Source organism: Synechococcus sp. PCC 6716 (assembly GCF_022570815.1).
Taxonomy (GTDB): Bacteria; Cyanobacteriota; Cyanobacteriia; order Thermosynechococcales; family Thermosynechococcaceae; genus Thermosynechococcus; species Thermosynechococcus lividus.
The window spans coordinates 1-57,144 of record NZ_JAKLTU010000014.1; the positions used below are offsets into that span (position 1 = coordinate 1).

Annotated in this window: 56 protein-coding genes and 1 pseudogene (1 of these 57 only partly in view); 32 read left to right on the top strand and 25 right to left on the bottom strand. The window is 54.0% G+C overall.

Features of this window, described 5'->3' with window-relative positions; all coding sequences use genetic code 11:
- The first annotated feature begins 155 nt into the window (after positions 1–155).
- Genes L5220_RS08170 through L5220_RS08180 form a run of 3 tightly spaced genes read left to right on the top strand, consistent with a single transcriptional unit; the run spans position 156 to position 1,740 of the window.
- Positions 156–590 (top strand): transposase family protein, encoded by a 435-nt coding sequence (locus L5220_RS08170; protein ID WP_499572872.1) that lies wholly within the window; start codon positions 156–158, stop codon positions 588–590.
- On the top strand, positions 587–1,354 hold the full coding sequence (locus tag L5220_RS08175) for an ISL3 family transposase (RefSeq protein ID WP_499572874.1): 768 nt from the start codon (positions 587–589) through the stop codon (positions 1,352–1,354). The genes L5220_RS08170 and L5220_RS08175 overlap by 4 nt, the downstream gene beginning before the upstream one ends.
- Positions 1,355–1,383: 29 nt before the next feature.
- On the top strand, positions 1,384–1,740 hold the full coding sequence (locus L5220_RS08180; protein ID WP_499572876.1) for a hypothetical protein: 357 nt from the start codon (positions 1,384–1,386) through the stop codon (positions 1,738–1,740).
- 35 nt (positions 1,741–1,775) lie between these two features.
- Here L5220_RS08180 and L5220_RS08185 read toward each other — a convergent pair whose 3' ends face one another.
- Entirely contained in the window at positions 1,776–2,732 is a 957-nt protein-coding gene (locus L5220_RS08185; protein ID WP_499572878.1) for a glycosyltransferase family 2 protein, read from the bottom strand.
- A 113-nt stretch (positions 2,733–2,845) separates the two neighbouring features.
- Here L5220_RS08185 and L5220_RS08190 point away from each other — a divergent pair, with 113 nt between their 5' ends.
- Both L5220_RS08190 and panB read left to right on the top strand, forming a co-directional pair.
- Positions 2,846–3,808 (top strand): hypothetical protein, encoded by a 963-nt coding sequence (locus L5220_RS08190; RefSeq protein ID WP_499572880.1) that lies wholly within the window; start codon positions 2,846–2,848, stop codon positions 3,806–3,808.
- Positions 3,809–3,878: 70 nt separating this feature from the next.
- Positions 3,879–4,676, top strand: a complete 798-nt coding sequence (gene panB, locus L5220_RS08195) for a 3-methyl-2-oxobutanoate hydroxymethyltransferase (RefSeq protein ID WP_499572882.1) — start codon at positions 3,879–3,881, stop codon at positions 4,674–4,676.
- On the opposite strand, the gene L5220_RS08200 is transcribed toward panB, so the two are convergent.
- The 4 genes from L5220_RS08200 to L5220_RS08215 form a co-directional block, all read right to left on the bottom strand.
- Complete coding sequence (locus tag L5220_RS08200; protein WP_099798602.1) at positions 4,673–5,044, bottom strand: ferredoxin-thioredoxin reductase catalytic domain-containing protein; 372 nt, start codon at positions 5,042–5,044, stop codon at positions 4,673–4,675. The two genes, panB and L5220_RS08200, sit on opposite strands and share 4 nt — an antisense overlap.
- A gap of 102 nt (positions 5,045–5,146) precedes the next feature.
- Positions 5,147–5,896: an MBL fold metallo-hydrolase gene (locus L5220_RS08205; protein WP_499572884.1), complete on the bottom strand. Its 750-nt coding sequence runs from the start codon at positions 5,894–5,896 to the stop codon at positions 5,147–5,149.
- Positions 5,897–5,960: 64 nt separating this feature from the next.
- Positions 5,961–6,563, bottom strand: a complete 603-nt coding sequence (locus tag L5220_RS08210; RefSeq protein WP_448515412.1) for an anthranilate synthase component II — start codon at positions 6,561–6,563, stop codon at positions 5,961–5,963.
- Between the two features lie 151 nt (positions 6,564–6,714).
- Positions 6,715–7,353 carry a response regulator transcription factor gene (locus tag L5220_RS08215; RefSeq protein ID WP_099798605.1) on the bottom strand — a complete coding sequence of 213 codons (639 nt, stop codon included), beginning with the start codon at positions 7,351–7,353 and terminating at the stop codon, positions 6,715–6,717.
- Between the two features lie 200 nt (positions 7,354–7,553).
- Between L5220_RS08215 and L5220_RS08220 the strand changes: the two genes are divergently transcribed.
- The 3 genes from L5220_RS08220 to truB all read left to right on the top strand — a co-directional run bounded on the left by L5220_RS08220 (position 7,554) and on the right by truB (position 10,439).
- Positions 7,554–7,991 carry an RNA-guided endonuclease InsQ/TnpB family protein gene (locus L5220_RS08220; protein ID WP_499572887.1) on the top strand — a complete coding sequence of 146 codons (438 nt, stop codon included), beginning with the start codon at positions 7,554–7,556 and terminating at the stop codon, positions 7,989–7,991.
- Between the two features lie 94 nt (positions 7,992–8,085).
- On the top strand, positions 8,086–9,570 hold the full coding sequence (locus L5220_RS08225) for a TolC family protein (RefSeq protein ID WP_499572889.1): 1,485 nt from the start codon (positions 8,086–8,088) through the stop codon (positions 9,568–9,570).
- Complete coding sequence (truB, locus tag L5220_RS08230) at positions 9,570–10,439, top strand: tRNA pseudouridine(55) synthase TruB (RefSeq protein ID WP_499572891.1); 870 nt, start codon at positions 9,570–9,572, stop codon at positions 10,437–10,439. The genes L5220_RS08225 and truB overlap by 1 nt, the downstream gene beginning before the upstream one ends.
- Positions 10,440–10,451: 12 nt before the next feature.
- Here truB and L5220_RS08235 read toward each other — a convergent pair whose 3' ends face one another.
- Complete coding sequence (locus tag L5220_RS08235; RefSeq protein WP_499572893.1) at positions 10,452–11,315, bottom strand: Tab2 family RNA-binding protein; 864 nt, start codon at positions 11,313–11,315, stop codon at positions 10,452–10,454.
- A 303-nt stretch (positions 11,316–11,618) separates the two neighbouring features.
- Here L5220_RS08235 and L5220_RS08240 point away from each other — a divergent pair, with 303 nt between their 5' ends.
- The gene (locus L5220_RS08240; RefSeq protein WP_499572895.1) at positions 11,619–13,049 is read left to right on the top strand and encodes an ammonium transporter; all 1,431 of its coding nucleotides are present in this window, start codon (positions 11,619–11,621) and stop codon (positions 13,047–13,049) included.
- 97 nt (positions 13,050–13,146) lie between these two features.
- Here the strand turns inward: L5220_RS08240 and L5220_RS08245 are convergent, their stop codons facing one another.
- The 3 genes from L5220_RS08245 to L5220_RS08255 form a co-directional block, all read right to left on the bottom strand.
- The gene (locus tag L5220_RS08245) at positions 13,147–13,860 is read right to left on the bottom strand and encodes a M15 family metallopeptidase (RefSeq protein ID WP_499572897.1); all 714 of its coding nucleotides are present in this window, start codon (positions 13,858–13,860) and stop codon (positions 13,147–13,149) included.
- 6 nt (positions 13,861–13,866) lie between these two features.
- The gene (gene psb27, locus L5220_RS08250; protein ID WP_499572899.1) at positions 13,867–14,271 is read right to left on the bottom strand and encodes a photosystem II protein Psb27; all 405 of its coding nucleotides are present in this window, start codon (positions 14,269–14,271) and stop codon (positions 13,867–13,869) included.
- A 104-nt stretch (positions 14,272–14,375) separates the two neighbouring features.
- Entirely contained in the window at positions 14,376–15,377 is a 1,002-nt protein-coding gene (locus tag L5220_RS08255; RefSeq protein ID WP_499572901.1) for a hypothetical protein, read from the bottom strand.
- Between the two features lie 87 nt (positions 15,378–15,464).
- Here L5220_RS08255 and argC point away from each other — a divergent pair, with 87 nt between their 5' ends.
- The gene (gene argC / locus L5220_RS08260) at positions 15,465–16,517 is read left to right on the top strand and encodes an N-acetyl-gamma-glutamyl-phosphate reductase (RefSeq protein WP_499572904.1); all 1,053 of its coding nucleotides are present in this window, start codon (positions 15,465–15,467) and stop codon (positions 16,515–16,517) included.
- Here the strand turns inward: argC and L5220_RS08265 are convergent.
- Positions 16,514–16,690 carry a hypothetical protein gene (locus tag L5220_RS08265; RefSeq protein ID WP_198406176.1) on the bottom strand — a complete coding sequence of 59 codons (177 nt, stop codon included), beginning with the start codon at positions 16,688–16,690 and terminating at the stop codon, positions 16,514–16,516. The genes argC and L5220_RS08265 overlap by 4 nt on opposite strands.
- A gap of 1 nt (position 16,691) precedes the next feature.
- On the bottom strand, positions 16,692–16,970 hold the full coding sequence (locus L5220_RS08270) for a DUF7219 family protein (protein ID WP_227517602.1): 279 nt from the start codon (positions 16,968–16,970) through the stop codon (positions 16,692–16,694).
- A gap of 369 nt (positions 16,971–17,339) precedes the next feature.
- On the opposite strand from L5220_RS08270, the gene L5220_RS08275 reads away from it, so the two are divergent.
- Positions 17,340–18,668 carry a class I SAM-dependent methyltransferase gene (locus L5220_RS08275; protein WP_499572907.1) on the top strand — a complete coding sequence of 443 codons (1,329 nt, stop codon included), beginning with the start codon at positions 17,340–17,342 and terminating at the stop codon, positions 18,666–18,668.
- On the opposite strand, the gene L5220_RS08280 is transcribed toward L5220_RS08275, so the two are convergent.
- Positions 18,665–19,843, bottom strand: coding sequence for a F420-0:Gamma-glutamyl ligase (locus L5220_RS08280; RefSeq protein ID WP_499572909.1), 1,179 nt, complete (start codon positions 19,841–19,843; stop codon positions 18,665–18,667). The genes L5220_RS08275 and L5220_RS08280 overlap by 4 nt on opposite strands.
- Positions 19,844–19,927: 84 nt before the next feature.
- Here L5220_RS08280 and L5220_RS08285 point away from each other — a divergent pair, with 84 nt between their 5' ends.
- From L5220_RS08285 to L5220_RS08345, 13 genes are all read left to right on the top strand, one after another.
- Positions 19,928–20,704: a DUF1350 family protein gene (locus L5220_RS08285; protein ID WP_499572911.1), complete on the top strand. Its 777-nt coding sequence runs from the start codon at positions 19,928–19,930 to the stop codon at positions 20,702–20,704.
- A gap of 53 nt (positions 20,705–20,757) precedes the next feature.
- Positions 20,758–21,996 carry a tryptophan synthase subunit beta gene (trpB, locus tag L5220_RS08290; protein ID WP_499572913.1) on the top strand — a complete coding sequence of 413 codons (1,239 nt, stop codon included), beginning with the start codon at positions 20,758–20,760 and terminating at the stop codon, positions 21,994–21,996.
- Between the two features lie 64 nt (positions 21,997–22,060).
- Complete coding sequence (locus tag L5220_RS08295; RefSeq protein WP_499572915.1) at positions 22,061–24,112, top strand: cation:proton antiporter domain-containing protein; 2,052 nt, start codon at positions 22,061–22,063, stop codon at positions 24,110–24,112.
- Between the two features lie 183 nt (positions 24,113–24,295).
- Positions 24,296–24,631 carry a hypothetical protein gene (locus L5220_RS08300; protein WP_499572917.1) on the top strand — a complete coding sequence of 112 codons (336 nt, stop codon included), beginning with the start codon at positions 24,296–24,298 and terminating at the stop codon, positions 24,629–24,631.
- Entirely contained in the window at positions 24,619–24,747 is a 129-nt protein-coding gene (locus tag L5220_RS08305) for a hypothetical protein (protein WP_499572919.1), read from the top strand. The genes L5220_RS08300 and L5220_RS08305 overlap by 13 nt, the downstream gene beginning before the upstream one ends.
- A gap of 182 nt (positions 24,748–24,929) precedes the next feature.
- Positions 24,930–26,039, top strand: coding sequence for a DNA methyltransferase (locus L5220_RS08310; protein ID WP_499572922.1), 1,110 nt, complete (start codon positions 24,930–24,932; stop codon positions 26,037–26,039).
- A 166-nt stretch (positions 26,040–26,205) separates the two neighbouring features.
- Complete coding sequence (locus L5220_RS08315) at positions 26,206–27,801, top strand: DUF559 domain-containing protein (RefSeq protein WP_499572924.1); 1,596 nt, start codon at positions 26,206–26,208, stop codon at positions 27,799–27,801.
- 4 nt (positions 27,802–27,805) lie between these two features.
- A complete protein-coding gene (locus tag L5220_RS08320) occupies positions 27,806–28,117 on the top strand; it encodes a hypothetical protein (RefSeq protein ID WP_499572926.1) in 312 nt (103 codons plus the stop codon).
- Positions 28,102–28,326 (top strand): DUF2283 domain-containing protein, encoded by a 225-nt coding sequence (locus tag L5220_RS08325; RefSeq protein WP_247215636.1) that lies wholly within the window; start codon positions 28,102–28,104, stop codon positions 28,324–28,326. Before L5220_RS08320 ends, L5220_RS08325 begins: the two co-directional genes overlap by 16 nt.
- Positions 28,327–28,360: 34 nt before the next feature.
- Positions 28,361–28,942, top strand: a complete 582-nt coding sequence (locus L5220_RS08330) for a Uma2 family endonuclease (RefSeq protein ID WP_499572928.1) — start codon at positions 28,361–28,363, stop codon at positions 28,940–28,942.
- Between the two features lie 65 nt (positions 28,943–29,007).
- On the top strand, positions 29,008–29,583 hold the full coding sequence (locus L5220_RS08335) for a Uma2 family endonuclease (RefSeq protein ID WP_499572930.1): 576 nt from the start codon (positions 29,008–29,010) through the stop codon (positions 29,581–29,583).
- Between the two features lie 73 nt (positions 29,584–29,656).
- Positions 29,657–33,172, top strand: coding sequence for a DEAD/DEAH box helicase (locus L5220_RS08340; RefSeq protein WP_499572932.1), 3,516 nt, complete (start codon positions 29,657–29,659; stop codon positions 33,170–33,172).
- A 361-nt stretch (positions 33,173–33,533) separates the two neighbouring features.
- Complete coding sequence (locus L5220_RS08345; RefSeq protein WP_499572968.1) at positions 33,534–33,629, top strand: transposase; 96 nt, start codon at positions 33,534–33,536, stop codon at positions 33,627–33,629.
- Between the two features lie 117 nt (positions 33,630–33,746).
- Here the strand turns inward: L5220_RS08345 and L5220_RS08350 are convergent, their stop codons facing one another.
- From L5220_RS08350 to L5220_RS08370, 5 genes are all read right to left on the bottom strand, one after another.
- On the bottom strand, positions 33,747–34,409 hold the full coding sequence (locus L5220_RS08350) for a cytochrome b/b6 domain-containing protein (protein ID WP_499572934.1): 663 nt from the start codon (positions 34,407–34,409) through the stop codon (positions 33,747–33,749).
- Positions 34,410–34,417: 8 nt separating this feature from the next.
- Positions 34,418–36,247 carry a P-type ATPase actuator domain-containing protein gene (locus L5220_RS08355; protein WP_499572936.1) on the bottom strand — a complete coding sequence of 610 codons (1,830 nt, stop codon included), beginning with the start codon at positions 36,245–36,247 and terminating at the stop codon, positions 34,418–34,420.
- A 126-nt stretch (positions 36,248–36,373) separates the two neighbouring features.
- Positions 36,374–37,489, bottom strand: a complete 1,116-nt coding sequence (gene cobT, locus L5220_RS08360; protein WP_499572938.1) for a nicotinate mononucleotide-dependent phosphoribosyltransferase CobT — start codon at positions 37,487–37,489, stop codon at positions 36,374–36,376.
- Positions 37,490–37,491: 2 nt separating this feature from the next.
- On the bottom strand, positions 37,492–38,265 hold the full coding sequence (gene pgeF / locus L5220_RS08365) for a peptidoglycan editing factor PgeF (RefSeq protein ID WP_499572970.1): 774 nt from the start codon (positions 38,263–38,265) through the stop codon (positions 37,492–37,494).
- Positions 38,265–38,948, bottom strand: a complete 684-nt coding sequence (locus L5220_RS08370) for a DUF1345 domain-containing protein (protein ID WP_448514193.1) — start codon at positions 38,946–38,948, stop codon at positions 38,265–38,267. Before L5220_RS08370 ends, pgeF begins: the two co-directional genes overlap by 1 nt.
- A 314-nt stretch (positions 38,949–39,262) precedes the next feature.
- On the opposite strand from L5220_RS08370, the gene L5220_RS08375 reads away from it, so the two are divergent.
- Positions 39,263–40,501 carry a hypothetical protein gene (locus L5220_RS08375; protein ID WP_499572940.1) on the top strand — a complete coding sequence of 413 codons (1,239 nt, stop codon included), beginning with the start codon at positions 39,263–39,265 and terminating at the stop codon, positions 40,499–40,501.
- A gap of 182 nt (positions 40,502–40,683) precedes the next feature.
- Here L5220_RS08375 and L5220_RS08380 read toward each other — a convergent pair.
- Positions 40,684–40,818, bottom strand: a pseudogene (locus tag L5220_RS08380) (hypothetical protein); the annotation flags it as partial.
- 373 nt (positions 40,819–41,191) lie between these two features.
- A complete protein-coding gene (locus L5220_RS08385; RefSeq protein WP_499572941.1) occupies positions 41,192–42,538 on the bottom strand; it encodes a cobyrinic acid a,c-diamide synthase CobB in 1,347 nt (448 codons plus the stop codon).
- 165 nt (positions 42,539–42,703) lie between these two features.
- Between L5220_RS08385 and L5220_RS08390 the strand changes: the two genes are divergently transcribed.
- Together L5220_RS08390 and L5220_RS08395 are read left to right on the top strand one after the other, a co-directional pair.
- Positions 42,704–44,905 carry a phosphoketolase family protein gene (locus L5220_RS08390; protein WP_499572943.1) on the top strand — a complete coding sequence of 734 codons (2,202 nt, stop codon included), beginning with the start codon at positions 42,704–42,706 and terminating at the stop codon, positions 44,903–44,905.
- A 15-nt stretch (positions 44,906–44,920) separates the two neighbouring features.
- Positions 44,921–46,117 carry a Coenzyme F420 hydrogenase/dehydrogenase, beta subunit C-terminal domain gene (locus tag L5220_RS08395; RefSeq protein ID WP_499572945.1) on the top strand — a complete coding sequence of 399 codons (1,197 nt, stop codon included), beginning with the start codon at positions 44,921–44,923 and terminating at the stop codon, positions 46,115–46,117.
- A gap of 11 nt (positions 46,118–46,128) precedes the next feature.
- On the opposite strand, the gene L5220_RS08400 is transcribed toward L5220_RS08395, so the two are convergent.
- From L5220_RS08400 to L5220_RS08410, 3 genes are all read right to left on the bottom strand, one after another.
- A complete protein-coding gene (locus L5220_RS08400) occupies positions 46,129–46,527 on the bottom strand; it encodes a hypothetical protein (RefSeq protein ID WP_448515510.1) in 399 nt (132 codons plus the stop codon).
- A 46-nt stretch (positions 46,528–46,573) separates the two neighbouring features.
- The gene (locus L5220_RS08405) at positions 46,574–47,170 is read right to left on the bottom strand and encodes an ATP-dependent Clp protease proteolytic subunit (protein ID WP_099799074.1); all 597 of its coding nucleotides are present in this window, start codon (positions 47,168–47,170) and stop codon (positions 46,574–46,576) included.
- A gap of 108 nt (positions 47,171–47,278) precedes the next feature.
- The gene (locus L5220_RS08410) at positions 47,279–47,809 is read right to left on the bottom strand and encodes a hypothetical protein (protein WP_448515509.1); all 531 of its coding nucleotides are present in this window, start codon (positions 47,807–47,809) and stop codon (positions 47,279–47,281) included.
- Between the two features lie 388 nt (positions 47,810–48,197).
- Between L5220_RS08410 and L5220_RS08415 the strand changes: the two genes are divergently transcribed.
- Genes L5220_RS08415 through L5220_RS08425 form a run of 3 tightly spaced genes read left to right on the top strand, consistent with a single transcriptional unit; the run spans position 48,198 to position 49,812 of the window.
- Positions 48,198–48,821: a flavin prenyltransferase UbiX gene (locus L5220_RS08415; protein WP_499572973.1), complete on the top strand. Its 624-nt coding sequence runs from the start codon at positions 48,198–48,200 to the stop codon at positions 48,819–48,821.
- A complete protein-coding gene (locus L5220_RS08420; protein ID WP_499572948.1) occupies positions 48,821–49,339 on the top strand; it encodes a hypothetical protein in 519 nt (172 codons plus the stop codon). The genes L5220_RS08415 and L5220_RS08420 overlap by 1 nt, the downstream gene beginning before the upstream one ends.
- The gene (locus L5220_RS08425) at positions 49,336–49,812 is read left to right on the top strand and encodes a GNAT family N-acetyltransferase (RefSeq protein ID WP_499572950.1); all 477 of its coding nucleotides are present in this window, start codon (positions 49,336–49,338) and stop codon (positions 49,810–49,812) included. The genes L5220_RS08420 and L5220_RS08425 overlap by 4 nt, the downstream gene beginning before the upstream one ends.
- On the opposite strand, the gene L5220_RS08430 is transcribed toward L5220_RS08425, so the two are convergent.
- Genes L5220_RS08430 through cobN form a run of 3 tightly spaced genes read right to left on the bottom strand, consistent with a single transcriptional unit; the run spans position 49,809 to position 54,412 of the window.
- On the bottom strand, positions 49,809–50,135 hold the full coding sequence (locus tag L5220_RS08430; RefSeq protein ID WP_099799078.1) for a sll0565 family protein: 327 nt from the start codon (positions 50,133–50,135) through the stop codon (positions 49,809–49,811). The genes L5220_RS08425 and L5220_RS08430 overlap by 4 nt on opposite strands.
- 4 nt (positions 50,136–50,139) lie before the next feature.
- Positions 50,140–50,688: a thioredoxin family protein gene (locus tag L5220_RS08435; protein WP_499572952.1), complete on the bottom strand. Its 549-nt coding sequence runs from the start codon at positions 50,686–50,688 to the stop codon at positions 50,140–50,142.
- A 31-nt stretch (positions 50,689–50,719) separates the two neighbouring features.
- Entirely contained in the window at positions 50,720–54,412 is a 3,693-nt protein-coding gene (cobN, locus tag L5220_RS08440; RefSeq protein ID WP_499572954.1) for a cobaltochelatase subunit CobN, read from the bottom strand.
- 262 nt (positions 54,413–54,674) lie between these two features.
- Here cobN and L5220_RS08445 point away from each other — a divergent pair, with 262 nt between their 5' ends.
- Together L5220_RS08445 and leuS are read left to right on the top strand one after the other, a co-directional pair.
- Entirely contained in the window at positions 54,675–56,825 is a 2,151-nt protein-coding gene (locus tag L5220_RS08445) for a hybrid sensor histidine kinase/response regulator (RefSeq protein ID WP_499572956.1), read from the top strand.
- Positions 56,826–56,906: 81 nt separating this feature from the next.
- Positions 56,907–57,144: the start of a leucine--tRNA ligase gene (leuS, locus tag L5220_RS08450; RefSeq protein WP_499572958.1), read on the top strand. The gene runs 2,330 nt beyond the window's last position; 238 of the gene's 2,568 nt are visible here — the first part of the coding sequence; its start codon is at positions 56,907–56,909; the stop codon falls past the right edge of the window.

Below are 57,144 nucleotides of genomic sequence, written 5' to 3' on the forward strand. Positions count from 1 at the left end.
TTAAATTAACGTCAATTAGATGAATAGATAAATAGGCTCTAATACCATTCTTGGGCGTTGCTGAATAAACGTATGACTCTCGGGTTTGAGTCCTTTGCCGCCCGGGTCTATCGGACTTGGTATGCTAATGTAACATGCTATACGAAATCTGAGATATGCAGCTACTTCTAACTGATTTACTCAACCTACCTAGAATTGAGGTTGAAGATTATACCGATGTTGCGGGAGAATTGATTCTTATAGTGGAAGCAAAGACCACCGAGGCGATTTGCCCACGTTGCCAACAAAAATGTTGTCATTTACACCAGAATCATTGGTATCTAGTGCGAGATTTAAGCATCAGTGGACGAACCGTATTTCTTAAGATCAATCGTCGCCAGTTTCAGTGTCGAACTTGTGGTAAGCCATTCAGTGAAACGCTCGATTTCATCGGCAATCGTCGCAAGCAAACGGATCGATTTGCTCAGTCAATCGTGCAACAGGTTTTGCACAGCGACATTCATAATGTTGCAATTTTAAATGGTCTCACTGATGAAGAAGTATGGTCAATGGTACAGTATGTCAGTAAAAAAAACTCAACGTCGATGTGAGTTCAGTAAAACGATTAGGTATAGATGAGATTTCCTTAGGTGAAGGACAAGGAGATTACATAGTTGTTTTGGTCGATTTAGAGCGGCGAATTCCCCTTGCCCCTTCTCGCAAGCAGGAAGATGTGAGGCAAGTGCTTGAGGCATGGGGAGCAGCAGTACTCAATCAAATTATTGAGGTGAGCATTGACCTATCTGGAAACTATAAAAGTTTGGTTCATAAACTTCTACCTAATGCTACGGTGGTTGCCGACCGATTTCATGTTATGAAGATTGTGAATCAGGAATTGGATAAGGCTCGAAAAAGTATTTGTAAAGCGAAGACGGTAAATGAAGTCCAGAAAGCCCAGATTGCAGCCGCGCTCAAACAAAGTAAATATGCGTTACTCAAGCCGGAGGAAAATCTGACTCAGAAGCAAAAAGCAAAACTAGAAGAAATTCGAGAAGTAGTGCCAAGTCTGGCTCGAATGCATCAGGAGAAGGAATCGTTTAGAGCCATCTTTGAGCAAGCAAAAGATTGGAAAGATGGAACCTTTCAATTGCTCGATTGGTTAGCTCAAGCTCAGGATTGTTTTCAAGAGAGCGTAAGAACAATTTGTCGGTGGTTTGGTGAAGTCACCGCTTATTTTGATAATCACACAAATAGTGGTGTTGTCGAAGGTATTAACAATAAATTGAAGCTGATTAAGTGGTCAGGTTATGGGTTCAGGAACTTTGACAATGTTCAGTTACGTTGCTTAATTTGCTGGCATTTAGCTATTGATTAAGCATAACTCGGACGATAGAGCCGGAGTTCGTGCAAATTCCGCACTACAAGCTGTTTGGACGAATTAAGCAGCTTTGTTTAATTTTCGGGATTCGATTAGTCGAAACCGAAGAATCGTATACGTCTCAAGCCTCGCTTTTTGATAATGACTTCTTGCCTACGTTCGACGAAAAACCTGAAGGGTGGAAGGCATCAGGAAAACGAATTCTTAGAGGGCTGTACCGAACTGCTCAAGGATGGCTCATCAATGCAGACTGTCATGGAGCCTGCAATATCATGAGAAAGGTAAGCACAAAGCTCAATATCGATTTGAGTGGAGTGTGTAGAGGGGCTGTGGCAGCCCCTTCTAAGGTCAAGTTAGAGCAGATTGGCTTTGCTCTAGCCTAACTCAGAGAAGCCTCGCCGTTCCACGGCGGGGAGTGTCACGCCTGATCTGCCCGCAGCAGACGCAATGCCACCCCAAACAGGAAGCGGGTCACGGCCCAGCGGGGCGATCGCCCAGTAACTTCGGGTGCTTCCAACAGGCGGTACACAGCGGCGGCCTGCTGCCACTGTCGTCGCCGTAAAAACCGCCATGTGCCAGCCAAAATAAACTGGTGTAGGAAATCCCGCTGGGCGTGATGCAGTACCCTAGGGGGCAGAAGGTTAAGCTGACGGGCTTCCTGAAAGATAGCACTGAGGTGGCCGAGGGTCTGGGGCTGAAACATCCCCATGCTCAGGGCTTGATCGTGAATGGTATAGGCTGCAGTGGCCAGAGGAACCGTATAGACTCCCGCAGTAGCAAAGAAGCGCAGCCATTGATAAATATCTGTAGCTTCACCGTAGGTTTGGCTAAATTCCCCCACCCGCGCTAGGAGCGATCGCCGCCACACCAAGGCAGGAAAGCGGACAAAGGAGGAGTGCGATAAAAGTTGCCGTACCGCAGTGGCGGGTGGGAGCCACCGTGCCCGAGGCGGAATTTGTTTGCGCAAACAGTGCCCCTGCCCATCCACAAGATGCACCCCAAACAGGAACACATCATACCGCGAACCGTAGCAGTTCAGCGTATGCAGAAGATGGGTTATCCCCTGCGGTAGCAGATAATCATCATCGTGCAGTAACAGCACAAACTCGCCCCGCGCATAGGCCAAACTCTGATTCCAATTGGCAACCATCCCCAAACGTTGCGGATTTTTGTGATATTGCCATGCCCCCTGCCAACCATGGAGAAGACACTCGACCTGTGGCGTGGCAAGGGTTGAATCATCCGTAATCACGAGTTCAATCGCCGCAGTCTGAGCTGGAGTCAGGGCACTCAGGATGGAGGTAACAGCAGTGCGCAGCCCATCGGGGCGGTTATAGGCCGGAATGCAAATACTGAGTTGGGGCAGAGAGATCACACCTGTGTCACTCCTATCAACCTGCACAGTTTGGTGCATAAATTGCTGTACTTTGCCGTTAAGGCAAGGGAATGTTGCTAGCACCCGAGAGCCAATTTGCAGGATCCACCGCTATGACTACCCCGACCCTTGATCGCAACCGTTTGCAAGCTGCCTTGGCCTCCCTAAATCTTAGTTTAGAAGCAGAACTCACTCAATTTCGCTGCCATCGGCTTGTTYAGTCTCACCSCCCYCTCGAAACTCCTCAGCCAAGCAGTCCGGGGCTTACCGTGTCTGAGCCGCTAGACACCCCTGCTCCTGTTGTCACCACCCCCATCGCTCCTACGGCAGCCCCTGCCCCTGTCGAGCCGCCCTCCCCTTTGAGCCTGCACTCTGACGCCACGGTCGCCCAGGGCGATACGGACAAGTTCATCGACTTTGACCCAGCAGAACTGGCGGGACTATTACCCCAGTCCTACACCAGCAGTGCCCCTGAAGCCGTTGCTCCCCCACCGCAGCAGCAGACCAAACGCCCCTTTGCCTCTACCCGCGAACTCCTCAAGCACGCTCGTCAGAATAACCGTCCGTGGTTTCAGCAGCAGGATCGCAACAGGTCGCACCATTTTCAACGTTGGCTGATCGTTATTGGGGTGCTTGCGGGACTCGGTGGCGGCACCCTTTTGTGGTTGGCACGGCAGGAGACTCCTACCGTGGTGGTGAACGAGGTACCAGCGGACACCAGCCCGTCTGCTCCCCCCTCTGGCCCAAATATGGCCGCCCGCGAGTTTCCTGATGTTAACCGCAGTACCCTTGCGCAACTGGAGCCAGCGTCCTCCCCTGAACCTAGTCCAGCCCTATCGTCCCCATCGCCAGTGGTGGAATCTACCCCCTCAAAGGTATTTATTGAGCACGCGAGTAATGGCCGTTACTATGTGCTTGCCCCCTATACCGAGCCGGCGGACTTAGCCAAAGTTCAGGAGATTTTGCCGGATGCGTTCTTAGTGGGTGATGGTGCTGAAACGAAGATTCAGTTAGGCATGTTTGAGGATGAGGCTTCGGCGCAAGCCATGGTTAACCAACTGCGCGATCGCCTCTAAGCGCGCCCCCTAATTGACGCTGCTGCCAATCCCTTGCACTATAGGGGGTACGGTCTTATTTCCCTTGCCCATGGCGCGTCGCCCCGTTACCCTACCCCAACTCCAGCAAAAAAAACAGCACGGTGATCCCATTACGATGCTGACAGCATGGGATTATCTTTGGGCGCGGCTGCTCGATGCAGCAGGGGTTGATGTAATTTTGGTAGGGGATTCCCTAGGGATGGTGGCCTTGGGTTACAGCACCACGCTACCGGTCACCCTAGAGCAGATGATTCACCATGCGCGGGCGGTGCGGCGGGGGGTAACTGCCAGCTTTGTGGTGTGCGATCTGCCTTTTTTGAGTTATCACGAAAGCCCGGAACAGGCGCTGCGATCGGCGGGACAACTGGTAAAGGAAGCGGAGGTGCAAGCGGTGAAGATGGAGGGTGCCTCACCAGTGGTCTGTGCAGCCACTCAACGGCTTGTGGAAGCGGGGATTCCAGTTTTGGGTCATGTTGGATTACTGCCCCAGCGGGTGCATCAGTTGGGCGGGCTGCGGCAGCAGGGAAAAACTGAGCAGGCAGCAGAGGCAATTCTTGCCGACGCGATCGCCCTAGCTCAGGCGGGTGCCTTTGCCTTAATCCTTGAGCATATTCCCAGTGAGCTCGCCCAACGCATTACTGCCAAACTAGAGATTCCCACTATTGGTATTGGTGCAGGGCCTCACTGCGATGGGCAAGTGCTGGTCACTGCCGATGTGCTGGGGTTGACCCCCCAAGCGCCGCCCTTTGCGCCGGTGTACGCTGACCTTGGTACCCAAGCGATCGCCGCGTTGCAGCAGTACTGTCACAACGTGCGCTCCCGCATTTACCCGCCCCCTCAGCCCTAGGACACCGTAAAACGGTTTGTTTCCTCGCGAATTTGTTCGAAGGTAATTGTTTGCTGGGTGCCCACAAACGGATTATCTGGTGTCAAAAACAGTAAACAGTGACATTCGCGCCGTTCTCGCATGGGTACACAAGGGCAGTTCCAGTAGGCAGCCGCCACTTCCGCTTCCTTATCTTCGTAGTGTCGGCAGGGGCACAGAGGCGAGCCATAATCGTCTTTGTGTTTGGCTAAACCTTCTAAAACAACCGCAGTGGTTCCCAGATCAGCGCAAAAGTAGGTTCCTGTTCGTTGGGCATAGGTTTCCGCAAATTTGCGCACGGCTTCTAAATTTTTGTCAGAGGCTTGCTGTGGCTTGTAGGCGTTACTCATGGCACAATTTGCGACGGAGGACATTCCTATAGTTTGACATACTCCCTAGCCTAACGTCACAGAGATTCCAACAGTCTTACAGTATTTGTTTATTACACTTACTTACACGCTGAGGATTTGAATCGTTGTTGTTTGTGGCAAATTCCCCGCTGAGACCGCAAGTGAGCTACTGCCACTTCGCCGTACAGGAGTACCTTCCATCACCGCTAAAAAGTCATCCAAGCCCGTTAAATCGCAATTGTTTGGATCAGCCGCTGCGGTGCGAAAGTGGGACGGAATGACTAAACGGGGTTGCAATAACTCAATGGCAGCTTTGGCCTCTGCCGCAGTATAGGCTTTGTCAGTGCCCCCCACAGGCACAATCATCACATCGGGTCGGCCCATGAGAATTTTTTGCTCAATGCTGAGGGGCATGGCAATTCCCCCCATATGGAGAATGTTGACCCCCCCCTGCTGCCACCGCCACACAACATTAACACCAAAGCGAAAGCCACCTACGCGATCGTGATTTGTCCGAATTCCCTGAATTGTCAGACCATTGACTTTATAGTTACCCGGTTGAAACAGCAGCTTCGGGCGACCCGGCAGCCCTTCAATGTACCCCTCATCCAGTAGGCGGCTGCTAATCATGACAATATCTACAGCAACGCGGGGCGGGCGTAACCTTTGGGTGCATCCCATGGGACGAAAGGGATTCACAAGAATCCGCTGGCCACTGCCGCTAAACAGAAAGCAAGTGTGCCCCAGCCATTGTAGTGACAGTCCTGCTCCTTGCGCGTGAGCCGCCCAATGTCCTCCTAAACTGGCGATCGCCCCTACCTGCGCCCAACGCAAAAACTGTCGCCGTTCCATAGGTCTCCCCACAGTGCATTCCCAGCTAAGTATAGAGAAAAATTGGCTTATGCCGCGAGGCTAGTTAAGGCCGCTGACGGGCAACCGTTGCCAAAAAGTTCCTAAGCAAGTCTTTGCCGCAGCGGGTCAAGATACTTTCAGGATGGAACTGTACCCCTTCAAGGGTGGGATACTGCCGATGGCGAACCCCCATAATCAGGTTATCTGCCGTCCATGCCGTAATTTCTAAGACATCGGGACAAGTCTCGCGGTCAATGACCAAACTGTGGTAACGAGTGGCAGTAAATGGTTGAGCCAAACCTTCAAAGACCCCTACCCCAGCATGATAGATGTCGGAAGTTTTACCGTGCATCAGGGTTGGTGCCAATGTAATAGTGCCACCAAACACCTCGCCAATCGCTTGATGCCCTAAGCACACCCCTAAAATAGGACACTTAGGCCCGTAGGCGCGAATCACTGCTTCGGAAATACCAGCATCTGCTGGCCGCCCGGGTCCCGGAGAAATGACGATGCCGTCTGGAGCTAGGGTCTCAATGTCGGCAAGGGTGATCTTGTCATTGCGAAAAACACGGAGATCAGCAGCAACAGCAAACTCCGTAGCTAGCTCCCCCAAGTATTGAACCAAGTTGTAGGTGAAGCTATCATAGTTGTCGATCACAATAATCAATGGCTAACAGCCTCCAAAGTTGCAGTGTCCCGTCATTTTACCGTTGAAAGGAGGGGAGATCGCTTTCTCCCCCATGGGTAGCAAGCTAGGACGCATGTATGGTAGCAGAGTCATGGGTAGCTCTCCTGCTGAACGCGAAGGGAGTGTCAAACTAGGCATAGTGATGATCCATGGCCCAGCGAGCCAGCTCTGTACGGTTGTGAAGTCCTGTTTTCCCTAGCATATTACTCACGTGGCTTTCTACGGTGCGCTGACTGACATGCAGTTCCGCGGCAATTTCGCGGTTAGCCAACCCCCGCGCCACGTACTGCAAGATGCGGGTTTCCGTGGGGGTTAGCTCAACCCCCGGGGGCGGTGTCGGCGCTGTGGGGGAGGTGCGCTGCTGCTCTCGCAACCGTGCGGTTTGCTTCAGTAAGGCTTGCACTTGGGCGAGCAGTTCATCGGGTTCAAAGGGCTTGACAAGATACACATCGCCTCCTGTTTGTAGCCCCTTGATGCGATCGTGGGTTTGCCCCTTAGCGGAAAGAAACAATACCGGTAACCAGTGTAAATGCTGATGCTGTCGCATTGTACTGACAAAGCTATAACCATCCATCTGCGGCATCATCACATCACAAATAATCAGATCAGGCGTATGCTGTTGCAATTGGTCTAGGGCTTCACGACCGTGGGCGGCGGTGAGTACTGCGTAGCCCTGCATTTCCAAGTAGTCTTTCACTAGCAAGACTAAGTTGGGGTCATCATCTACCAGCAAGATGGTGGCGCTTTGGCGGTTATGGGTCTGGGTCATGGCGTTAACGCAGCGGCAGGAGCATTTCTAGGGTGAGCGCGTTTAATCTGCCCCTATTCTAAATTGCCCCATCACTTGCCCCAGCCTTTTATCTTAAACCTCCGAGATACCCCGGTTTGTCTGTAGGGCGAGGAGGGATAGGAGCAGCAGCCCCAGACTGCCAAATGCAAACTTACAAATTATCTCCTATAATCTAGCGCATGGAAAAAGTTTACAGCTATCGTTTCTATCCAACCCCTGAGCAAGAAAGCTTGCTGAGGAAAACGTTTGGCTGTGTCCGACTGGTGTACAACCGAGCGGTGGCAGCGCGAACTGACGCATGGGATGAACCGCAAGAGCGAGTTGGATACGTCCAACCCTCTGCCATGCTGACGGAGTGGAAAAAACAGGATGACTTCCAGTTTTTGAATGAAGTTAGCAGCGCTCCCTTGCAACAAAGATTCAGGCATCTGCAAACCGCCTTCACCAACTGCTTTGCGGGACGAGCGGGATACCCACAGTTCAACGAGAAGCGCAACGGCGGCAGTTTGGCCGTGGGACACACGCTATCCGCCTGTGGAGGGTTCGCCTTGGCGGCGCGGAGCGCTAACGTAATAAGGGTGGCGGCAGTTGCAATGAAGCAGGAACCTACGTCGTGAGACTTGGGAATCCCCGTCCTCTAGAGGACAGGGAGGATGTCAAATTAGGCGCAGCTAAGCCGTAGCAGGAGTGTTATCGGTGGGAGGAGTGCGTATGGACAACCAAGTGATGTGGCAAAAGAGTCTTTGGCTTCTGGGTCACTTGAGCGGGCTGTTACTGATGGCCATTCCGGGGGCGATCGCCCAACCAGCGACAACCGCTGCAGATCTCATCCCCCTCAATCCCAATCCTGATCCCCTCTACTTACCCAACCGGCCTGAGCAGGTCACTATTGATGTCGATCGCCCCATTACCCTCACCGAAGCGATTGAATTGGCACGCCGCAATAATCGGCAGTTACAAATTATTGAGGCTCAACTGCAACAGAGCCGGGCAGTATTGCGCCAAGCTGAATCAGCCTTGTATCCTACCCTGTCGTTCCAAACAAATATTAGCCGTACCGATTCGGCGGCCATTCGTCTGCAAAATGCCCAAGCACAGCAGGCATTTATCAAGGGCGGTGGTCTGGGGATACCACCTGTGCCCTTAAACACCACCAGTAACACCTGGACCAATACGGTTCAGTTAGGCTACAACATCTTTACAGCGGGGCAGCGCTCGGGCAGCATTCAAGCAGCGCGGGAACAGGTGCGCAATGCCGAACTGGATTTGCAACGCCAATTTGAACAACTGCGCCAAGATGTGGCCAACGACTACTACAACATTCAGCAGGCAGAAGCACTGGTGCGCATTGGCCAAGCCGCTGTCCAAAACTCGCAAATTAGTTTGCGGGATGCGGTGGCGCGCGAACGAGCCGGTCTAGGCACACTCTTTGATGTGTTAACTGCCGAAGTGCAATTGGCCAACAACCAACAGCAGTTGGTGCAAGCCCAAAGCCAGCTACAAACAGCACAGCGGCAACTGGCGCAAACCCTGAGCCTGAATGATAAGGTGACTGTGCAGGCCGCAGACCCCATTCAAGTGGTGGGGGAATGGAAACTTTCCCTCGAAGAGAGTATTACCCTTGCCTTCCGCAATCGGGTTGAACTGGAGCAACAGCTTGCCCAGCGCAATACTGCCTTGCAACAGCGGCGCGTGGCCTTGGGGAACCTAGGCCCCCAACTGGTGGCCGGGGGCAGCTTTAATACCACCGATGACCTGAGTGATTCCCTTGCTCCCCGCTGGGGCTATACCGTCGGTGGCCAAATGAATTGGACGCTGTTTGATGGCGGCGTCTCCCGTGCCAGTGCGGCGCAGCAAGAAAGTTCAGCGGCGATCGCTGAAGCCCAGTACGCAGCGTTTAAGAACCTGATTCGCTTTCAAGTAGAGCAAGCCTACTACACCTTAAAGTCTAGCCAAGAGAACATCCGCACCAATGAAGTAGCGGTGCGCCAAGCAACGGAAGGCTTACGGTTAGCGCGGCTGCGGTTTCAGGCGGGGATTGGCACCCAAGCGGAGGTAAGTAATGCCGAAACATCCTTGATTCAGGCGCAAAGCAACCTCCTTAGCTCAACTATTGACTACAACCGCGCTATTGCCGCACTGCAGCGGTTTGTGAGTGGCTTACCCCTAAATCCGCAAACAGCTTCTACTCCCTAATGCTGGGCTTTTTGAATCTGGATAAACCGGCAAACTACACCTCCCACGACTGCATCGCCCAACTGCGGCGGCAACTGCACTACAAACGTATTGGTCATGGGGGTACCTTAGATCCGATGGCTACAGGGGTGCTGCCGATCGCCATCGGAGCGGCTACGCGGCTGCTGCCGTATCTGCCACAGACGAAGGTTTATGTTGGCACCATTCGCTTTGGCCTGACCACAACCACCGATGACATTACCGGCACCGTGCTGACTTCTACGACGGCGCAGCAGTTAACCGTGGCAGCCATTGAAGCCATCCTTCCTCAGTTTATTGGCACTATTGAGCAACGCCCCCCCGCCTATAGCGCCATCCAAGTTTCAGGACAGCGGCTCTATGCCCGTGCCCGCGCGGGTGAGGTGGTCAATGCGCCCCTGCGAACGGTTGAGATTAACGCCATTGATCTGTTGATGTGGCAGCCGGGGGATCAACCAGAAGTGACCTTGCGCATTACCTGTGGCAGTGGCACCTATATTCGCGCCCTTGCCCGGGATCTGGGGGGTGCTCKGGGGGTGGGGGGCACCCTCTGCGCCTTGCGGCGGGTTGAAAGTGGCGGCTTGCCCATTGAGCAGAGCGTAGCCTTAGACCAGATCACCGTAACCGATTTACCGCTGCTGTCGCCCCAAAGGGTTTTAGCACATTTGCCGTGGGTGGCGCTGGAGGCTGGGCAAGTGACAGATTGGTACCATGGGCGAGGGGTACTAGGGGACTGGCACCAACCTGAGAATACCCTGATGGGGGTCACCTGTGCCGCTACTCAAGCCTGTTTGGGGCTTGGCATCAGCATCGGCGATCGCCTTCAACCTAAGGTTGTGCTGAGGGACTAAGGGAATTGCCCCTCAAATCACACTCAACTGTTGAAGTAACCAAAACCCTTGTAACTGCTCTTGCTGGGGTCTCTCCTGCACGGCAATGAAGTGTAGCCCCCTGCTGGCCTTGCACGCCTCCATAAAAGCTGTGATTTCCCCTCGCAGTGCCTCGGTTCGCAAGCGAGCTAACACCCAGCGATCGCTGGCACCACTGTCGAGAATCAGCAGCGGTTGTGGCTCAGATTCAAGGGAAAGGTAGGCCGGTTCTAGCCCTGAGAGCCAACCCGCCAGAGGTAGGGCGCGCTGTGAGTAAATGATGACCCCCGGAATAATGGTGTCTGGCGCTAACTGTAAAAAGGGTAAGGGCGGAATATCCCCAAAGGGCAGTTGCCATTCATGGGCTGTTGCTAGCTCCTGCCAAGGCAAGGCGGTGACCTGCCAGCGATCGCCCATGAGGGCGGGGGGTAACGGTTCGGGGGCAGGGGGCAACAATTGCGGAGCCTCGGCAAGCTCTGCCTGATAGTTGGCTAAGCTGGGATAAACGTGGGCGTGGCGCTCTCGCAACCAATGGTAGAGGGCAAAGGTGCGCCGACTGGCCAGCATCCCTAACCCAGCAGCTGTGCCCCCACGCATAATGATAGCGCTCATGGCACGGCGAAAAAACCGTACGCGATCGGGCTGAGTGTCGGCGGCGAGACTAAACTGCTGCTGCCACTCCCCTAATGCTTCCCCAAGAGCCGCCTGTAACCAGCGGGCATTGGCTTCAGCACCTGAACAGGTTTTGCTGAACTGAAACTGTAACTGGCGATCGCAAATGAGCAATTCCCAGATTTTTTTGTTGTTTTCATCCACTACAGGTCGGGAATAAAAATCTAGCTCCCATATCCTATCCATTGGCCGACTGCCCCACTCCCACAAGAGAAAACGCCACCTTAACGAGTGACAAGGTTGCCTTCCCTAGGATAGGCGGTTTTKGCAGCCCAAGTAAATGTATAAMGTGATACAGATTTTCAGGGGGTAGAACTGGTGCAATCAAAGGTTAACCGCGGGTAAACGCTTAATTTGACTTAAGCCACACAACAGTCATGATTTTCTGTCGTGCTGTTGCGCCACAACTGTGGTTGCCTGCTGCGAAGTCTCCTCCGCTCAACTCGTTTGCAAGCCTTGTCTTTTGTCCATCCGTTGAGAACGAAAGCGATGTCCAAGTTAAAACTGAAACGTGCTAGACGGCAAAAGCGACCGTTACTAGATTGGCAACCCAACATCCGCTGGCGATCGCCAGCGCTTGTCGCTTGCATCCCCCTTGCCCTCATTATTGTTGCCGTTTGGGGTATCGCAGCACAGGCACAGGATCAACCCCTTACTCCTGAATACGTTCAAGGGGTACTCAATACCATTTGGGTGTTTATTGCCGCCGTCTTGGTGATTTTCATGAATGCTGGCTTCGGGATGCTGGAAACCGGCTTCTGTCGTCAGAAAAACGCAGTGAACATCCTCTCGAAAAACTTGATTGTCTTTGCCTTGGCCACCTTGGCCTACTGGGCCATTGGCTATTCCTTTATGTTTGGCACCGAAGGAAATGCCTTTATTGGCTTGGGGGGCTTTTTCCTTAGCAGTGAAAATCCAGAAACCTACGGCCTCGCTCCCTTTCCAGAAGGCTTAGCGATCCCGGTAGCGTTTCTGTTCCAAGCAGCCTTTGCCGGTACGGCTGCCACCATTGTTTCTGGGGCAGTTGCCGAGCGCGTCAAATTCATTGACTTTTTAATCTTTAGCTTGCTGCTCACAGGCATTTCCTATCCCATCAGCGGTCACTGGGTCTGGGGGGGGGGTCTGTTGTCTAAAATGCCCTTCTTGGGTGAAGAGGTTGCCTTTTCTGACTTTGCAGGCTCCACGGTGGTTCACGCCGTAGGCGGTTGGGCGGCTCTGATGGGGGCAGCGTTCCTAGGACCGCGCATTGGCAAGTACGCCGCCGATGGCACCCCCAATGCACTCCCAGGGCATAACATGGGCTTTGCGATGCTGGGGTGTTTAATTCTGTGGATTGGCTGGTTTGGCTTTAACCCAGGGTCTCAACTCGCTGCCGATGAAGCGGTACCCTATATTGCTGTAACCACCAACCTTGCGGCGGCAGCGGGCGGTGTTGCAGCAACGATTACCGCGTGGGTGGTCATTGGCAAGCCCGATTTATCCATGATTATTAACGGCATTCTTGCTGGCTTGGTCTCCATTACGGCACCCTGTGCTACCGTTTCCTACTGGAGTGCCGTGGTCATCGGTGCCATTGGTGGTGTCATTGTCGTTTACTCCGTCCTCTTCTTTGATCGGATTAAAATTGATGATCCTGTTGGTGCCACGTCGGTTCACCTTGTCTGTGGGACGTGGGGAACCCTAGCGGTTGGTTTATTCCATAAAGAACTGGGATTGCTCACGGGTCATGGGGTTACCCAGCTCATTGCCCAAGTCATTGGCATCTTAACGGTTGGTGGTTTCACGGTGTTGATGACGAGCATCTTCTGGCTGGCACTGAAGCAAACCCTTGGCATTCGCGTGTCGGAAGAAGAGGAGCTAAAAGGTTTAGACATTGGCGAGCATGGCATGGAAGCCTACAGTGGCTTCCTGAAGGAGTAGCCGGCCATACAAGTTTGGAGTTGAACCACTCTGGTGGTTGACTCCATTGCCCTAGGTGGTTTTTACTGCCCTCCTCGGGGGGGCAGTTTTTTTATCTCTAGGCAAAATCAATGCGGCCATAGCGCGCAACGATATCCGATTGTCCGGTTTGCTGCTGTGTTTGCCATGCCCATAGCTGATCGCCAAGGGAAAAATGCCACCACTCGTTCGGATGGCGTTGAAACCCGGCGTTGCTCATTGCTTGGTTGAGTCGCTGACGACGTTCGGCAATGTTCTTGGCATGGGCTAAATGGGGGTGGCGATCGTAAAAGTCAGGATAGGAGCGTTCCGATAGTTCATCAATTGCCCCGCCCATGTCTAGGAGAGTGCCTGTCTCATCGACGAGGGTGAGATCCACCGCTGCGCCGGTACTGTGGGGAGGAGGCTGTTGCGGGTCTTGACTGGGAATGGCCCAAAACAAATACACTTGCTCCCATAGGGTGGTGGCAAGGGACCCATCTATCTGTTGGGGATTAAGATCGCGCTGGGTGCAGAGTTCCCGAAAGGTGTGCTCCACCATGAACTGCTGCACGGCTACCGGTCGATAGGCATCAAAAATTGCTAATCGCCAACCGTAGCTCATGAGGGATGCTTGAGCTGCCTCTAGGGCAGTAATGACGCCCACGCGCAGCCAGAAGGGGGACGCATTACCGTAGGGGGCACCCACCTGCTGATAGGGATGGGGAGACAAACGTACAATCCCCTCGGGAATCGGGGCGAGGGGTTCACCACACTCATGAATGGGAACACAGGTGTAGGGTTTTTGCCCCATACGGCACTAGCTATTGGCTTCCCGCTCAAGCGCCAGTTCAACTTGCTTAAATTCCTGTTCGAGGCGGGCCTTTAATTTTTCAGGGAGGGGGCGGTTGGGATAAGAGCTATAGTGACCGGCCAAGGAGTTCAGCGCCGTCTGCATGGTTGTAAAGGACGCTAAGGAGCGCAGAGACTCATCGCGGCGGTACAGGGCGAAAAAGTCGTTGAGCTTCTTGCGGGCGTCGGCTTGAGCCGCTTTCTTGCCGGGGTCATTCTCCGGTAGGGCGATCGCCTCGCGTAAGCTCTCAATCAAGGTTAATGTATCCTGCCGAAAGTTACCGCTCAAGCCCGCTGGCACATTGGCACAACTGGTGAGCAGTAGGGAAAAACTCAGGAAAATGGCGCAAACGGCGACCCAAAAACGCTTCATACCAAACCCCAACAAGAAATCTGCACAGCCATCGTAGCTATGCACAATGCTGATTTTAACCCATGACGGTTTCGAGAACGATCCACAACGCTCTGGCCTAGGGATCACGAGCGATGGGCTGGGGTGTCTGAGGCCGCAAGGATATGCAAACGCACCGCTTTGCCGCCTAGGTCTATTTGCACCATATCACCGGAGAGTAAATCCAGTGCCTCTAATAGTGCCTGTAGGTGGGGCGTGCTGGCGCCAGCCTCGGTGTAGAGGCGATCGCTTAACTGACTGACCCGCTGCCATGTGGTATAAAGACGGGCAATGGTGCTCTCTAACTGTGCGGCTTGCTGGAGGAGATCCGCGAGGGTGTGTAGTTGGCCAAGCCGTTGGGCTTCTGCCAGTACCTGCTGTAGATCTACGGGGGTGGCATTCAGGGCTTGAATGTGTGGGGCTGCCTCGAGGTAACGCCCCAACTGCCGCGCTGTGGCGGTGACCTGTTTGACGGTGTCAACACTTGGATCTCTCACCAATTCCTGGGTGAGTTCCTGCTGCTGATCCGCGGGGAGTTTACGGAGTTCTTTGACCAATGGCGCTACATAGCGGGGGGCAAGGGTGCGATCGCTCGCTTTTTCGCGAACAATGGTGGGTAACAGGTCGGAGTTGAGGGCAGTCCACTGCTCCTGTAGTTGGCGAACCTCGCGATGGGTAATGCGATCGCCCTGTTGCGCCGCATCGGTAATGAGGGCTTGGACTTCGGGGTCGGCGGCGGCGGTTTCTAAAAAAGCCCGTTTGCTAAAGCGAGAAATAGCTTCGGGGGGAAGGGGACGCTGGGTTAGTAGCTCATCGGCGCGATCGGCCAACTGAATCAGATCGTAGGCACGGCGCTTGCTAATGTCGTGTTCCTGTAGCCAGTGGCTAAAGCCTACTCCCCGTTCATCGCCTTGATGGCGGTAGCGATCGCGCACCGCCCGTAAAATTTGCCCCCGCCAAATCTCCGTTTGCAGATCAAAGCGTTCACACACCTGCCACGCTTGGCGCACCTGCTGTAAAAACTCCGCTTCAGTGAGAGAGGCATCCGCAGCAGGGAGAGGCAAGACAAAATCAGGGGTTAGCTCCATCGACATGAATGCTTGAGGACAGATCCGGCAGTATAAGCGAACTGGTGAAAAAACGGTACACTAAGGGCAACAACAAGGGAGTGAGGTATGGGCGATCGCATTGCGGTTGGCATTATTGGGGCATCGGGGTATGGTGGCATTCAACTGGTGCGTTTACTGCTAGATCATCCCTACGCGGACATTACCTATCTGGGGGGCGAAGGTAGCGCGGGTCGTCCCTACACTGAGTTGTATCCCCATTTGCAAGGACGGGTGAATTTAACGGTTGAGCCAGTGGATGTTGCCGCTATTGGCGATCGCACCCAAGTTGTATTTTTATCCCTCCCCAATGGCCTTGCCCTCACCCTCGCTCCGCAACTGTTAGCGCGGGGCTGTAAGGTACTGGATCTCTCGGCGGATTATCGCTTTCAGAACCTCAAAACCTATACCCAGTGGTATGGCACCGAGCGGGATGATGCTGCGATTGCCGCACAGGCGGTGTATGGCCTACCGGAGCTTTATCGCGATCGCATTGCCAAAAGTTCCCTGATTGGCTGTCCAGGGTGTTACCCCACAGCCAGTCTGCTGGCGCTTGCCCCCTTGATCAAACAGGGGCTCATTGAACCTAATACCGCAATTATCGATGCCAAATCCGGCACCTCCGGCGGCGGGCGTCAAGGCAAAGTGAATTTGTTGCTGGCGGAAGCCGATAATTCTGTAGCCGCCTACAATGTTGCCCGCCACCGCCATACCCCTGAAATTGAAGCCATCTGTCGCGATTTATCAGGGCAGTCGGTGTTGGTACAGTTTACCCCTCACCTTATCCCGATGCCGCGGGGGATTCTTGCCACGGTGTACGCGACTCTGCGGGATCCAGGTCTGGTACGGGAGGACTTAATCACCATTTATCAAGCGTTCTATCGTCATTCGCCCTGGGTCAGTATTTTGCCGCCAGGCATCTACCCGCAAACCAAGTGGGCGTGGGGCACCAATGCCTGCTTCATTGGCATTGAGGTGGATGAACGCACTGGACGGGTGATCGTTATGTCGGCTATCGACAACCTGATGAAGGGGCAAGCAGCGCAGGCAATCCAGTGTTTGAATATCATGATGGGGTGGCCGGAAACCCTTGGCCTACCTCAAGTAGCCTTTTACCCCTAAACCTCGTCGGCATTCACTAGGGGCAGGCACTCCCCTCGTAGGAGTTCGGTACTCGCAGCACTGAGGTCTAAGCTGAACGCCCACAGGACACGGCCAACACACACCCCCACCAGAAAAGGCGCTGTGCCCAAGCTCAGTAGCAGGGTCGTGGGATAATGGGGCGATCGCGGCATTTTAGTCCCCAGCGGTCTCATCGGGTGGGTTAGGCTCATAGTCCAACAACATTTCGCGGGATTTTTTTAACTGCTTCCAGAGCGCTTTGATTTCGTTATAGGCCTCTTGAGGGGGCAACTTACCACCCGTTTCCAACCCACAGATGTAACTCACCCGCTGAGCAAACTCCTGCAAATTGGCATTAAATGCCAAATTTTGCGGCGTAAAGTTACCGTGATAGCGACTGGTAGGGTACAAAAACTTGTCTTTATCAAATTCTGGTTGGGGCAGTTCAGACACAGGAGTAGCCCTTTGGCAAATGAATCTACTAACTATTCTATCAACACTTGCGGGATCACTGGCGCTGTAGGGTTCCGACAGGGCTTAGCAAATACAAAAATCGCCCTTCTTTTTGGTGGGTTGGGGCGGCACCCCCATCGCTGCGCATGTGGGGCTAAACTAGACCGAGACCCAAACGTGGCAATCAACATAGGGCAGGTGGCATTGAATACCAAGAATATGTTGGAAATCATCTGCGTGATAGCCGAAATTATTGGGTAAAGGTGACTCGGTTTGAACCAGTTGCCTAATACCACCAAGGCTCTTCTCCCTCACGCCAATGAGGAGGGTCAATTGGTGAAATTTGGTTTATTTATGGAGTGTTGGTTGATGGCCACTGATGCTGATCTAGAAAAAGTTCGCCGCCAGTTTGACTATGGTCCGTATCCACGCATTGCCCTTGACAAGTCGCCTAAGGATAACCCCAATGTTCTGTTTGTTCATGATCTGGTCACCGCCTTTTATCTGAGGGATCGTCGTGTCCCCGAGACCCGTGGCAAACGCATTCTTGATGCGGGGTGTGGGACAGGCTATAAGTCCTTGGTGCTGGCGATCGCCAATCCGGGGGCAGAAATTGTCGGCATTGATTTGTCGGCGGAATCCGTCAAATTGGCGGCGGAGCGCTTGAAGTTTCACAACATTGAGAATGTCTTCTTTGAAACCCGCTCCATTTTAGAGTTACCCACCTGGGCAGAGCAATTTGATTACATTAACTGCGATGAGGTGCTGTACCTATTGCCCGATGCCGTAGAGGGGTTACAGGCGCTTAAAAGTGTCCTAAAGCCAGAGGGCATTCTGCGCACTAATTTGCACAGTGCGTTCCAACGGTTTCCCTTTTATCGCGCTCAAGGCCTCTTTCGTTTGATGGGATTGATGGATGGCAACCCCGAAGACCTAGAAATGGAAATCGTGCGGGAGGTGATGCAGGAACTCAAAGATGGCGTGGACTTAAAAGCACGGGCATGGAACCCCCGTTACAACGATGTCAACGATGCCAGCAATGAAACCCTGTTGGCCAATCATCTTCTCGTTGGGGATAAGGGCAGCACGATCCCTGAGATGTTTGCCTATCTGGCGGCGGCTGATCTGGAGTTCATTTCGATGGTTAACTGGCGCCATTGGAACCTGTTGGATCTGTTTAGGGATCCTGAGAATTTACCGACCTTTTTGGCCTTGAGCTTGCCAGATGTGCCCTTACAGGTACAGCTAGAGATGTACGAACTGATTCATCCAGTGCATCGCCTTTTAGATTTTTGGTGTGGGCATGGTGGCACTAAGGCTGAGGTTGCGCCCCTTGAAGAGTGGTCAGAAACGCAATGGCAGCAGGCCACTATCCACCTCCACCCACAGTTGCGAACTGCCGAGATCAAGGAGAAATGGCTCAACTACTTAAACGATCGCCGGATTGTGGATTTAGGCACCTTCATGAGTGCTGCTAGCCCTAGCTCGGTGTACATCGATCCTCTTGGGTTGGCCACTCTCCTACCCTTGTTTGAGGGATCACTACCCTTTCCAGCACTATGCGATCGCTACCGGCAACTCTCGCCCCGTGATCCTGTCACCCTTGAACCCCTTGCAGCTGCCACCGCGCAACAGCAATTACAGGCACTGCTGACCCGCTTAGAAACGGGCTTATTTGTTCTGGTGAGCCCTGCTTAGGGCTGGGGGCGAATGAGAACGATGGGGGTTTGCTCATCGGCATTACCGGCCGGGTTTTTGCGCAGGGCAGCGGTCAATAGCTGTGGCGATACGCCCGCACTTGCCGCCAGCACTTTGACCGCACCGAGATCGTTGACATCGACAATGGCCACCCCAAGACCTGCTTTGGCCGCGAGGTCATCCACTACCGCCTGGGGGTTGGCAGGCCCCATGACAATAAATTGATCGTAGGGGGGTAGGGTGCCGGTGACATCATCAATGAGTCGCGCTTGCTCTCCGGCCAACTGGTAAAATCCACCCCGATAGCCAAATAGTTTGGCGATCGCCCCGCCTAAGAAGGCCAGCAGCACCCGTAGCTCGCCTACCTCCTCAACAAGGGCTTGCATCCCACAGGCCGTGGCAAGGCTAGAGGTCGGCAAAAAGAACTGACACACCCGCGTAGCCACCCAGCCCGGTGTTAACTGCGCCGGGTCCTTGAGGCGACCTTGGATGATGGCGATCGGTGTTTCGCCAATGGCCACAATATCTCCCGCTTGGGCGTGGGGGAGCACGTAGCGATTGACAACCTCCAGCGGCACATCTAGGGGCGTGAGTAAGTGGGTGCGAATGGGCAGCACTTGACAGCCTTCCGCCGGTCGCCACACACCGCTTTCCCCCTTGGCTGGAAATTTCAGGGGGATAAATTCATGGTGAGTCTTGGCAAAGCGACCATGGGGACCATAGGCAACGTAATGCACCTTAACCCAAGCTGCCTGCACGTCTGCCACATTCACCCCCCGCAGATCCACCCGCAGTTCAACACTGGTTTGCTTTGTGGATTTCACAATATAGGCAAACCAATAGCCATCGGCGCGGGGGGCAAATTCGGGTTCTGGGTGCCGGGGGGTAACGTACACCTCTGTTTGAATGGTGTCCACGGCGCTGTCGGCCAAGAGAACCACTTCAGCCGTGAGATTCGGCACCATGACCTCTAGCCCACGGTGCGGATTGCTCAGCCCCAACTGGCCGACAAAGCGATAGTGCTGCGGCTCGTAAATTTCAAGGTTCCACACGGCAGGAATAATCTCTAAGGGATGGGCTGGCCGCTTACGATAGCGCCATTCCAACCCTAGAGCCACTAGTGCTGCCAGTACCCCAACTCCGGCTGCGCCAAGGGCAATCAGTTGAGCGACCATACCGTCTCCTATTACACCTATTACACCGTTGTCTGCGTATTCGTTACATTACAGTTAATTACGCACGTTTGGAGGTCAATCATTTTGGAATGGCAAGAGGTGCGTGGCAACTGGCTGTTGGTGCCGCGTCGTCCCGTGGGCTGGATTCATTTTCTTGGGGGTGCCTTTGTGGCGGCAGCCCCCCAGTTGACCTATCGGCGCTTGCTGGAGCACTTAGCCACCATTGGCTATGGCATTATCGCTACCCCTTTTGTCAACACTTTTGATCACGCGGCGATCGCCCTTGAGGTGCTCAACAAACTTGACTATGCCCTTGACTGGCTGGAGTACCGCCAAGGCCACCCCCCCGGGTTGCCGATCTACGGGTTGGGACACAGTATGGGCTGTAAGCTCCACCTGCTCGTTAATAGCCTCTACGATGGCGATCGTGCCGGTAATATATTTATGGCCTTCAATAACTACGCCGCCAGTCAATCCATTCCTTGGGTGGAGAACCTTGCGCCGGTTGGCGTTGAATTCAGCCCCAGCCCCAAAGAAACAGAACACCTGATCCAAGAGCGCTACCCCGTCCGCCGCAACCTCCTCATTCGCTTTCAAGAGGATGACATTGACCAAACAGCCCGCCTGCGTAGCCTCTTAAAAGCCAAATTTGCCGATCTGGTCACTGCCTTAAGCCTACCGGGCAATCACCTGACCCCCCTCAGCCAAGGACTCAACTGGCAAGTGGGGGCAGAATTTTCCCCTCTAGATGCGATTGGGCAATGGCTGCGGCAAAGCCTTTTTCCCGAAATGCAGGTTTTAGAGGCGTGCCTAGATGATTGGCTGAACCCAAGCCGCACCCTCAGCCGCCGTCTGCCGTGACGTGGCACAATCCTATAAGACCCCCTCAACATTACTCGTGAAGGATTGTGCCTGTGACTGCTGCTTCTACTGATGCGTTAAGTACCGCTGCCCGCCCCGATCATCGTGGCCGCTTTGGTCGCTTTGGTGGTCAGTACGTCCCCGAAACCCTCATGCCGGCCTTGGCAGAGCTAGAAGCGGCCTTTAATCACTATCGTCAAGACCCCAGCTTTCAGCAGGAACTACAGCAGCTCCTCCACGATTATGTGGGTCGCCCTAGCCCCCTATACTTTGCTGAGCGCCTCAGTGCCCACTACGCCAATTCCTACGTTCAACCCCAAATTTACTTAAAACGCGAAGACTTAAACCACACCGGTGCCCACAAAATCAACAATGCCTTGGGACAGGTACTCCTTGCTCAGCGCATGGGCAAGCGGCGCATTATTGCCGAAACCGGTGCCGGACAGCACGGTGTGGCCACGGCGACTGTCTGCGCTCGTTTTGGCCTACAGTGCGTGATCTATATGGGCGTACAGGATATGGAGCGCCAGCGGCTGAATGTTTTACGGATGCGGCTGCTGGGTGCAGAGGTTGCGCCGGTGAGTGCCGGAACGGGCACCCTCAAGGATGCTACCTCTGAAGCAATTCGCGACTGGGTGACCAATGTGGAAACCACCCACTATATCCTTGGCTCTGTGGCCGGCCCCCATCCCTACCCCATGCTAGTGCGGGAGTTCCATGCCATTATTGGGGTGGAAACACGGCAGCAGTGTCAGCAAAAGTGGGGTGGCCTACCGGATATTCTGCTGGCCTGTGTTGGCGGTGGCTCGAATGCCATGGGACTGTTCCACGAGTTTGTCCCCGATACCCAGATTCGCCTCATTGGTGTTGAAGCCGCTGGCGAAGGGATCGATAGCTCTCACCATGCCGCCACCCTCACCAAGGGACAGGTCGGCGTGCTGCACGGTGCCATGAGTTACCTGCTCCAAGATCAAGATGGCCAAGTGGTCGAGGCTCACTCTATCAGCGCAGGCTTAGATTATCCGGGGGTGGGGCCAGAGCACAGCTACTTAAAAGACATTGGCCGGGCGGAATACTATAGCGTGACCGATGCCGAGGCGATCGCCGCCTGTGTGCGCTTAGCGGAACTCGAAGGCATTTTGCCTGCCCTAGAAACCGCCCATGCCCTTGCCTACCTTGAAACCCTGTGCCCGCAACTCACAGGCCAACCACGGATTGTCCTCAATTGCTCGGGGCGTGGAGACAAGGATGTGGAAACCATTGGTCGTTACTTCGAGGCTCAGCAAGCCTAATTTGATCTGATGATGCATCTGATGATCTGAATCAACACTCTTGTCCATAGCAGGGTAAGCACCAATGGATGTCAGCAACCCCATTTTTGTCTTTACGGTTCTGCTGGCGGTGATTCTGCTGATTCCTCCAGTCTTTGAACGGCTGCACCTTCCGGGTCTAGTGGGATTGCTGTTGGCCGGGGTGATTCTTGGCCCCAATGGCCTGCGGTTTCTCTCACACGATACCGAGACAATGAAGCTGCTGTCAGACATTGGCAAAGTCTATCTGATGTTTGTCGCTGGTTTAGAAATTGATCTCATTCAGTTTCGCAAAACCCGCCAACGCTCGATGACCTTTGGCCTTCTCACGTTTATTGTGCCAATTTTAACTGGTATCACCATTGGCCGTTGGTTTAATTTTGGCTGGAATGCATCACTGCTCATTGGCTCTTTGCTGGCCTCCCATACCCTTTTGGCCTACCCCATTGTGCGGCGGCTGGGGGTGGTGCAAAACGAAGCAGTGACGGTGACCATTGGTGCCACCATTTTTACGGATACAGCTGCACTGGTCGTCTTGGCTATCTGCGTGGGGATTAACCAGGGGGAGTTTACCGCCCTAACGCTGGTGAATCAACTCATCACCCTAGGGCTGTACTGTGTCTTAGTGCTGTGGGGGTTTGACCGCGCTGGGAAGGAATTTTTCCGGCGATCGCGCGACGATCAAGGGAATCAATTTTTGTTTACCCTTTTGGCGCTCTTTGTGGCATCGGTGGGTGCGCAAGTCATTGGTGTTGAGCAGATTGTCGGTGCGTTCTTGGCAGGGTTGGCCGTCAATGACGTTTTAGGCGACAGCCCCGTCAAAGAAAAGGTGGAGTTTGTGGGCGGGGTGTTGTTTATCCCCTTCTTTTTCGTCGATATGGGGTTACTGATTGACATCCCGGCCTTTGTAAAGACGTTGGCATCCATTGGGATTACGGTGGCCATTGTGGTTGGCCTCATTGGCAGCAAGTTTATTGCCGCATGGCTCGCTGCGCTATGGTACCGCTACACACGGGTAGAGATGCTGACGATGTGGTCTCTTTCGCTGCCGCAGGTGGCAGCCACCCTAGCCGCCACCCTAGTGGGGTTTCAAGAAGGGATTCTCACCAAAGACATCCTGAACAGTGTCTTGGTGCTGATGGTGGTGACCTCAATTCTGGGCCCCATTATTACCGCCCGCACCGCCAATCGCATTCCCATTCCACAGCCGGAACAGGAGGCCATTGATGAAGTGGCGGCATGGTGGGATAGCTCCCATGGGGACACTGAGGATCCGCAGCCGCCGTTTACGGTGGTTGTGCCGGTCAACAATCCCCAAACTCAGCGATCGCTCATTGAACTAGCGGCATTGCTAGCCCGCTATGAGTCAGGGCGAGTCGTCTCGGTAGCGATTGTACGTGGTCAAGTCCACATGGACGATCCCCGACTCGAGGGTGAGTTGATCCGCAGTCGTAAGTTAATCCGTCGTGCGGTTGAGCTAGCGGATGCCTACGGAGTGGAAGTAACTCCGGCCATTCGCATTGATGATGATGTTGCCTTGGGCATTACCCGCCTCAGTCGTGAACAAAATGCCAGCCTTATTGTTATGGGCTGGTCAGAAACCAGCAGTCTCAAGGCACGGTTGTTTGGCAGCATGATTGATAGCGTCCTCTGGTCAAGCCCTTGCCCTGTAGCCATTACTCGCCTGTTGGATGCACCAGAAAACATTGCTACCATCCTAGTACCCACGCGGGATTTAACCCCCACGACCCTGCGGATTGTTCGTTTTGCCCAAGCCTTGGCGGGAGTGAGTAATGCCAAAGTGATTCTGTTGCATGTGGTGCTGCCCAACACTCCCCAAGAGCAAACCTCTCAGTTTGAAGACGATTTAGGGAGCATCACTCAAGAGCAAGCCCCACAGATCACGACTATTATTAAGACTCTGGTTAGCAACGATATTGCCGCTGCAATTTTGCAAGAGGCACAACAGTGTGACCTAGTGCTAATGCGCTCTATTCGTCGCGGTACTGCTGGGGGGTTAACCGTAAGTGATATTACAACTCAAGTAGTTCAACAATTGCACACATCAGTGATTTTATTTGGTGAGCCTCATAAATGAACCGTTGCTGCCGTCAAAACTGGTTGTCTAATCGATTCAACTCCCCTCTCCCGTTCTAGGAGAGGGGCTGGGGCTGAGGGCGGATGCGATCGTTTAAGGGTAAGGTGGATATGATTGATATTGACCCAACCTTTGATGTGGGCGCAGATTTTTCGATGCGTGTGGCGATCGGGGAATGGGTTTATGACCGATGATTTCTCATCCCATTCTGAAACCCTCTTTGAAATCGTCACCCCTCTTGGCTTTTCAGTGCGTACAATTGCTGAGTATTGGCAGTTCATCGTTACAATTAACCATCCAATCCTGTTCAACCGCTTAACCGATGTCCAAAATACATTAAGCCACCCAGATGAAATTCGTCTCAGCAAAACGGACGCTCAGGTTTACTTGTTTTATCGTGATGATGGCAAAAGGCGGTGGGTTTGCGCCGTGGCAAGACGTTTGAATGGCGAAGGGTTTCTGATCACAGCTTATCGAACCAGCGCAATTAAAGAAGGAGATTCAGTATGGCAGAAGTAAAGGTGTTTTACGATCGCACGGGCAATACGCTGGTGGTCTGGTTTGGTAATCCTCAAGATGAGCTTGAAGCTGAAGAAACGGGCAACAAAGTGATTTTGATGAAAGATCAGCAATGAAAAGGGATTGGCTTTGAAAAACTTAACTTTTTGCCGCCTTCGGATAGCCCCGTCCGTATCGCCTTTGAAACAGTAGCTCTTTAAGCTCGTAGTGTTCACCATAATGAATATTAGCAACGACTAAAGTCGTTACTACGAACTTTTTACCTTGTACCTTTTACCTTTTACCTTTTGCCTTAATCATGACCCAGCAACCCACCTACGGCCCCCACAACCCCCACCCCCTCTCCCAAATGCGGACGGAACTGGTCTGGGAGGGCAAGTATGACGAATATGGCAACCGGCGAGAGGTGGATATTGCTGGGTGTGCCATGCCGATGCAGAAGATTGAAAGCATTGATGAACCGCGACGGGCAGCGGCGGCAGAGGGGCAGTTGGAACTGTTTGAACAGCAGAATCCCCGTGTGGATGACTTTCGCAATCGGCTGATCTGGGGCGATAACAAGCTGGTGATGGCTTCCCTGTTGCAGGAGTTTAAGGGCAAGATTGACCTGATTTATATTGACCCGCCGTTTGATGTGGGCGCGGATTTTTCGATGAGTGTGGCGATCGGGGATGAGGATTCCATTCAAAAAGACCAATCCACGCTTGAAATGGTTGCTTATCGGGATATTTGGGGAAAAGGAATCGACTCCTATCTGCACATGATGTACGAGCGCCTAGCTCTAATGCGCGATCTGTTAAGTGATAATGGAAGCATCTTTGTTCATATTGACTATCGGGTTAGTGGAACATTGCGTCTTATTTTAGACGAAGTGTTTGGATCAGATCAAATGGTTTCCGAAGTCATTTGGTACTACACCAATAAATATGGTGCTAACTCTGCCGCATTCGATGTATTTCATAACAATATCTTCTTTTATTCAAAAAGCAATACATTTATTTATAATCCGATCTCAATCCCAGTAAAAAAGGCGCGGAAGCAGCCATATCGAAAATGGAATAAAGAGCTAGGAAAAAATGAGTGGCAAAGAGACGAAGCCGGAAATTATATATACGTTGAAAGTACTGAAAAAGAACTCGGTGATGTTTGGGAAATCCCCGTCATTAATCCAATGGCAGACGAACGCATTGGATATGCTACTCAAAAGCCGGAGAAACTTTTAGAGTGGATTATCCAGTCAACTTCAAATGAAGGCGATCTGGTGGCGGATTTCTTTTGTGTCCGGAAGGGTACGCGGGTGTGGCGAGTTAGCCCCCCTGACCCTCGGCTCGCGGGGGGAAATGGTGAATCGTTCCTAGATCAATCCCAGTTTCCGCCTCCTAACTCTCGGCTCGCGGGGGGACAATGACAATGACTCTGGCTCCAACTCCCTCCTCGCCTGCGGGGAGGGCTGGGGAGGGGCTAACCTCGCTCTCGTTCCCATCGAGACCATCCAGCCTGGAGACCTCGTCCTCGCCCACGACGGCAAAGCTCATCGTGTTCTTCGCACCATTCATCGCCCCTATCAAGGCCAGATGATTGGCTTACAGCATTCCCGTTCAGACACAACCCTTTGGCTCACCGCCGATCACAAAGTTCTGGCTAAAACAGCCCCCCGAACCCTTGGTGGTAACTCCGACTGGTCAGGCATTCCGCCATACATGCGGGGGCGCAGTCGTGAGTTGCGTCAGAATATGTCCCCGCCAGAACGCAAACTGTGGAGTGCCCTACGGAACAAGCAGCTAGGGATTTCCTTTCGCCGTCAACACCCGATCGGACGCTACATTGCCGATTTTTACGCCCGTGAAGCACACCTCATCGTCGAAGTGGATGGAGCTTCTTTTCACAGCAGTCCAAAAGCGATCGCCCATGACGCTAACCGGGATGCCTACTTGCGATCGTTGGGGTTGCGGACTGTGCATATTCCTGCCAAGGACGTCATAACCAACCTGGAAGGTGTCACAGCCTGGATTCAAGCGATTAGTGCGGAACAATTTAGTCCCCAAGGGGCTGAGTGGATTGCGGCAAGCGATCTCAAAGCCGGTGATATCGTCTTTTGGGGTTCCACCCTAGAGGGCGTGCCTTTGACTAAGGTAGCAACAGTCTCCAGCAAAGAAGACGTTTATGATCTAGAAGTAGAATCAGTCCACTCCTATCTCACAGAGGTTTGTGCCATTCATAATTGTGGCAGTGGCACCACTGGGGCAGTAGCCGAGCGGTTGGGTCGCCGGTGGATTATGTGCGACTTGGGGCGCTTTGCCATCCACACCTCCCGCAAGCGGCTGATTGAGCTACAGCGCAAACTGTACCGTGAAGGCAAACCCTATCGCGCTTTTGATGTTTATAACCTAGGGCGCTACGAGCGGCAGTGGTGGCAAAAGGATCGCTTGCAGGGGGCGGATGAGGAACATCGCCGGGTGATTCTGGAGTTCTTCAAAGCCGAAATTCTTACCAACCCACCCTCCCCCCTACTGCATGGGCGCAAAGCCGGGGCATTTTGCCATGTGGACGGTATCGACTCCATCTTTACCCGCGACGAAGCCAAACAGGTCGCCCAAGCGGTTGCGGCGGCGGGCGGGCGGGAGTGCTATTGCCTCGCCTGGGAGTTTGAGATGGATCTGCATCTGACGGTGAATGCCCTGGTACAGGAGTTGGGCGTAAAGCTGAAGCTGGTGCAAATCCCCCGCGAAATCATGGAGAAAAACCGCAAGGCACCGCCGCCATTTTTGGAAGTCGCTCTCCTTGCCGCCGAACCCGTTTATCGTTCTTCCCCCCTCTCCCCCTCTGGGAGAGGGGCCGGGGGTGAGGGACTCCGCACCGTAGACATCAAACTCACCCAGTTCATCCCCTCGCTTGCTGAAGTACCCACCAAAGAACTGGAAGCGATCAGGGAACGAGCTATTAAAAGCGGCTTTGATTTTATTGACTTCTGGGCTGTAGATTTCAACTGGCAGCCCGGCAAACCCTTCAACCACGACTGGCAAGACTATCGGACGCGGAAAGATCGCAGCCTCAAAACCATCAGCGATGCGGGCTACACCTATCCTGCTCCCGGCAAATACACTACCTGCGTCAAAGTTGTCGATACCTTTGGCTGCGATACCTCCATTACCGTAGAGGTGGAGGTGTAGCCCAATGCCTATTCTGCTCGACTATCAGAATCGAGAAATACGTTTGACCGAAGAACGGTTAGCGCATATTCTCGATCACCCTGAAATGGTCGGCATGGATGCTCAAATCATTGACACCCTGAAACAGCCAAAACTGGTACGCCAATCTCGCAGTGATGAAAGCATGGCACTGCTTTATCGGTTCTATACCCAAACGGCAATTGGGGATAAATGGCTTTGTGTGGTGGTGAAGTATCTCCCCGACGATGCCTTTATTGTCACCGCCTATTTCACGGATAAACTTAAAAAAGGAGAAACCCTATGGCAGAGCGAGTAAAAGTTTGGTTTGATCCGGAAGCTGACTTCCTAGAGGTTATTTTCTCGGATGCTCCCGGTTATATGCGGGAAACAGAAAATGATGCCGTGATGGAACGGGTAGATTTGGAGGGTAACCTGCTCGGCTTTTCCATTATGGCAGTGAGTCAACTTGCTAAATCTAAGCCATTGATTGCTGAATTGTTATCAGGAAAAGGAAGTGCAGCTTAGAAGATACAGCATTACTTGAATAAGGGGGTCATTCGTGTCTACGTCAACTGAATTAAAAACAGATAAAAAAATTTGGACCGATGAAGAATTCATGGCACTGCCAAAAGATGGGCATCGCTATGAAATTGTGAATGGGGAATTAGTTGATATGGGAAGTTCAGGGGCACTACATGGCAATCTTGCTATCACGCTAAGTTCTGCTCTTTTTGCTGTTGTCAATGCCCAGAAATTAGGAGCTTTGTTTGATTCCAGCACTGCCTTCAAAATGAAGAGTGGAAATCGGCGATCGCCCGATATTTCCTTCTTTGCCAAAGAACGCCTGCAAGGGATGACCGAACTGCCTACGGGCTTTCTGGATGGTGCGCCGGATCTGGCAGTTGAAGTGCTGTCTCCCGGCAACACCGTAGAGGAAATTCACGACAAGCTGGTGGAATACTTTGAGAATGGCACCCGTCTGGCCTGGATTATTCACCCTAGCGAACACTATGTCTTGGTTTATCGCTCTGCCCAAGAACCCGATCGCCTACTGAAATCCGTCGATTCCCTCGATGGGGAAGAGGTGATTCCCGGATTCACGCTACCTGTCGCCGAACTGTTTCAAAAGCTCTCATTCTAGGTTGGCTTATGTATGCGGTCATCTCCCGTGAAAAAATTCATCTTCCCCCTGGTAGCGTCATGCGCATGCCCGGAACCTGGCAAGACTACTGCACCCTACGTGATAGTCGCGGCGATGGCTCCATCCCCCGCATCAAGTATCGCGACGGAGAAATTTTGCTGATGAGTCCCCTMCCCCGCCACGGACGCGAAGCTAATATTCTGGCTGATGTGGTTAAAATCCTCCTCGATAGCGAAAATCGAAATTACGAAGCCTTTACCCCCATCACAATGGATAGTCCTGAAGTAGGGGGCATTGAACCCGACTACTGCTTCTACATCGATAACTGGCAGGCAGCCGTCGGCAAAGACCGCATCAATTGGCAGACCGATCCGCCCCCGGATCTGGTGATTGAAATTGATGTGACCACCTATACCGCTGCTGAAGATTATGCCCCTTACGGTGTTTCTGAAGTCTGGCTGCTCAAAAAAAGTGGTTTAAAGATGTATGCCCTGCAAGGGGAAACCTATGCACTGCAAACCCGCAGTCGCTATTTTCCAGGGGTGGATCTGCCTGAACTCATTGCTCAAGTCTTCGCTACCGCCGCTGAACAAGGTACAGGCGTTGCGCTCCGCAACTTGCGCCAACAATTAATGCGCTAATGATGAGCTAACCTCTGGGATACCTTGATCACTGCAAATGCAGAGCTTCAGTAGATATGCTACAGCCTAGCCCATGACCTCTTCCACCCTCAATCCCACCGTCCTTGAACCCCTGTTTGCCCCTTGGCAAGAACCCAACGCCCATCGCGTGCGGGTGGAAAAGACCGCTGAAGCGGTCACTACAAACATAGGCACTGCGAGCAATGTTGTGCAGGGACGACGGGCATCCCCGATCGAGGTGGTCAACAACCTACGGGCAGCGGTGCGAGAGTGGCGAGAAGCCTTTTACATCGGCGCCAGTGATACCACGATTCAACTGCTGAATCACTGGTTTAACCGCGCCCACCGCAAAACTACCCCCGATGGAGAAGAATTTGAGTTTCGCTACTACTTCTGCCAGCGAGAAGCCGTCGAGACTCTGATTTATCTCAAAGAAGTCCGGCGGATTGAGTGCCTATCCCAAATCATTGCCGAATTTGGCGGCGCCAATGCCGAATTGCAAGCCCTGGGTATCACCGAAGATGAAGATGCCTGGAGCCGCTATGCCTTCAAACTGGCAACCGGAGCCGGAAAGACAAAGGTGATGAGCCTGTGCATCGTCTGGAGCTATTTCCACGCCCTGCGGGAATCCGATTCAGAAATGGCGCGGCATTTTGTCGTGATTGCCCCTAACCTCACCGTGTACGAACGCCTCAAAGACGACTTTGGCAACGGGCGCGTGTTTGACGAAGACCCCCTGATTCCTCCCGAATGGCGCGGCGACTGGAACCTATCGGTAGTGCTGCAAGACGAAGCCAGCGGTGCCGCTACGGGGGGGACGCTCTACCTCACCAATATCCATCGCCTCTACGACACCGCCAAACGCAAACAGAAAGCTGAGCAAGAGACCTATGATTGGCTGGGGCCAGCCGTCTCTAAGACGAAGGCGCTGGATACGGGGGCAGCCTTGCGCGATCGCATCACCGCCCACCGCCAGGTGATGGTACTCAACGACGAAGCCCACCACGTTTGGGACCCTGGCTCTGCCTGGAACGAAGCCATCCGCACCCTGCATGAAACCATCTTGGCGCGCAGTGGCAATAAACTGGTCGCCCAACTGGATTTTTCCGCTACCCCCAAAGACAACAAAGGGCAACTCTTCAAGCATATTATCTGCGATACGCCCCTGGGGGAAGCCGTCGATGCCGGAATTGTCAAAACCCCGCTGATTGGGCAAGCCAGTCGCAAGTTAGTCGAACAAGCCGACGACAACGCCGCCTACCGCTGGGAACAGCATTTGCTCTTGGGTTACGAACGCTGGAAAGCCAGCCAAGCCGAGTGGCAAGCCAGCGGCAAAAAGCCCCTGCTGTTCATCATGTGCGATGACACCGAAGCTGCCGACCAGATTACTCAACGCCTCAACACCGACCCGCTGTTTGAGCAACTCAATGGCAAAACCATCAACCTGCACACCAACCTCAAGGGCAAGCTGAAGAAAGTGGGACGGGGCAAAGAGGCGCGGTATGAATTTGTCGAAGACGAAAAAGCCATCAGCGACGATGACCTGAAGGCATTGCGAAAACTCAGCCGGGAACTGGATAGCAACGCCAGTCCCTATTTCTGCATTGTCTCGGTGCTGATGCTGCGGGAAGGCTGGGACGTGCGAAACGTGACGACGATCGTGCCCCTGCGTCCCTACAGTTCCAAAGCCAACATTCTGCCAGAACAAACGCTAGGACGAGGCTTGCGCCGTATGACTCCCCCTGGTCAAGCCAATGAACTGGTGACGGTGGTGGAGCATCCCGCCTTCGCCAGCCTCTATCAGCAAGAACTGGCTCAGGAAGGCTTGCCGCTGGAAATTGTGGAAATCGATCGCGTTCCTGCCACGACAATTTCCATCTTCCCTGATGAAGCCCATAAGGATGTGAATGCTCTGAATATCCAGCTTCCCACCCTGTCTGCGGGCTTTCGGATGGTGCCCAGGCTGGAAGGGTTGACGATTCAGGATGTGAAAACAGCGTTTAAGCCCTATAAACCCTTACCCCTCGCCCCCTCATCCCCCCAACCCCCTTCTCCCAGGGCGGGAGAAGGGGGACAAGAGTATGGTTCGGCCCCCCTCTCCCAAGTGGGGAGAGGGGCTGGGGGTGAGGGCAACACAATTGAGTATGAGGGACGGCATCTGTTTACAGGCGAAGTTGTTGAAAAAATGCAGTTGAGTCTGCCTCTGCTGGAGTCAGGCATTGGTGCGGTTTCCTACTACGTCAAACAACTGGAAACCATTTGCAAACTGCGGGGACTCCATCCCATCCTCGCGCCCCTGATCCAGACCTTTCTGGAAGAGATTCTGTTTGAGCAGAAAACCACTCTGTTTGATCCGGCGCTAGTGGCTCGGTTAGCTGATTCTGACGTGGGCGAACACCTGCGGGCGGTGTTTGTGCCCCTGATTCGCAGCCGCACCATCACCACCGAAGAACGGCTGATGGTTGAACCGCCCAAATCCCTGAATACCTGGAAACCCTTTCAAGTCACCCTCAGCGAGCGCCGTCCCGCCCTGGAAGCGGCCAAGACCCTGTTTAACCTCGTCCCCTGCAACCGAGAATTAGAAGTGGCAGTGGCGAAGTTCTGCGATCGCGCTCCCGATGTCGCTGCCTTTGCTAAAAATGCCGGACCTCAATGCTTGCGAATTGATTACCTGGCAAATGGCGATCGCCTTGCCTTCTACACCCCCGATTTCTTTGTCCGCACCCTTGATGGTCACTACTACCTAGTGGAAACCAAAGGGCGCGAAGATCGGGATGTGCCCTTGAAAGCTAAAGCTGCGATCGCCTGGTGCGAAGCTGCTTCGAGTGAAACAACTCAATGGCACTATCTCTACATTCCCCAAGGCGTGTTTGAACGCATGGCAGGCGATACCCTTGCCGAACTTGCCCGCGCCTGTGCTCCCGCTCTGCAAAACTTGCTCCAATCTGAGGAATTTCAAGACTTACCCCTGTTTGTGAACTTGGGGCAATCCGATGAAGAAGTGGCTACGGTGGATAGCCTGATTGATCCAGAGATTCTCAATGCTTTGCCTTCCCGCTATCGCCGTGCTGCCGATCAAGCCGTGATGCTCTATCGCTTCTTTGAAAACAAAGAAGGTATGAATTATGCTCCTGTCTTTACCGCCCTACTTGGTTCCATTGATGAAGTGGCGAAAGGCTTCCTAGTGCGGCGACTGCAACCAGAGATGCCCGTCACCGTAGAGGATCAAAAAGCTTGGTTTGCTCCCTCCCTAGGTGGTGTAGACCGTAAATCAGAGGACTACTACCGCAAGCTCGCCCAAAACCTGAAACGGACGTTGGTATTTAATAATGGGTTGTCACTGATCGGCTTGCTGCGATCGTGCCTAGACTACGCGCTCAACGACACCACAAAAATCGGTGGTGTATTTGAAGCCTTGCAAACTCAGTTACGGTTTCAGGGCGGGCGCAAACTGCTAGAAACCGTCACCCGCATCAATGACTTTCGCAATACCTACATCGCCCATCAGGAACAGGAGTTGACGGATAAAAACCTAGCTAAGCAGGAACTCAAGATCTGGATCGAGGCATTGCACAGGATTGGAAAGTAAACAAAATGGGCTTGCCAAGCAAAATAATAAAAAGCCAAGCAAAATAATAAAAATAGTATAGTAAAGTGTTAGCGTAGCCTCTTTTAAGGAGCTTGGAGCCGACCGCTCTTCAGGGGATAGCAACACGCACAGTTATGGTCAGTACCGCCTCTGCTGAAGCAGCCGGTCTGCGGCCAAGAATTAAAACACCAGCTCCAGAAACCCTTCTAACCACAGCTGTTGAATTCTGCAACAAAACTTAATATTTCTACTGCGGTTAAGCCCCTACTAGGTACCGCTCGCCCCAAAGGTACACGTTCTGTTCCTCTCGTGTCACAATGAGCATATACCTCACAATGGAAGGAATCAATAAATCAATAGAATCAATAATTGTATTAAATTGATTAAACGACAAGCATATGGCTTTGTAAATTTCAACAATTTTCGGGACAGGTTGTTAGCTTGCTTCTCTAGTTAGTAAAAATTATCATCGCACTAACGGGAGAGCCGTGTACCTTGAAATCTAAAGTTTTATGCCTAGATTCAACACTTCTGGTCAAAACCCAACAGTCCGCTTAGAGCTAAGATAGAAATATCAACTGCTGAAGGCTGGTAAGACAAAAGCGGCAACAATGCCGAGGATAATTATCACTTCCAGCCCCTGTAGCAAGCGGTTAGAGGGCGTAAGCTTCAGGCCACGCCACCATGAATGCGGTCGATCCTCGCTACGCATCTGGCGGCTGAACATAGAGCGCAGCAGAGGCAGCCCTCCCACTTTTGCGCCAAGTAGCAGATGACTTCCTAAACTCAAAAAAACACAGCCCCAAGCCACGAGATGGGCGAGGTACCAACCGTGATTTTTTTCGCCCGCTGGTAGCCACTCTTCCTTCATCATTCGCCCCGTCAGCACGGCAAAGGTGAGCACTAGCAGCATTACGGTATTCGCAATCCGGTGCAATGCCACCCAGCTTGCCGGTTGACCGATAGAGTATAGCTGGCGCAGTGATGTTGGTTGAATGAGGCGGCGATCGCCAAGGTGAAAGCTGTAGAGCACAAAGAACGGAAACAGCAGTAATGCCACCAGTGCAATGGTGCCGTGAATCCCCTGAATATCCGAGACTGATGGTAAGGGTAACGTCCCCCAACGACCATCGTAGGTGTTATAGACCCAAAACCCCGACAGCAGCGCTAGAAGGGTCAACAGCGCCATCACTCCATGCAACAGGCGCAAAAGAATTGGCTGGTAAGGCATTGACATGGTGATCCTTAGGGTGCAAAGGCCAACTGAGGTATGCTAGGGCGCGCGTGTTGGGTCGTGGGTAACGAGGGGGCTGGCCTAGAGGGCAATAATTCAGTGCGGAACTGGGGAGCGTCGCCATGGAGAAATTCTGCCATAAAGGCAGTGACATTATTGGTGACTACGTTGACCACAGGATGCAGCCCCAAAAACATACCGCCAAAGGTGACAGCGAGGTTAGGCAAGGTAATTAAGGCAACATTTTGGTAGGTACGCTCTAGGGCATCCCGGGCTAGGGCAATGCCACGACTAAGCGCCGCCCACTCCGGATCGAGCAAGACGACAACTTTGGCATTGGGGGTAAAGGTGGAAGGCGCCCAGCGAATTGGCAGCCACTGATCTAGGGGACAACTACAGGCTTCCCCAAAGCTGAGCCAGCCCACACGGTACTGTTTGCCCTGCAGATAGCACTGTAAATCGCTAAGGCGATCTGAGGTGAGGTCTGTGGCTCCCTCCATGGGGACGGTATGCGCCTCTGGATGCACCACGTAGGTGGCTATGCCGATACGTCGTAGGGTTTGAATCAGGCGTTGACACCCTAAGAGGTCGGGAATGCCTGAGCGACCATCGATAATTAAACAATCCAGTTGGGCAAGATATTCGAGGGTGCCAGCGGTTGGCAGGTAAACCCCTTGCTGCACGGCAAATACTTGGGCAGACAGGAGGACGGTACGCAGTGAGAGTTGGACGCCACTGCCAAAGTCAAATTGCAGGGGGGCGATCGCCGGCCCGTAGGCTCCTGTGGAGAACCACAATGCGGCACTTAATGCCAAGGTGGGTAAAACAGCATGACGGGCAAATTCTCCTTGCTGGTGTGCTAAGGCACTATCATAGACAGGCTCTGTGTGCAGCAAGTCAGTGATCAAGCCAAGGCGAGTTTGCCAACCCGTGCGGGTGGCTTGCACCTGTAGTTGCCCGGTAATCACTTGGCTACCGGCGTTTAGGGAGTCTCCTGGGCGGACAACCATCACTTGGCGCGAGGGGGCAAAGTGAGCAGGCTCAATTTCTGCGATGCCAACCAAAACCTTACCATCGGCAGGCACTAACTCTCCGGGTTGTAGCCAGAAAATATCCCCAGCTTGCAGTTGTTGGCTTTCAATCGTTAGGGGAACCTGCCCTCGCTCAACCGTAAGGTGCTGATAGTGCTCCATTAAGACACTGGGATAGGCGTGTAATTGCTGTCGTCGGTGGCGATCGCGCACATCTGCCCTCACCCCAACCATCGCAGTTTTTAAGGCGGGTGCTAAAAACTGACCGTTGGCAGTGTGCAGCCCAATCCACAGGCTATCGAGTAAATCGACATTGGGAGGATGCCCTTGGCTGACCTGATGCCCCACGCGCTGAAACCATGGCCACGCACTGGCAAGCACCGCTGCCCCCACGACGACAAAGGGAAGCTCGAACGGCACACTCAACAGTGATACGCCCAAGGCAACAAGGGGTAACCCTAAGCGCTCCCAATCGGTTTCAAGGCGGGCATCGGCCTCCACTTGCGCCTCGTAATCTTCGAGGGCGATCGCATCCGCAGGTGCCGCCGTGGGCGGACATGGCTGGGGAGTGGCAACCGTTGCTTGGCTAAAGCAGCGACTAAGGGCATCGTGGATGGTGTTGGCAGCGAGTAAATGGGGCTGATACTCAACAACCACTGTGGCGGCTTGGCGGTTTAAGCGCACCCGCTCCACAATGGCCAAAGACTCTAGCAACTGCACCACTAGTTCAGCATAGTTGGCATCCCAGCGTAGTCGCGGCACCCGAAACCGTACCCGTCCTACGGTTGCATGGACAATCTGCTGCTCCATTGCACACTGCCTTATACTGGCCACTTCTTCTCAGCTTATAACGTTTGTTTTGGGATCAAAATACAAGCCCTGTTTTACCGCCATCTGAGCGCAAGCTACAGGGTTGCATGTCTGCTTGCAACGTACCTATTCAGCAAGGCGCTTATGCCAGCGATCGCCTAGGCTGTCAATGACCGCAACCATCTGCTCGTTGTGCCAATCCGCCAAAAGATGAGCCGCAATACAGCAGCCACCCGCCCCGACTCCTTCCTTTACAAACCCTGCTTCATAGGCTCGAAAGGCTGCATGACGGGAGGTCGTGAAATTCAGTTGGCTATAGAGGAGCGGACACTCAACCCGCGCAGCTAAGGTGCTGATGTGAGCCGTGGTGTCCTCTACAATCCAGCGAGTGGTACCCACAACAATTTGATCAGGCCGCCAAGGTAACTGCTGCCACCGGGCGATCGCCTGCGCCAAGGCATACACCGCAATCATTTGTGACCCCCCGGCCAAAAGAACAGCGCAGGTTTGACTAGCTCGTAAAACCATGGCGGCAACAACCACTTGCATCGGATCACCAATGGCCGCCACACAGGCCAAAGGGTCTGGATTGGGGGGTAACTGGCTCAGCCCCTGCTGGACAATCTGCCACTTTTGCCCATGGTTACTCTGGCGATGGCTACTGCCCACACAGTACTGTGCCGTAACTCCCAAGCTTTCGCACAGTGCCAAAGCAGTGGTTGTGCCCGCAACAACGCATTCGCCAATCACCAGCCAAGGGTGGGCTTGGCTCAACCGTTCGCCCCACTGCCATCCTTGGTGCCACAAATGCTCAACCATCACGCGGCTCATGGCGTGCCCTGTACTCACACACCGCGCGGGCACTCCCCCTAGGTCAATCATTGGCACCAACCCCGGTGCTGGCAGGCCAGCATTGAAAACGTAGAGGGGTAGATCGAGGCGTTCGATGAGGGCACGGCTAATAAGGGCGGGGGAGGCTCCCTCAATCAGGGGGGGAAGGGGGTACTGGTAGCGGGGTTGAACCCCCCTGAGTAAAAATTCGCCATCGGCTAGGGCAGTATAGCGGCGATCGGTGGCGGTTTTGCCTGCCGCTGAAATTCCGGGAATTAAGGCGGTTTCCGTAAAGCCTAGGACACAAATGATCGCTGGTTGTTGACTTTGGGGGCGATCGCCCTTGTGAGTGCACCGCAGGCGATCGCACCACCGCAGAGCAATGTCTTGTCCCCACGCCACGCCAATCATGGTTACTGACTAACAATTCCTGACCACTGCACCTGTTTGAGGCGTTCTCGGCGGTAGGAGAAAAAGTAGGTCGCATCTTCGTAGGTACAGTAGGGACACAGCGCTATCTGATCCTCCTGTAGCCCTAATTGCAACAGTTGCAACCGATTGACCCGCGCCACATCAATCCGCAGCCGTTGCGGGTCTGCATCCGTAAACACTACTGCCGGATCCAACCTTGCTAAGGATTGGTAAAGGTCTGTAGAGACCATCGCAGCATCGACCTGATCGGTTACGTCTGTCACGGTTGCCGCCAAAGCATAGGCCACCGGCAAACCCACTTGATATCGCTTACCCTGAATGGCAGGCCCTAGTACCACCCGTAAACTAGCCAACTCGCTACCCAACGCCTGCATTTGGGCAATTGTTTTCTTGGTGATTTCAGCAGCCGTCCCCCGCCAGCCCGCATGAATTGCCGCAACCCGTCCCGTCGTTTGATCAGCAATCAGCAGTGGCACACAATCAGCACTGCACACCCACAGAGCTTGATCCGCCGCCGTGGTAACTAGAGCATCGGCCTCTAAACGGGTTTGCGTGGCCAACACGTCTGCGGCTAAGACAACACGATTCCCATGCACCTGTTGAGTGTGCAGCGAAGGTGCAGTTGACCCCAGTGCCGCCGTGAGACATTCGAGGGGCTGACCCTGCCAAGTGCGACTAAAGAACCCATGGCGAAAGTCTGATAGCAGGTCACAGGTTAAAAATACCCCCAGTTCAGTGGTTTGCCAGTGCCACATCACCACAAGTCCGCAATGACATTGATCACCAACCCGACAATAACACTGTAGAAAAAGAAGGAGACAATTTGGTGAAACAGCACAAGACGACGAATGTGTCGCCCCTCGATAGAGACATCAGAGGTCTGTGATGTCAGGCTAATCGTAAAGGAGAAATACATAAAATCGAGGTAATCGGGTTCGCCGTCTCCCGGAAAATCCAGACCCCCCGCATAACCAAACTCATTAACGGTATGGTAGTTGTCATCGTAGTAGTAGCGGGCGTACTGCAATGCAAAGCAGGTATGAGTTAAAAACCATGCAGCAATGACCGCCCATGTCGCCAAGCTCACCTGTAAGGCCAACAGGGGGTTATTAGGAATTTTGGTATCTGCTAAGAGTAAACCCGTTGCCACAATACTGGCAATGGCCGTAAACACCACCAGCATAAGGATCGTGAGCGCGTTAGGCTCCCCCACCTGCGCTCGCCGCTGGGTTTGTAAGCTATTGACACTGACGATCATTTTCAGGAGCAACAGCAGGTAGGTAGTGATGCCCACATCCCAAGCAAATAGAAGTCGCTGTCCTAACTCTAGCCAAGTACCCGTAAGGGCAAGGGCAATAACAGCCACCAACAGAGCAAGGATCAGGCGCATTCCCACCTGAAGTTGATCAATCCATCGGCCAATTCGACTGAAGCTCATACAACTCAGCATACCTTGCTATCCGCTGTCTTGAGGATTGGGGAGAGAATTCAGCGTGAACTTAAAGAACTGAGCCAACCAGCACAACGAAAGGTTGGAGATAGCTGCTGCAAGGAAAGAACTTGGCTTCCATAAAACTTCCGAAGTACCTGTCACTATTGTGGAGTGCAGCATTGGGTAGCCCCATACTAGCTTAATAAGATGCAACTAATCTTCAACACTTTTGGGCATCTCTGTGACCTGTGTAATGTGGAATACTAAGCGTCTCAAGACGCTTCGATAGGATAGAGTGTAACGGCTAAATTGCTTGCTTTATGTTACGAATCCATCGTTTTGCAAGTGGCAACCAATATACCCTAGTGGGAACTGAGGGCTTTGATCTAATTGGCCGTCTTATTGCAGGAGTTTTTACACTTATTTTTGGCTGGGGGCTATTGATCTCCTTTAACCCAGCCTATATTCAGAATAACTACGCTGCTCTGATTTATAGCGAAAATCTTGCCAGTGACCTCACTAGAAACCTAACGATTGGACTCATTGTATTGGTAATTTTGATAGGTTTACTGACATGGCTGCTATATCTAATGGTGGCTAATTTTATTACGGCGCTGCTTGACTTAAGGGGAGTAGCACGCGTGGCAATGGAGGTATTTTTACTCCGGTTTGTACCGGGGATGGGTACCGTTGTACTACTGATTGCAGCGTGGCCTGTTAGCCAGTTTGTCCTAACACCAGCAATCATTACCCTGTTAAAGTCACCATCGGGTTTATGGGTGTATGGGGTTGGCAATCAACTATTGGCATTGTTGCTTTTCTATATGTTCTTTAGTCTGCTGGCCTGCGAATATTGGGATAAATTGGAGTTCAAGTTTGATGAGAATACCAAGATTCTTACTGTTAGCTCTTGGCTTGGACTGCCTCTATTTGTTGGCTTAAGCAAGCAGCCTCACAACAATAATTGGCTTTTTACCCCCCTCTTCCATATACCGAAGTGGGATACTGAGTATTATCAGTTTTCTTTGAGGGCGATCCGTTCGGTTCAGTGTTACCAACAGTCCCCTACCTTGGCCATGAATGTCATGGGTACTGTCATTTATCTGCCAACGGTTAAGCATTCAACTCAAGCATCCTGTGATCAAACGTTAGCAGCGTTGGCAAACTTCTTAGGAGTACCCCAAGAAGACGAATTGGCAGCTCGAGTTGCTCAGGAAACGATCCGCGTGCCTCAAGATGTCCTCAAGGCCATCACTAAACGAGTTTTACCTCTGAAAGGCGAGGAGGCTTCGCTAGCATTGTTGGTTGCAAGTGCGCTGACTCAGGCATCTCGTGATCAATATGAACTGCGACGCCATCGTGCTGATGATCCAGATTTACTCCTGAGGGCTGGCATTGCTACTTTAGGTGCAGGAGATATCCGCACAGGCCTACAGTATTTAACTGAGGCGGAGCGGCTTTGCCGCTTGAAATTTAAGTACTTCAAACAGATAACTATTGAAAAATACCTGAAGAAAGCCCAAGCATCAGTTCACCAGTCTAGCCCTCCCCGGCATTGAGTATGCCCCTGAAGCGTGCAATTTTACTCGTATCATCCACCAATGGCCATATTGTCTCGAAATTCACCCCCCTTAATCCCATCCCCTTTGACATACTCCCCATGCCTAAAGGCAGGGGATTCTTGTTCTTGGTTCAGCGACAGCACGTACTGAGTTGGGGCGCCCCTTCCCAGTAGCGGTGCTTATCTCCCCAGTCGTTCCCCCTTGCGAGGCAGTTCCCTTTTGCCCAAAGGTACTGTTTTGCATTCCATCCCCACAATGCCTAACCCTTTCTTCAGGATGTTTAGGGCAGCATTTTTGTCTCGATCCGTCTCAAACCCGCATCCGGGACAACTATGAGTTCTGGTGGATAGGGTCTTTTCACGCCCTTGTTATCCATGCAGTACCTAATACACTTGTTCCTCACAAACTGTGCCGTACGGATGGCTTCATCTAGAGCCTGATATTATGCCTGTGTCCCCTTTAGCTTGGCTTCTCTAACTAGCATGAGTCTATTGGGGCAGATAAAATAGCTTGCGTCCTATATCCCAATACCTGTTAGCTTGCTTCCGCGTAGCGGTAGGCAAGGGCTTTACGGCACTTTTTTGGGTAAACCAGCCTAGAGGTTCCTAGTTGTCTTGCGAGATAACTGGAGGGCTACAGAAAGCCCGCGCTCTATGCGTAGAATCAGCGTTGGGTAGTTTGCGCAGGCTAACACAGATGTGGTGACCTAGAAAAATGCGCTGCCCGTTGCAAAAATTTCATGGCAAATTCTGGGTGGCCTCCCCAGTGCAGATGCAGATAACTGGCATGGACATCATCACTTCCCCATCCCTCTGGCAAGCTGTTGAGGTGCCACAGGGGAGAGAGGGGGGATGGTGTCACCCTAGAGTAGTGAAACTCATGCCCCCACACCTGCTGCCCTTGATCAACACACAGGGTAGCGTGCAGTGCAGTTGCAGTGCGATAGCCTAGGGTGAGGCGATCGCCCATGTGTGCAACTGTCGGCAGATGCCCCACTAGGGGATAAACCTGACCCTCTAGGGTGTGAATCCCCTGCGCCAAGTACATTAACCCCCCACACTCGGCATAGACGGGTAACCCACGCTGGAGGCTGTGGCGCAGAGCACTTAAAAAAGACTCATTGGCGCTTAGCTCGGCAGCAAACACCTCAGGAAAGCCACCCCCTAGAATCAGGCCGCTCAGATTGGGGGGGAGGCAAGGATCTCGCAGCGGTGATACCGGAATAAGGGTTGCTCCTAGGGTGCGTAACACATCTAAGGCATCGGTGTAATAGAAGTGAAACGCAGCATCTTGGGCAATACCAATGTTGAGGGGAGAGGGAAGAGGGGGGAGAGAGGAGAGGGGAGGGGAGACAGGGAACAGGGGAGCGCAAAGGGGTTCGAGGTGCAACCAATCAAAGCAGGTGCAACCAAGAACAGCTAGGCGATCGCCCACGGCTTGAAACGCTGCTGACTCGTGGGGTGGAACTAACCCAAGGTGGCGGCTGGGTAGGGCAAGCTGCTGATCGCGGTAGAGGACACCAAGGACGGGGATGCCAAGGGGCGCAAGGGCATCTTCTAAAATTTGGCGGTGGCGATCGCTGCCGACGCGATTGAGAACGACTCCGGCAATTCTCAGGGCTGGATGGTAGTGACAAAAGCCATAAACCAAGGCTGCGACCGATGCTGCCTGTTTTTGCACATCCAAGACCAAGAGGATCGGGGCATTCAGTAATTGGGCAATGGCCGCCGTACTGCCTTCACTGGTGCCCCCACGGCCATCAAACAGCCCCATCACCCCTTCAATTAGAACATCATCCGCATCTTGGCTATAGTACCTCGCACAGGTTTGCACATAATCAGCACTAGTGAGAATGGGGTCAAGGTTGTAACAGGGACGGCCACTGATGGCGCGATGAAACAGCGGATCAATGTAATCAGGGCCAACTTTGAAGGTTTGTACCCGCCGCCCTCGCGCTGTTAGAGCCGCATTGAGGGCAAGAGCCACCGTGGTTTTGCCCACACCGCTGCGATCGCCGGCAATCACTAAGGCCATTCCTAATTACATCCCCCTACAAAAATCAATTGATCTGGCCAAGCTACCGCAACCATTGATGATCAGCCCTATTTACTTTGTTGGGCATACTTTATTATTGCCGGAGACCGCCGCCACCCCCTTGTAAGATGGAAGATTAAGTGTGCAAGTTAAGGATTGGGTCGTATGACAGCGGTAACTTCGGTGCCCAGCTTCTGTGAAGGAATTCAGTATTTTGGCGACGATTGGCCAGACTGGGAGCACTATGGGCAAACACCGCTGCTGAACCCCCAGCAAACCACGCTCCCAGACCCAGAGTCCCCTGCGGCGGCTTACCAAACCCTCCTCTACGCCGATGCGCTCCGCTACTTAATTTTGCAAATGACCGCCAGTAAAGCCTCGGGGCATCCGGGGGGCTTTGCGAGCCAAGCGGAAGCCTATGCAGCGTTAGTACTGCTGGGGTACAAAAACATCATTACCGAAGTGGGGCACCATGCGCCCGGCTTTTATGCCGCCATGTTCTTGGATCGCTCCCTAGAGCAGATGGGGATTTACACGGTTCAAGACCTGCGCGATCGCTTTCGGGAAAAACACGGGTTATTGGGGCACCTTTCCGGTTATATTCCCGGTATTTTGGCTCCCGCTGGCCCGTTGGGGCAGGGGCAGCACTTCGCAATGGCGGCAGCTTGGCTGCACCGTCACACCCTCTTTCCCTTTACATTGGGCGATGGTGGCCTCGGAGAACCCTACGTGATGAGTGGGATGGCGCATTTCCATACCGCCTTTCCTGAGGTGACCAATTTCTTGCCGGTGCTGGTGTGGAACGGCTTTAGCCAAGAGCACCACAGCATGGTATCCCTGAAAAGTAATCGCGAAATGATGGCCTACTGGCACGGCAATGGCTTTGAGGAAGTGGTGCTGGTGGATGCCAAGGACTTTGATGATGCCAACCAACCGGGAGCCTATGTGGACAGCACCCTCTTTTCCTTTGGGCAACGGCTGGCCTTTACAAAAGCCGTCCTCCTAGGGGTACAGGAGGCGGCGCAATCAGCGCTCTCTGGTAAGCTCACGGTCTTGATTCTCAAGCAGCTTAAAGGGGCAGGGGTGCATGCCAAGGGAGCCAAATCCCACAATCTCTATGCCCAGCACACCCTTGAGAATCCCGACATTGTTAGTGCCCTGAAAGCCCGCGCCCTCTCGCCCTCGGCCTGGGCACTGGTGCGCCACAACTGCGAAGTCGCTGCAGGGGGTTCGGCAGCACGTGTTGCCGTCACAGAACAGGTGCTTGAGCTTCCGCCGTTGGGGGATATTCCCCTCGAAGCCTACGATCTTGGGGAGGCMAAAGTAGCCACTACCGCCATGGGTCGGATGGTGGCAGAGGTGGGAGTGCGCGATCGCCGCTACTTGATCACCAATGCCGATGGCAACGAAGCCTCTGGAATTGGCAACATCAACCAAGCCTTGAAAATCATTCACCCCACAGAGGACCCCCTCTACAACCAAGTTCCCCACGGCCAAGTCTATGAACCCCTCAGCGAAGATGCCTGTGCAGGCTTAGCAGCAGGGTTGTGTTTGATGGGTAGTCGCAGCCTGTGGTGCTCCTACGAGTCCTTTGCCATTAATGGTCTGCCGATTTGGCAAACCGTGACCCAAGCGATGGCCGAACTGCGCCGCCCCACCCCCGCCACTGTAGCCCTCTATACGGCGGGTGCCCTTGAGCAGGGGCGCAATGGCTGGACGCACCAGCGCCCAGAAATTGAAGCCTACTACGCGGCGCTGCTGCGCAATGGCAATGTCTTTGCCCTGTTTCCACCGGATGCGAACAGTATTCAAGTGTGCTATCGCTGGGCACTAACGGCGCAGAATAAGGGGATTGCCATCTTTGCTAGCAAGAGCCCGCTGCCGGTGCGGACGACCTTTGCCCAAACAGAGCAAGGACTGGCGGAGGGCGCGGTGACGCTCTATGAATCCGCCAGTGGGCGCGCTACCTTAGTGCTGGCGGTGCTGGGGGATATGATTTTGAATCCTGTGTATGCGGCTATGCCCACCTTAGAAGCTGCAGGCTATCGGGTGCGCATTGTCTCGGTCATTAATCCCCGCCGTTTATACCGCCCTAGCGATGTAGCATGGCAAACCTGTGCGGAACCAGACGATGGCTTTGCCGATGAGGCCACCTTTGCCCGTCTCTTTGGGGGTGATGCGCTGTTAGCTATCACCGGTGGTGCTGCTGCTCTTCTGGAGCCGGTGCTGCTGCGAGCCACGGCGCCACGAGATGTACTGGCATGGCAGSGGGGTRAAMCCACCGCCAGTGCCTCTGAACTGATGGCCTACAATGGCTTGACCCCAGCGGCCATTTGCGATCGCGCCCATACTCTCCTGAAACTCTAGATGCAGGACGTTCTGATGACCCTCGCTCGTAACCATAAAAAAGCCCGTGCCCTCAAAGCCGGTAGCCCCCGCCCCGCCAAAGCCCTCTGTAGTGAATGCGGCCTGTGTGACACCTACTATATCCACTACGTGAAGGAGGCCTGTGCCTTTCTAAACCAACAGTTTGAGACCCTTGAGACCCAAACCCACGGGCGATCGCGCCAGCTTGAGAATTGGGATGAATGCTACTTTGGGGTTCACCACCAAATGCTGGCTGCCCGCAAAACAGAGCCGATTGCAGGGGCACAGTGGACCGGCATCGTCAGCAGTATTGCCATTGCCATGCTGGAGTCCGGACGGGTGGAAGGGGTGGTCTGTGTTCACGCTAGCGAGGGCGATCGCTTTACCCCCAAGCCCGTCATTGCCCGCAACCGTGACGAGATTCTCGCCGCCCGGGTCAATAAACCCACCCTGTCCCCCAACCTATCCGTGCTGGAGGAGGTGGAGCGCTCAGGGTTAAAGCGCCTGCTTGTCATTGGTGTGGGCTGCCAAATCCAAGCCCTGCGAGCCGTGCAGGATAAATTAGGCCTAGAGACGCTCTACGTGTTGGGCACCCCCTGTGTGGATAACGTCACCCGCGCGGGTCTGCAAAAGTTCTTAGAAACCACGAGCCGCTCCCCAGATACCGTGGTTTATTACGAGTTTATGCAGGACTTCCGGGTGCACTTTAAGCACAGTGATGGTTCGACGGAAACGGTTCCCTTTTTTGGCCTTAAAACCAATCAACTCAAGGATGTGTTTGCCCCCTCCTGCATGAGTTGCTTTGATTATGTGAATGGCCTTGCGGATTTAGTTGTCGGCTATATGGGGGCACCCTTTGGTTGGCAGTGGCTGGTGGTGCGCAATCCCCTAGGCCAAGAAATGCTGGACTTAGTGCGGGCACAGCTAGAGACCCAACCGGTGATGAGCAAAGGCGATCGCCATGCCGCCGTGCAGCAAAGCATTCCAGCCTACGATAAGGGAGTGACCTTGCCAATGTGGGCAGCGCAGTTGATGGGTTTAGTCATTGAGCGGATTGGCCCCAAAGGGTTGGAATATGCTCGATTTTCCATTGACTCGCACTTTACTCGCAACTATCTGTTTGTGCGACGCAATTACCCAGCTAAGCTAGCGACTCATGTCCCTAGGTTTGCCCAAAAAATTGTTGATCAGTACCACTTACCAGAGTCTTAGACCCTAAGGTGTTACGGCCCTCTGCGAGTTGTTGCGGCTTGCATCAATAGATCTACCGGAACCATGTTGCATTCCAACATTTTGCTAATGAGGGGAGGGCCAACCCGCGTGGCGATCGTGGACTGCAAATTAGGGCTGTTTTTAACCGTCAGCATCACTGACCCAATGATGGAGTTGGGATCCGGTGCCGGGTTGCTGCCATCGGTGGGAATCATTTTGACAATGCTGGCTAATTGGCTGCAACTAGAACCTGCAATATAGGTCGCCAACGAGTCACTCATCTGTTGAACCGTGCTGGTCATCATCTCTTCGGGAAAGGGACTAGCAGACTGGGCACGCATTGGTTGACTCAACGAGACTCCCACACCAGCAGCCAGAGCCGCAATAAGACAGGAGAGGGGGCGCAGCATGATGGATACAACCTCGATAAAACGGCAATGCAGTTAATTTGGGTCTTTAATGGGCACGTTCTTCAATGACCTGATCGATGAGGCCATAGGCCTTCGCATCTTCGGCAGACATAAAGTAGTCGCGATCCATATCCCGCTCAATTTTTTCGACGGGTTGGCCGGTGTGGTGGGCGTAGAGTTCATTGAGTTGCCGCCGTACCCGTAAAATCTCGCGCGCTTCAATTTCAATATCCGTGGCTTGACCGCGGGTGCCCCCCGAAGGCTGGTGAATCATAATACGTGAGTGGGGCAATGCCAAACGCTTGCCTTTCGTCCCGGCGGCCAGAAGAAATGACCCCATGGAAGCGGCTAAACCAACGCAGATGGTCACCACATCCGACTTAATGTGCTGCATCGTGTCATAAATGGCCATGCCTGCGGTGACCGAGCCACCAGGAGAGTTGATGTACAGCATAATATCCTTGCCCGGGTCTTCCGAGTCAAGGTAGAGCATGACTGCCACGATTTGGTTGGCAATCTCGTCATCAACCTCTTTGCCGAGGAAGATAATTCGCTCACGGTACAGGCGGTTATAAATGTCAATCCACTGGGTGTAGGGTTCCCCGGGCATCCGGTAGGGGACTTTAGGCACTCCGATGGGCATAAAACTCTTCCATGCTGACGCTCATGCTCCTACAGTAACAAAATTTAGCCCCCCTGCGGCGCAACAGGATCAAGCATAGTTAGGTCAAGCTACAAGCCATAACCACGCCTAGGGCAGAGATTGTGACATTGCTGCACTAGAAAAGGATCTCAATGCTGGCTCGTCAGCATTGAGGGTGTCTCCTAGGTTGTGTAGGGGGTCATAGATTGGTTCTAAAGCGGCTTGGGTGTGGGCGATCGCCTGTAGCAACTCTGCGGCCAAATATTCAAGGGGATGGAGGGAAGATGGCTGTCGCTGACCCCGTTTGGGTGTGGTGACAAACTCGCTAGCCACCGCTTGGAGTTGGTAGGCTACGGCTTTGACTTTGGCCAAATAGGTCAGCGTTTCTTCAAGCTGCCGAGCAATGATTTGTTGCTGCGCCTGCATTTGCCGCCACTGGGCGTCAGAGATAGGGGGGGGTGTGGTCTGAAGCCTGAGGGGTTCTAGGTTCACAAACAGTTGATCGAGATCTGGTAACTCACTAGAGACTAGCGCATCTAGGAGTGCAGCATCAAACAACTCGCGGATAAGTTCTGGTGGCATAACCACCGCACTATCTGTCGTAGGTTCAGGGAAGAAGGCCGGATCAGGAATGGTCATGTTGCAGCTACTTAAGAGAGTGTACCAGTCGGCAATTTAGCAAAACCCGCAAGACTCCTCCACTTCAAATCGTTGATGGAAGCGTGAGATAATTGCGGCAGCAGCTTGTAGTACAATCCAAACAGCCTTGCGTGGAAGGCAACTGAGCGAAAACCAAGCCAGATACGTACAAGCATTTTCCTGTTCTCCATGCTGTTTGACCTGCGGGACGCGGGGCAATGCCTATCGCCAGAAGGTAAGACTCATCACTCTCGGAGTGGCAAGCGCTTCTGTGGGTAGGAAGCCGCTATTGTAATCGTTGATTCAATAGCGGTAGTTCACAATGGAACCGTTGCAAAAACCTAAGGGTTTGCCGAGGGTGATGACTGTTTCGTTTAGTATGGCTTAAATTGTGACTTCCTCTCCTCCACCGATTGTTTTGGGTGTTACGGGCGCGTCTGGTCTTTTGTACGCAGTCCGTGCCATTAAATTTCTATTACAAGCAGGGTATCCTATTCAATTAGTGGCATCTAAGGCTGTTCATCAGGTGTGGCAAGCGGAATGCGGCCTAGCCATGCCAGTGCTGCCGGATAAGCAGGCGCGCTTTTGGCGAGAGCAAGCGCAGGTCTGGGACGGGTCGTTGACGTGCCATCGCCCAACCGATGTGGCCGCAGCGATCGCCAGTGGTTCCTTTCGCACCCTTGGGATGGTCATTATTCCCTGTAGTATGAGCACGGTGGCCAAGCTAGCGGCAGGCTTAAGTTCTGATTTACTGGAGCGGGTGGCGGATGTGCACCTTAAAGAGAACCGCCCCTTGGTAGTGGTGCCGCGGGAAACCCCCTTTAGCCTAATTCATTTGCAGAATCTCACTCAGTTGGCTATGGCCGGGGCACGGATCGTCCCAGCGATTCCAGCGTGGTATCACCGCCCCACAACGATTGAGGACTTGGTGGATTTTGTCGTGGCTCGTGCTCTCGATCAGCTAGGGTTGGATTGTGTGCCCTTAAAGCGTTGGCAAGGACCGGTTAACTAATGTCGCAAGTCTGGGTATATGTGGCGGCGATCGCCCTGATCACCACATTAGTTGTCCAAAATTGGCAGCCTGTGCTGCCATTGCGTTTTTTAGGGCAGCAAACACCACCGTTGCCCCTTGCTTTCTGGATTGCTGCTGCTGCTATGGTTGGTCTTCTGTGGGGGCAGGGGCTGCTGGTGCTGAGTTCAAGCACTCTACCAGAAAAGCGCAGACCCCAGCGGCAATCGCCAGAACCAATCCCAGTAGAGGATGCATCCATGCGTGCCCCCGCAGAGGATAGCGAGGTCGAGGATGCCGAGGATTGGTTTGAGGAGATTGACTCGACTACCCCGCGCGAACCCACCCTCAACGATTCGCCGCCGCGTCGCAGTGCCCCCTATTCCCACCGCTACCGCCCCTCCCGCAAAAGCCAGCCAGCACCGCCACCACCACAGTCGGTTGTGGATGCCGAGTACCGCATTCTCACGCCCCCTCCCCCCCGCAGTGATGATAACGAGGATTGGGATATTGATTTATGACGGATATGCTGGTCAAACTCTATGAGCTTGAGGTGGACTGGCCAGCTGTCACCGCCCACCAGCAGCAGGGGATTCACTATCGCCACCCCCTTGGCTCAGAAACGGATCTCATTTTGCAGTGGGTGCAGAACCGCTTTAGTGCGGGGTGGCACAGCGAGGTGGCGATCGCCCTCAGTCAACGCCCACCCCGCAGTCTGATTGCGGTTCAGGACGGGCACCTCCTTGGCATGGCCTGCTATGACGCTGCCGCGTTGGGGATGTTTGGCCCGATGGCTGTGGCGGAGTCGCACCGTGGCCAAGGCATTGGTCGCCTCCTGTTGCAGTTAACCCTCTGGCACATGGGGGCAATGGGCTATGCCTATGCTGTCATTGGCTGGGTTTCCTCAGAAGAGTTTTATGCTAAGGCCGTAGGGGCGATCGCCATTCCTGAGTCGCGGCCCGGGCTTTGGCAAACGGCACTGAAGCGCTCCTAGCCTGTCAGTGCCTTGACAAGAATCCCTAGCGCAAACCCCAAGCCAAAAAAGCGCACAAAGTTCCAGAACCGCTCTTGGCGGAGAATCTCTTGCCAGCACTCGCGGGCAGCATCCCCCAAATTAAACAGTAAGGTCAAGCCAAACTCCACTTCCAGCTGGCGCAGTTCTTCCTGTAGGCGATCGCCTTCGGCTTGGAGGGCGTTTGCGTTCGCCTGCTTCAGCCGTGCTTGGGTGGCCTGAATGCGTTCATAGTCCGCATAGAGCTGGTCAAGGCGATCGCGGGTTTCGCGATAGAGTTGCCGCACCTCGTCTTCCGAGTCCACACCCCTAGCCTCCGTGACTGCGCGGATCGTCACTGCGCTGAGTTGCACGGGGGTTGGGCAACTGAGATACATTGCCGCTGCTGCCACCGTGGGGCAGAGGGAGACCAAGACTCAGGGCTTCGAGGTTTTGCGCCATAATCTCCTTCGGTTGCAGGCCAATGGCCGTCCCTTGGGGGTCCTGCTGGGCATTCAAAAAAACAAAGTGGGGAATCCCATCCACGCCAAACTGTTCGATTTCCGGCAGCCACTGAAGATTGTCCACGTTCAGCATCACAAAATTGACGCGATCGCGGTAGGCCGCCTTTAACTCTCCTAAGTCTTTCGCCATAGCGCGACAACTGCTACACCAGTTGGCGTAAAACTCTAAGAGCGTTGGCTTCCCGTTGGTTTGTGCCTCTGCCCATGGGGTAGCCTGACTCGCCTGCTCCGCTAAGGTGAGCGGCTGGTTGTTGCCCCGCACCGCCACCAACAACGCCAAACTCAGGACAATGGCCACCATGACAATTAGGAAATTGCGTAGGCGCTGGCCATCTGCTACTGTGGATGCCCCCATGACTCTTATCCAAACGATGCACTGCTATCCCCTAGGGTAGTCCAGATGCGCCTTCAATTAAACCTTCGGCGTACAGAACCAGCGATCGCAACCGCTCTAGTACGTCCGGATCAGGCGCTTGCCACAGGTGCCGCTGTGCCGCTTCTAGGAGCCGCTCTGCCATATCCCGCAGTGCCCAAGGATTATGCTGCGCAACAAAGGCCTGTGCTGTCTCTGCCAGCAGGTAGGTGTTGGCCACCCCTGCAAACACATAATCCGGTACACAGCGAGTTGTGGCGCTGTAGCCAAAGAGGTAGTCCACCGTTGCCGCCATTTCAAAGGCGCCCTTATAGCCGTGCCGCATCACGCCGGTGAGCCACTTTGGGTTAACCACCCGCGAGCGATAGACCCGCAGCAGTTCTTCTTGGAGGGTGCGAATTTTCGGCTGCTCCGGTCGGGAGTGATCGCCAAAATAGACCGTTGGTTGCTCGCCCCGCTGCGATCGCACCGCCACGGTCATCCCCCCCTGAAACTGATAATAATCATCGGAATCTAGCAGATCGTGCTCGCGATTGTCTTGGTTTTGCACCACCACCTGCAACTGGCGTAAGCGATGTTTCAAGGCGTCGGCAGCACTGTGGCTTTGCGCCTCGCCAGTGTACGCATAGCTACTCCAGTGAATGTACGCCTCTGCCAAGTCGGCATCCTCCACCCAGTTTTGCGCCTCAATTAGCCCCTGCAAGCCTGCACCGTACGCGCCGGGCTTGGAGCCAAAGATGCGATAGCGGGCGCGGGTGCGAGCTTGCTCAGCAGTTAGCCCCTGCGTCTGCCAGTAGTGGGTTTCTGTGGCCACCTGTGCCGCTAAGGGGTTTTGCTCCGGGGGTTCGGATAATTCACTAACCCGCTGCACCGCTGCATCAAACAGGGCAATGAGGTTTGGAAAGGCATCGCGGAAGAACCCGGAAATCCGCAGCAGCACATCGACCCGTGGCCGCCCCAACAGGGACAATGGGATGACCTCTAGACCCACCACCCGCCGCGACGGACCATCCCAAATTGGGCACACCCCCAGCAGCGCCAACGCTTGGGCAATGTCATCACCGCCGGTGCGCATGGTAGAGGTGCCCCACACCGACAGTCCGAGGGTGCGCGGATACTCGCCGTGCTCTTGGCAGTAGCGTTCAATCAGCGCCGCCGCCGATCGCTGTGCCAACCCCCAAGCGGCCTCCGTGGGTACAGCCCGCAGATCCACTGCATAGAAATTGCGGCCGGTGGGCAAGACATCAGGCCGTCCGCGGCTAGGGGCACCGGCAGCCCCACTGGGAACATACCCCCCATTGAGACCGTGGAGCAGGTGGGTGAGTTCGTGTGACGTGTGTTGTAGCGCTGGCCACAGAACGCTGTGAATCCATTGCAAACACTGCTGGGTTGCTGCACCACAGGGGATCTCCCTCACTGGCGTCCCGGCTAAGAGCCGCTCTACTAACGAGGCCGCCGTGGTTTCTAGCGCCTCTTGCCATGCGCCCACCGAGCGATACCCCGCCACAGGACTCGCATCCGTCGGATCAGCCGTGAGGGGATCCACTGTTACCCCCTGATCCTGAGCGAGGGCACGGGTAATACCTTGGGGAGGGGCACTGCGGGCGATCGCCACGATTAAATCCCGCAGTTGCTGGCCTGTGGGACACTGCCCCAGTACATGCAGGCCGTCACGGATTTGGGCATCGCGCAAGTCGCACAGATAGCCATCGGCACGCGCTAGCCAAGCGGTCCAGGATTCATGTTCCTGTGGGGCACGAATCTCTTGGGTGAGGTCTAACTCCTGCACCAGTGCCTCAATGCGTTGGCGGAGGATACCCAAGCGGGGGCGATCGAACTGCTCAGCAGCATAGTACTCCTCAATCCAGTGGCTGAGGGTATCCAAGCCGCCGTAGAGTTCCGCACGGGTTAAGGGCGGGGTCAAATGATCCACAATTACGGCTTGGGCACGGCGCTTGGCTTGGGCCCCTTCGCCGGGGTCATTGACAATAAACGGGTAGAAGTGTGGCAGAGAACCTAGGGCAATTTCGGGATAGCAGGACGCACTGAGGGCAACCCCTTTGCCGGGGAGCCATTCTAGGTTGCCGTGCTTGCCCACGTGGATGATAGCATCGGCGTGGAACTGGTGCCGCACCCACCAATAAAACCCCAGATACTCAGGGGTGGGTTCTAAATCTGGTGCATGGTAGTTCAGGCTGGGGTCGCGATCGTAGCCACGGCTGGGTTGGATTCCCACAAAAATATTGCCCCACTGGCAGCCTGAAATGGGAATGTCTGCCGTTGGTGATGGCCAGCGCTGCCGCAGGGCTGCTTGCACGCTCTCAGGCAATTCCGCGAAATAGCGATTGTAGGCATCAAGGGGGAGAGATTGCATCAGCGATCGCCACTGATTCCCTTCGGGGTCATTGGTGCGGTGGCGCGTCAGGTGGTGAATCAGCGCGTCGCCGTCGGTTGGGAATGGGGTTGTCCCTAAGTCGTATCCAGCGCCCGCCAGTGCTTTGAGGATCTCCACCGTGCTGCTCGGGGTGTCTAGGCCGACACCATTGGCCAGCCGCCCATCGCGACAGGGGTAATTTGCCAGAATGAGAGCCACTCGCCGTTGCTGGGGAGGGCGATGCCGTAGCTTAAGCCAATTTTGAGCGAGATCCGCCACCCATGCAATGCGATCGCTCTCGGGGACATAGGTGGTCACCGTTGCTTCCACCGCAGGCTGAATTTGCTCTACCGCCTTAAAGGACACCGCCCGGGTGAGCACACGGCCATCCACCTCCGGCAGGACAACGTGCATTGCCAGATCCCGGGGCACCAGCCCTTGGGGATGCTGCTGCCATGCCTCTTGAGTGCTGCTACTGAGCACCACTTGGAGAACGGGCACGTCTAGCTGCTGCCAAAAATGGCAGGGGGTGGCCTCGCTCTTGGCGATCGCAAACCCCGTTGTATTCAGCACCAGTTCCACCCTGCCTTGCCACATGGCGAATAGCTCAGCTTGAATCTCAGGCTCCTGCAACGAAGAGACGACTACCGGCAAGGGGGCAATCTGACGCTGCCGTAGGGCTTGGCAGAGGGCATCGATCACGGCAGTATTCCCCGCTAAATAATGGGCGCGGTAAAAGATCAGCCCCACCGTTGGCCACTCTGGCGGTGCCGCTGTAGGCTGGGGGTAGGTGCCGCAGCGGGGAATGATCTGGGGAGCCGGTGGTTCAGCACCAATCCCAAACCCGTGGTGGGCTACAAACTGCAAGGCCGAGCGGATATTGGGCAGCCCCCCTTCACGGAAGTATTGCCACAGGCGGTTCACCCGCGCCAGCGGCCAGGTGGACACACTCATGAGTTCGAGGTCGGGGCGATCGTCCCCAGGCAGAACAACCAACTGCGCACCGCGATCGCTGACCAGTTGCTGCGCTACCTCTAGGCCATAGCTCCAGTAGCCCCGCCCCCCCAACAGACGCAGCACCACCACGTCTGCATGAGCCAAGACGCGATCGCCGTAGTCATCAATAACCGCCGCTGCTTGCAACTGCAACAGGTGCGCCAAGCGCAGGGGTGGAAGTTCTGCGGCAAGCTCGGTATAGGCCTGCGCCAACAGCGTAATATCGCTATCGGCTGCCGTTAAAATAACAACAGGTGCGACGGTTTGTTGCACAAAGGCAACATCGCTGCCCGCCGACTCTAACGAAATATCACCAAGTGTAAGGATTCGATGCATCAGCCCGTTCCAATTATTAAACAAACTAGTGCAGTTAACTCAACGACCCATGCTCTCGGATACAACTAGACTCTGAGAGCAATCATTGCAGCCACAGGGGTGAGTTCTGCTGTATGTTTGCTCAGTGACGTGAGGGATGCTTTCGCCCATTCATCTGCCCATGTTCATAGTGATGTGAAACGCTTGTGAAACGCTGTCTCTGCCGATTCAGTTGTGGATGATGTCCCATTCGGAACCTATATTTGATCGGATTTTACCGTCTTTGTTTTACGAACGCATGGCAACGGCTCTGCTGGCGGAAGCGACTGCCCTAGGTGCCACTGTTCTCACCAGTGAAGATGTAGGCAAACCTGCGGCAGTGGAACCCTTTACCCTTGTTGTTGGGGACTCCCTGACCGTCCTGTTGCGAGCCATCACGACCGCGCACCTGAATCACTATCGCACTCAGTTAGTGACCTCCCCCGCCGCGATCGCCCGCTTTTTACGGCAGGTACGCTCCCAAACGGCACCTGCTTACCGCCCCGTCCTCAAGCCCTTTTTACATCGCTTGGCTCAGCGTGGCAACGAGAGCAGCAGCACCCTACCCACTGGGGTGGCGATCGCCCTGATGAATCTCTTTAGTGATGCAACCATGGAGCAGTGCCAGAGTTGCCAGCCCTTAGTTACAGCGGCACTGAAGGAACGCCAAGCCCAGGAACGACTGCTGCATCAGGTAACCACCCAAATTCGCCAGAGCTTGGAACTGCCAGCACTCTTAAAAACAGCGGTGGATCGGATTCGCGAGTTCTTGGCGGTGGATCGTCTCTTGGTGGCGCAGTTTAGGGGCACCACCGCCGTGCTGAGCGGTGAAATTACCTATGAATCCTGCCGGGATAGCAGTATTACGTCGGTGCTGGGGCTGTGGGATGAATGCTGGGAATGGGCCAGTACCCCTGCGCCGACCTACGAGCGATTACATCGGGGTGAGCTGWTTGCCGTCGATGACATTGACCGCCACTATGCCAGTGTTCCCTGCTTGCAGGAGTTTGCAGCCCGCTGGCGGATCAAGGCATGGCTCATCGTCCCTGTAATGGTGCAAGAGAGTTTGTGGGGGGTACTCATTGCGCACCAGTGCGATCGCCCCCGCCAGTGGCAGCCCCAAGAAATTGAGTTCTTGGGTCACCTCAGCCAGCACCTCAGCATTGCCATTTACCAAGCAGAACTCTATAGCGAGCTACAACACCAAAAGGATACCCTTGAGCAGCGGGTGAATGAGCGTACCCAAGCCCTCCGCGAAGCCCTCAGCGCCATGGAAGCGGCTCATCGCATTAAAAATGACTTCTTGGCAACGATGAGCCACGAATTGCGCACCCCCCTGACCTGTGTGATTGGGGTGTCGGCCACCCTATTGCGTTGGCCCCTTGGCCCACTCACTGAAAAGCAGCGGGAGTACCTTGAGATTATTCACGAGAGCGGTAGCCACCTCCTAGAGCTGATTAATAGCATTTTGGATCTCTCTCAGGCAGAGCTGGGGCGATCGCATCTGCGCCGCAGTAGCTTTTCTATCCGGCAATTGTGTGCCGAGTGCCTCGAACTCGTCCGGCCTCAAGCCCAGCGCCATCACGTCAACCTCAGGCATCAACTGGTGATTTCCCCCGGTCGCGATCGCTTTTGGGGTGACTATCGCCGTCTGCAACAGGCGCTCATTAACCTACTCAGTAATGCCATTAAGTTTACTCCTGCGATGGGCGAGGTGATTTTGCGGGCATGGTGGACTGAGGATGAACTTCTGTTCCAAGTTGAAGATAACGGCATTGGCATTCCTGCCCATTTGCAACCCCTCCTATTTCAAAAGTTTCAGCAACTGGACAGCTCCTTTGGGCGTGCCTATACCGGGGCTGGCTTGGGTTTAGCCTTAACCAAGCAGTGGGTAGAGCTGCACAATGGGTGGATTGAGGTGGACTCCACCGAAGGGAAGGGCAGTATCTTTACCGTCGGCTTACCCAAACCAATGGCCGAGCCACCCGCCGCCGTCACAAACACACTGCCACCCCTTGCCGCCACGGATCTCCTGACATATCCCGAAGGGCGCATTGTGCTCGTTAGTGATGATGAAGCCACTGCCACCCTCATCTGCTCAATTTTGACAACCGCAGGCTATCAGGTCGTCTGGCTGGTGGATGGGGAAGTGGATCGCCTCTTGGCCTTGGCTCCCTTGGCGGTGATTTTGACGGAACCCTTTAACTACGGAGATGTGCAAGAACTTGTGGATCACCTCCGCTGCCGCTGCACCACGGCTCAGATCAAAATATTTATCCTAGGGGCACAGGGGAACTATCGGGGGGTGGATCGCTATATTCCGATGCCCATTAACCCGGAAGGGTTTTTACAGCAGATCACGATTGGCTTAACCGCCGTAGCGGTGCCCATCTAGGGTTGCTGGATCCGGTGGTACCGTAAGAAGCGCTAAGCCTTTCCCCTACAATAGATAAGCCGAACTGTTGGGAAAACTCCTGTGGACGATCGCTACGACCCCCACGCTATTGAGGCCAAGTGGCAACAGGAATGGGCAGCACAACACTTGGATCGCACGGATACCGATCCTCGTAAGCCGAAGTTCTATGCCCTCTCGATGTTTCCGTATCCTTCGGGCAATTTACATATGGGGCATGTTCGCAACTATACCATCACTGATGTGATTGCCCGATCGCGCCGTATGCAGGGCTATCGAGTGCTGCACCCCATGGGCTGGG

What these genes read in the sequence shown, in the direction of transcription:
- L5220_RS08170 (WP_499572872.1), top strand. Translation starts at nt 156, where the DNA reads ATGCAGCTACTTCTAACTGATTTACTCAACCTACCTAGAATTGAGGTT.
- panB (WP_499572882.1), top strand. Translation starts at nt 3,879, where the DNA reads ATGGCGCGTCGCCCCGTTACCCTACCCCAACTCCAGCAAAAAAAACAG.
- L5220_RS08200 (WP_099798602.1), bottom strand. Translation starts at nt 5,044, where the DNA reads ATGAGTAACGCCTACAAGCCACAGCAAGCCTCTGACAAAAATTTAGAA.
- L5220_RS08205 (WP_499572884.1), bottom strand. Translation starts at nt 5,896, where the DNA reads ATGGAACGGCGACAGTTTTTGCGTTGGGCGCAGGTAGGGGCGATCGCC.
- L5220_RS08215 (WP_099798605.1), bottom strand. Translation starts at nt 7,353, where the DNA reads ATGACCCAGACCCATAACCGCCAAAGCGCCACCATCTTGCTGGTAGAT.
- L5220_RS08220 (WP_499572887.1), top strand. Translation starts at nt 7,554, where the DNA reads ATGGAAAAAGTTTACAGCTATCGTTTCTATCCAACCCCTGAGCAAGAA.
- L5220_RS08225 (WP_499572889.1), top strand. Translation starts at nt 8,086, where the DNA reads ATGGACAACCAAGTGATGTGGCAAAAGAGTCTTTGGCTTCTGGGTCAC.
- L5220_RS08235 (WP_499572893.1), bottom strand. Translation starts at nt 11,315, where the DNA reads ATGGATAGGATATGGGAGCTAGATTTTTATTCCCGACCTGTAGTGGAT.
- L5220_RS08240 (WP_499572895.1), top strand. Translation starts at nt 11,619, where the DNA reads ATGTCCAAGTTAAAACTGAAACGTGCTAGACGGCAAAAGCGACCGTTA.
- L5220_RS08245 (WP_499572897.1), bottom strand. Translation starts at nt 13,860, where the DNA reads ATGGGGCAAAAACCCTACACCTGTGTTCCCATTCATGAGTGTGGTGAA.
- psb27 (WP_499572899.1), bottom strand. Translation starts at nt 14,271, where the DNA reads ATGAAGCGTTTTTGGGTCGCCGTTTGCGCCATTTTCCTGAGTTTTTCC.
- L5220_RS08255 (WP_499572901.1), bottom strand. Translation starts at nt 15,377, where the DNA reads ATGGAGCTAACCCCTGATTTTGTCTTGCCTCTCCCTGCTGCGGATGCC.
- argC (WP_499572904.1), top strand. Translation starts at nt 15,465, where the DNA reads ATGGGCGATCGCATTGCGGTTGGCATTATTGGGGCATCGGGGTATGGT.
- L5220_RS08265 (WP_198406176.1), bottom strand. Translation starts at nt 16,690, where the DNA reads ATGCCGCGATCGCCCCATTATCCCACGACCCTGCTACTGAGCTTGGGC.
- L5220_RS08275 (WP_499572907.1), top strand. Translation starts at nt 17,340, where the DNA reads ATGGCCACTGATGCTGATCTAGAAAAAGTTCGCCGCCAGTTTGACTAT.
- L5220_RS08280 (WP_499572909.1), bottom strand. Translation starts at nt 19,843, where the DNA reads ATGGTCGCTCAACTGATTGCCCTTGGCGCAGCCGGAGTTGGGGTACTG.
- L5220_RS08295 (WP_499572915.1), top strand. Translation starts at nt 22,061, where the DNA reads ATGGATGTCAGCAACCCCATTTTTGTCTTTACGGTTCTGCTGGCGGTG.
- L5220_RS08300 (WP_499572917.1), top strand. Translation starts at nt 24,296, where the DNA reads ATGACCGATGATTTCTCATCCCATTCTGAAACCCTCTTTGAAATCGTC.
- L5220_RS08305 (WP_499572919.1), top strand. Translation starts at nt 24,619, where the DNA reads ATGGCAGAAGTAAAGGTGTTTTACGATCGCACGGGCAATACGCTGGTG.
- L5220_RS08310 (WP_499572922.1), top strand. Translation starts at nt 24,930, where the DNA reads ATGACCCAGCAACCCACCTACGGCCCCCACAACCCCCACCCCCTCTCC.
- L5220_RS08315 (WP_499572924.1), top strand. Translation starts at nt 26,206, where the DNA reads ATGATTGGCTTACAGCATTCCCGTTCAGACACAACCCTTTGGCTCACC.
- L5220_RS08320 (WP_499572926.1), top strand. Translation starts at nt 27,806, where the DNA reads ATGCCTATTCTGCTCGACTATCAGAATCGAGAAATACGTTTGACCGAA.
- L5220_RS08325 (WP_247215636.1), top strand. Translation starts at nt 28,102, where the DNA reads ATGGCAGAGCGAGTAAAAGTTTGGTTTGATCCGGAAGCTGACTTCCTA.
- L5220_RS08340 (WP_499572932.1), top strand. Translation starts at nt 29,657, where the DNA reads ATGACCTCTTCCACCCTCAATCCCACCGTCCTTGAACCCCTGTTTGCC.
- L5220_RS08350 (WP_499572934.1), bottom strand. Translation starts at nt 34,409, where the DNA reads ATGTCAATGCCTTACCAGCCAATTCTTTTGCGCCTGTTGCATGGAGTG.
- L5220_RS08355 (WP_499572936.1), bottom strand. Translation starts at nt 36,247, where the DNA reads ATGGAGCAGCAGATTGTCCATGCAACCGTAGGACGGGTACGGTTTCGG.
- cobT (WP_499572938.1), bottom strand. Translation starts at nt 37,489, where the DNA reads ATGATTGGCGTGGCGTGGGGACAAGACATTGCTCTGCGGTGGTGCGAT.
- pgeF (WP_499572970.1), bottom strand. Translation starts at nt 38,265, where the DNA reads ATGTGGCACTGGCAAACCACTGAACTGGGGGTATTTTTAACCTGTGAC.
- L5220_RS08370 (WP_448514193.1), bottom strand. Translation starts at nt 38,948, where the DNA reads ATGAGCTTCAGTCGAATTGGCCGATGGATTGATCAACTTCAGGTGGGA.
- L5220_RS08375 (WP_499572940.1), top strand. Translation starts at nt 39,263, where the DNA reads ATGTTACGAATCCATCGTTTTGCAAGTGGCAACCAATATACCCTAGTG.
- L5220_RS08385 (WP_499572941.1), bottom strand. Translation starts at nt 42,538, where the DNA reads ATGGCCTTAGTGATTGCCGGCGATCGCAGCGGTGTGGGCAAAACCACG.
- L5220_RS08395 (WP_499572945.1), top strand. Translation starts at nt 44,921, where the DNA reads ATGACCCTCGCTCGTAACCATAAAAAAGCCCGTGCCCTCAAAGCCGGT.
- L5220_RS08400 (WP_448515510.1), bottom strand. Translation starts at nt 46,527, where the DNA reads ATGCTGCGCCCCCTCTCCTGTCTTATTGCGGCTCTGGCTGCTGGTGTG.
- L5220_RS08405 (WP_099799074.1), bottom strand. Translation starts at nt 47,170, where the DNA reads ATGCCCATCGGAGTGCCTAAAGTCCCCTACCGGATGCCCGGGGAACCC.
- L5220_RS08410 (WP_448515509.1), bottom strand. Translation starts at nt 47,809, where the DNA reads ATGACCATTCCTGATCCGGCCTTCTTCCCTGAACCTACGACAGATAGT.
- L5220_RS08420 (WP_499572948.1), top strand. Translation starts at nt 48,821, where the DNA reads ATGTCGCAAGTCTGGGTATATGTGGCGGCGATCGCCCTGATCACCACA.
- L5220_RS08425 (WP_499572950.1), top strand. Translation starts at nt 49,336, where the DNA reads ATGACGGATATGCTGGTCAAACTCTATGAGCTTGAGGTGGACTGGCCA.
- L5220_RS08435 (WP_499572952.1), bottom strand. Translation starts at nt 50,688, where the DNA reads ATGGGGGCATCCACAGTAGCAGATGGCCAGCGCCTACGCAATTTCCTA.
- cobN (WP_499572954.1), bottom strand. Translation starts at nt 54,412, where the DNA reads ATGCATCGAATCCTTACACTTGGTGATATTTCGTTAGAGTCGGCGGGC.